The organism is Spirosoma oryzicola, assembly GCF_021233055.1.
Classification (GTDB): Bacteria; Bacteroidota; Bacteroidia; order Cytophagales; family Spirosomataceae; genus Spirosoma; species Spirosoma oryzicola.
The window spans coordinates 115,343-173,013 of the sequence record NZ_CP089541.1; the positions used below are offsets into that span (position 1 = coordinate 115,343).

Genomic DNA, 57,671 nt, shown 5'->3' on the forward strand with positions numbered 1-57,671 from the left:
TGTATTGATAAGCAAATACCTCGGTAGGTTCTTCTCCCAGTAAAAAACGGGCGGTGTTCAAACAGTATAAACCAATATCGGGCAAGGCTCCTCCACCGGCCAGCGCTCTGATGTGTCGCCAATGGTTCGGATTCGCTTCTTGCTGAGCGTTATGCAGTTCTAGATATTTGGGAGCACCGTATAATTTCTGACGGACCTGTTCACGAACATATCGGTTATAAGGTTCGTACTGAATCCGGTACGCAACCATCAGCTTTCGCCCCGCTTTATTACAAGCGTCAATCATTGCCTGCGCCTGTTCCGAGTTGGCAGCCATTGGTTTTTCGGACAGAATATGCTTGCCCGCCTGCGCCCCCCGGATGGTGTATTCAGCATGCATCGCGTTGGGAAGCACGATGTAAATTACCTGCACCTCCGGATTATCTTTTAGTTGATCGTAGGTATCGTAGTTGTAGCAGTTTTGGGGTTTAACGCCGTACTGCTGCGCTACTTTCTGAAGCTTTTGCGGATTCCCGCTGACCAATGCTACCAGTTTCGACTTTCTGCATTCGCCAAAAGCAGGCAGAATATTTTCGAGCGACAAATGCCCCAAACCGACGACAGCATAACCAATACGAGAATCAGGCGGCTGTGGCGAAGGCGTGGGTGGCGTTTGGCGATCAGCATCGCCCCGGATGGGTTCGAGCTTGATTGGCTCGTCAATTTTAGCCGGGATTTCCGCTGGGGGAGAAACAGGTTGAATACGCGGAACTGTGTCAGCCTGAACCTGGGCGGATGGAGTGCTTTTGGGTGGTCGATTTTGACCGTAGGTTGTTAACAAACTCCCCGTTGCCCCGATTGCCAGCGTCCGACCCGTAAATTTTAAAAACTGCTGGCGCGACTGTGGCGACATCGACTCATCAAGCAACGATTTAACTAGTTCTGTAAAGCGATTCATAGGCGCTGTTGCGTTGGTTAGATACTGCTGCTCGATTAACCGCTTCTGCTTTCTATGGTTAAAGACCTTGACCAAAAAGTTAGCTTGGTTCGTCAAACGTTATCCAGTGCCGCTGATGCATGAGCGAACGGTAACTGTTACACATTCCCGCACCCATAAATTCCCTGTAAATCAGACAAGTTTCGCTGTACAACCCCGCCGTTGCCGTTTCATCAGTTTCCAACTGATTTTTTAACCTTAGCCTTGGCACGGCGGTCTTACAGAAGCGCTACATTTTTTCACATCAGTCTATGAAAAAACAATACGTTTTGCAGTCCAGCCGCTGGTTGTTGGTGGCATGGGTACTTTGTTCTGGTCATCTTACCCGTGCGCAAACGCAGCAACCCACAATCCAGTGGCAGCGGACCTTTGAAACCAACGATCTGACGAGTATTACGTCGGTTAGGGCTGTTAAAATAAGCCAAGCGGGGTATGGTTTATTATTAGGAAAAAGTGTGGTTCGTCTGTCGGAAACGGGTGATGTCATTTGGAACAAACCCGTACCAACCACTCAAGAAGACAAATCGGCAATGGCTGTTCCCGTCCGCCAAACAATTGGCATAACGCCAACGCCGGATAGCGGTGTTGTGATACTAGCGCAGGATGCCCAAAACCGCTTCTACGTTACCAAACTGAATGCATCCGGTGATCGGTTGTGGTTGCGCATCATTGATCGTGCCGACACGGGAGCGGCTAGTAAATTGACAGATAATTCGTTGATAACTACTCCCGATGGTAGCTTATTAGTAGCTGGTGCTTTTCGTGATCGGTTGTCCTATCTTACGCTGACCCGATTAAACCAGGAGGGTGCCGTTTCTGGTCAGTGGCGCATCAACTATACCGATGCCGAACAAGGATCACAACCAGCCATCCAGTCCATACTCACTACTGCCGATGGCGGCTATCTATTAGCAGGTAAGACAACAGTTACCGGAACATCGAAAGGGCTGGCCATCAAACTTAACAAGTCCTACCAGATTACCTGGAAAAGCACGTACCCAACGGTTGATTCGCTATCGGCTATCGTGGCTAAACCATCCTCCGATAACACGTACATAGCCATCGGATCGAGCGCGGGCGGAAATGCCCGTTTGCTAACCATTTCACCATTGGGAAAAGAAGATGGTAACCAGATCGCAACCTTTGCGGGATCAACAGCATCCGCCAGGCTAGTTAACAGTGGAACAGGTTATACCATTCTCGATGCAACGGGTGCTCCGGCCAATAATTTTCGGCTGCAAGGCTTCTCTGGTCAACTCGCTCCTGAATGGACAAAAACCGTAGGCGGCTCTGGTAACGACCTGCCTGCCGACCTGCTGGCTAACAGCGACGGGGGCTACTTAGCTCTGGGAACAACAACATCAACCGATGGCGACGTTACGGGTCGATCCGGTAATACGACAGCGGTTTGGGTTGTAAAATTCGGCAGTTCAGCAACGGCAACTACACTTCGTTTAACAGCGCCTACGTATAATTGCCAGACAGGTGCAATCGTGTTTAACACCACGGGCGGTAACGGTACACCGATACTTTACAGTGCTCCGGGAATCACGCGCGCTACCCTGACAGACAATTTTGGCATTGTAGAACAGGAATTACGTAACGATCCTAAAACGGTCATTGTTCAGGCCACGCAAAGCGGACAAACAGTTAATTATGCGTTTGATTTGGCCACTGTTTGTCCAAATGCGCGGCAAGGCGATTCGTCGGCGAGTACGCTTAAGCTTGCTCCGCCTACGTACAACTGTAGTACGGGTGCCATTATATTCCACGCAATCGGTGGCGATGGTTCGACCATTGAGTTTGCTGCGGCTGGTATCACGAACTGGACAACCAATCCAAATCAACGGGTGGATGCTGAATTACGGACCGCTTACGATGCGAAACCCATAACAATTTTGGCTCGTCAAGGTGATCAGGTAGTCTCCTATGTTTTAGACCTGAAAGCAGCGTGCGGTAGAGCGCGCCTAGCGGCTAACGAACCGTCGGCGGTTCCTTCGGTGGCAATTCTAGGTAACCCTGTTAGCGATCTGTTGACAGTTGAAGTAACAGGTATACAGAAACAATCGCTTGTACTACGGTTAACTGATGACAGAGGACGACTGGTAGAGCAACGGTTGATTGAACAACCAATGACTCGTGAGCAACAAACCTTTGACGTACGAAAACAGGGTCCGGGTATGCTGTTCTTACACATGACCATTAGTGGTCAGCAACAAACGATAAAAGTGATAAAACACTGAGTGTAGGTATGTTTATCAACTATTCACGGGCGCATACTTCGGGATGCGCCTACTTTGTTTAAACGCCCCTAAAATCATCAACAAGTGGCACGTATTGAAGCCTGTAACTATCGGTTCAATTAGGCCAAATCCTCGTTTTTTTAGCTTCTTTGACAAGGAAGCGGTTTCATAAATGTCAGTTCTGCTGTCTATGACGAAGTTAGCAAGCCATTTGTGACCATTCCAGACAACGCTCATTTACTACTTGCTGGATAGCTTGTTGACAATCAACCCGTATGGCTGGATTGGCGGGCTAACTCTTTTTTACCAATACGGGTGCCTGCTGATTCGCCTGTTTTGCCTTGCAACAGCCTATGTTTACAATCAATGAACCAACAGTAGGTATCGGTTTGTGTTTAGCTACCATGTTCCTCTGGGGCTCCTGGGCAAACGCGCAGAAATTTGTCACGCAGACCTCTCCGCTCTATGTCTTTTATCGCGACTACGTCTACGGTATTCTTCTTGCTTCTCTTATCATTGCGTTTACATTAGGCAGTTTTGGCGACCAGGGCCGTTCGGTGATGGCGGATGTGAAGCAAGCCGAATTGAACTACATACTTATTGCGCTGGCAGGTGGCGTTGTCTTCAACATTGGCAATATGCTACTTACAGTGGGTATGAGCATTGCCGGAATATCCATTGCAATGCCGGTTGGGACGGGCCTATCATTAGCCATTGGTCTGGTTGTCAATTACCTGGCTAAACCAGAGGGTAGTATTCCCTTGCTGGCCATTGGCGGGGGCGCTATTCTAATCGCTATGGTCTTTAGCTCGCTGGCTTATCAATCCAAGCAAAAAGAAGGCGATCAGGATGCTGACAAGAATAGTAACCGGGGCATCTGGATTGCACTGGCTGGCGGTTTAGTTGCCGGGTTTTTCTTTCGTCTTACTTCCGAATCACTGGTAACGGATCTGGACAAACCGGAGTCGGGACTCTTAACACCGTATACGGGCTTAGTCCTTTTTGCGTTAGGCGTCCTCCTGAGTAACCTTCCGGTAGAATACCTGGTCCGGCGGTTTATTCTTACCGACGAAGACAATCAAGCAACCTACGCGGATACTCCGCTTAATTTGCATCTGGCTGGCATGGGTGGTGGATTAATCTGGGGTGTAGGAATGATAGCACTACTGCTGGGGTCCAAGCAGGCAGGTGATGCGGTTTCTTTCGGACTTAGCCAGGGCGCTACCATCGTCTCGGTACTATGGGGTTTATTCGCCTGGCATGAATTTAAAGATGCACCCCCCAAAGCAAATCGCTATCTCTGGCTAATGGGAATCATTTATGCGCTGGGCCTTGTCCTTATTGTTCTAGCCCGTTCTTAATTGTTCTGCTTTCACCGTTCGAAATCATTCTCAAAACCGAATAAAACAGCTCCACGATACAAGTGGTTTGTCCGACTAGACAACCTGATCAACTCAACATTTAAAAAGATAATTTACCATGAAGTACGGGATAATAACTCTCGGGGTCCTTTGTGTCGGTTTGCTCACCGGCTGCGAAACCGGTATTCGCAGACTCGATTTTGAGAGCAAACAATACATGGCAACCTATAACGTGGACTCGACTAAAGGACTTGACAGCACAAACATCGTCACCTTGATTGACTCTAAAGCCATTTATGTTTTTAGCGAAGACGGCAAAGGAATGAGCCATATCCAGACCGGCATGTTATCGAAAGACACGCCCTTTACGTGGAAGGTACAGAACGACAGCATGTTTATTGATAACAAAGAGTATGCCGTTGAACGGCAGGACCGGGGCTTCATTTTCCGATCTGATTCCGTAAAAATGTTTCTAAGTCCGCAACGCTAGTGAATTGACCGGCTGCTAGTCGGCAGGGCTTCTTTTGATTTGACACTTCCTCTTTACTAAAATGACTCAACAACTTACCGACGCTTCTAAATACAAAAACTGGCGTGCTCATCTAGAGCAAAACGGAAACAGCGTTAAGAACGTGCAACCGTTGTACGTTCATCATGCACAAAAAGATGGAAACGTTTTGTACGCCTTATTGACAATTGACGCGGACACAGCGGAAGGTCAAAAACTGAATCCGATCTGCTTTCTTAAAGGGGATGCCGTTTCGATGCTTGTCGTTCTGATAGCGGAAGAAACAAACGAAAAATACGTTCTTCTGGTCAGGCAACGACGCATCTGCGACGGCTCTTTTACGTACGAGCATCCAGCCGGAATGATTGATCAGGACGACCCATCGCCGGTTGAAGTTGCCGCCCGCGAATTGGGCGAAGAAGCACAATTGGATGTACAGCCAGCGGAGCTAAAGCCCCTTTTCGATAAGCCACTGTATTCGGCTACGTCAACCAGCGACGAAGCGTTGTATTTCTTTTACCTGGAACGGCGAATGCCTTTAGCCGACATTCAGGCATTAAAGGGTAAATCGACAGGTGAGGAAGACGAAAATGAGCACACAACACTCCATGTTGCCACGTTTCCAGAAGCCCACAAACGCGTAAGCAACATCCACGGTGTAATGAGCCATTTGTTGTATTTACAAAAAGTAGGTGATTACGAAACGATAAAAACATTGTAAGCAGAAAGTCGAAATCTATTTATCAATTTCATTAATACAATCAGATCAACCGGTTAGACAAATTTGTACCCGTTGATCTGCGTCAGAACGGTCAGGCGCTAGCCTCGAACAATCCTTCCCTTCAACTCCCTTTTGTCATCGTACCGTTGCCTTATTTATCTCATCTATTGCGCAATCGACTCTAGCAACGATTGTTATGAGTGGAAGCGTGTCGACACGCTTTTCAAACCAACTCAACCCATGAAAACGATACGGATAGCGATCCTTCTGCTTGCACTGGCAGGAAGCGGAAAAGTACTGGCACAGGCAGGTGGAAACTTAAGCGATCATGCTTCGCCAAACAGTAAAGCGCGGACAGGTAGTACGAGTACAAAACCGTCGCAGCAAAAAAACGTGTCTACGGACAAGTCAACCCGCCAGATGGGAAACAACTCAGGCAGCAGTACAACGTCAAGCCAGGGCAATATCAACCGAGGAAATAAATCCGGTACCAAGCCAGCTAGTACGTCGTCAAAATCGCCCAAGAACAATTAACGCTCATGTACATACGCACATTGGAGTTGCACCAAATCCTTACTAGTTGCTACGCCTGTATGCAATTTAGGGATGCAGCCTGACGGCGCGAGTTATAACTACAAATAAAGTAGTATACATGAAAACCTTACAGGAATTTATGGAGCACACGATCCAGGATCTGTACTCCGCCGAAAACCAAATCCTTGAAGCGCTACCGCAGCTTATGGAACATGCGCAGAACGATCAACTGCGGCAGGTATTTCAGTTGCATCAACAACAAACCGAGAAACAAGTAGAAAGGCTCGAACAAATTGCCCAGCAGATGGGCATTGATCCAGACGGCGAAACCTGTTTGGCCATGCAGGGCATTATCGAAGAAGCGCAGGACCTGCTGGCCCAACTCGAAGATGGTCAGGTTGCCGATGCTGCTATAATCGGTGCTGCTCAAAAAGTTGAGCACTATGAAATTGCCGCTTATGGTACGGCCCGAACATTAGCACAACAGGCGGGTCAGGATCAGATTGCCGATTTACTCGAACAAACCCTTAGCGAGGAAAAAGAAACAGATGAGAAGCTTACGGCCATTGCAACTGGTCAGGTCAATCAGAAAGCGGCTCAGTCCTGAGAATAATCACAAGCCCTAATAGTTACACACTGACATAAGATACGTATAGTCGATTAACGCACGGATCACTCCTGTGGTAGTCGACTATACGTGTGTAAGCCTATATAAGAAGATAATCAACCCGGTTATCCACAAAACATCAACCCAACGACTATGGAAAGTAAATTCAAAGTGGCGCGTCACCCTGCCCACCCCATTCTTATTGTTTTTCCGCTAGGCTTATTGTCTACTTCTGTGATTTTTGATGTAGTTTACTTATTAACGGATCGCCCGGTTATGTCTGTTGTCGCTTTCTGGATGAGCGTCGCGGGTATCATCGGTGGGTTTGTCGCTGCTGTTCCGGGCCTTGTTGACTGGATGGCAATTCCATCGGGTACGAGAGCCAAGCAGGTTGGCGCTGTTCACGGCCTGGGTAACGTCGTCGTGTTGGTTTTATTTATTCTCAGTTGGTTACTGCGACGCGACGAACCAAGCAACATTCCGTCTACATTGGCACTGGTCTGTTCGTTTGCCGGATTTGGTCTGGCGGGTATTACCGGTTGGTTGGGAACGGAGTTAGTCTACCGCTTGGGCATGGGCGTTTATGACGGAGCGCATCTTAATGCGCCTAACTCTTTATCGGTTCGTCCAACAAGCGAAGTTCAGACGCCATGATCGAATCAACTACCGTGTACAGTGATTCACCCAGCCAGTAGTCAGGCAAATAACCAGCCAGAAGATACAGGTTCAACCCTTATTTCTTTTGGCTGCCATAAATCTGTTCCTCGAGCCATTATAGCCATTTGGTTCTGTTCAATTGGCTGTTTACGAACTGCGTTTGCTGGGCTTCACTAGACGACTGATCTTTACTAATTTTTCTAAAAAGCGAGAATAGCGCCATTTCCTAACAATTTTTTGTCGGGCTAAGCAGCGGCTAAACGGCTGGAGTTTGCCCTCTGTGAGGGTACTTCATTAGCTACCAAACTCACGTTTGTTCGTAGGTACAATCCCATTTTTATCCATAGTTCCAATGAGATTAAACACGTTGTTATTGACCTTGTGCCTTGCCGGTTGTGGCACCCAAGATCGCTATGAGATGGATTCAGGTTACGCAGCTGGCAACGGCGAGAACGAAGTAGCCAAACGCGTAAGTGGCACATGGCTGCTGAGTACGGACTACCATTACCGCGACCGTTGCAATTACCTGCCCGAAGAATTTGTCAAAAATCTGTTTCAACTGGGCGAGGACGTTGAATTGACGAAATACACCGGGCTGAACGATTGTGAACTACGATGGGGCAACAATCGGGTTGGTTTTTACCTGGAAAGCGACAAACCCTTTGAATCCACCTTTCAGTCAGAGTATTATTTCAATAAGCTTTTTCAGCCGGAAGCTAATAAAGCAACCGCCCAAAACAACTCACGCAAGCCGGTTCTTTTTGGGCAAGCTCCGCAGGGCACCAACTCCGAAGTACCAGCTAGCCTGACGACAACAAGTCCTGAGCAGGATTCAACTCGGGGGGCGGACCCATCTGGTCAAATTGAAGGAATGACGCAGGCTGCGCCACCAATTACTACCCCTGCGAAGAATACAGCCACTGGTGTAGCCGTGAATGACGTGGGCGATAAAGCCATTTGGGAACCGGCCAAAAAGCGACTTCATGTGCTTTACAACAACCACGTGTTTAGTGTAGGAGCCCAGATGCCGGGCGATCAGGCCAAGATCAAACAGGGTTGTATCGGCTTAGCGAAGCTGGTGATCAACTCGTTGAATGACAACACCGATTAACTAGCCAACTGACGACCGACCGAACTTTCCTTTTTCATATTCTTTGCTGTGGTAACTGCTCACGACACAACGTGAGCGTTGCTTATACTCCGTTACTCATCCATGGTACCTTCTTACATCCTCTTTTTTCAAACTCCTCAATCGTATGTTTCTAACGGGCGTCATAATTATTTCAGCCATCTTTATGGGCTGGCTTTTTACTGGATATGCCAACTTACGAGCGGGCAATGCCAGCCACCGGGTTGGCGATCTGACAACCGGAACGGATGCCGCTGATGCAGCCCATGCCGAACACGAACCGCAAAGCAAACTTCAGAAATACATTTTTTCGGAAGATCATAAAACAATTGCCAAGCAATACCTGATCACAGGCATCTTTTGGGCCATAATTGGAATCAGCTTGTCGGTGATGTTTCGGCTTCAGTTAGGCTTCCCTGATATGAAAGTTGATTTTTTACGACCGTTACTGGGCGACTGGATAACCGAGTCGGGCAAGATCGATCAGGATTTTTATTTGGAGATGGTGACAATGCATGGAACCATAATGGTCTTTTTTGTGCTAACCGCCGGTTTAAGTGGTACCTTCTCCAACTTTCTGATACCTCTTCAGGTGGGTGCCCGCGACATGGCATCGGGGTTTCTGAACATGCTTTCGTACTGGTTTTTCTTTATAGCCAGCTTGATCATGTTTTCGTCGCTGTTCGTCTACACAGGTCCGGCAGGTGGCGGCTGGGTGATTTATCCACCCCTGAGCGCTCTGCCACAGGCGCACAAGGGATCACAATTGGGCATGACGCTCTGGCTGATCAGTATGGCGTTTTTTATTGTGTCACAGTTGCTGGGCGGAATCAATTACATTACTACAGTCATTAATTTACGCACACGGGGCATGTCCTTCAGCAAGTTACCTTTAACAGTCTGGGGATTTTTCTTAACGGCGGTTCTGGGCCTGATCTCGTTTCCAGTTCTGTTTTCGGCGGTACTGCTCCTTATCTTCGACCGGCATTTTGGTACAAGCTTTTACCTATCCGAAATCTACATCAAAGGTGAAGCGCTTCCCAACGTAGGCGGTAGTCCGATTCTGTTTCAGCATTTATTCTGGTTTCTGGGGCACCCTGAAGTATACATTGTGATACTTCCTGCCTTTGGTATAACCTCCGAAATCATGGCTACCAATGCGCGTAAACCTATTTTCGGTTACCGGGCCATGATAGCCTCCATGATTGGTATTGCCTTCTTATCCTTCATTGTCTGGGGGCATCATATGTTTGTGTCCGGCATGAATCCTTTTTTAGGATCGGTTTTTATGTTTTTGACGCTAATTATTGCCGTTCCATCGGCAGTTAAAGCCTTTAACTACGTTACGACTCTATGGCGCGGTAATATCCGGTTCACGTCGGCGATGCTGTTCGCCATCGGTTTTGTGTCCTTCTTTATTTCGGGCGGGGTAACGGGTATTATACTCGGCAACGCAACCCTGGACATTCCGCTGCACGATACGTACTTCGTCGTTGCTCATTTCCACTTGGTCATGGGAGCGGCTTCGGCCTTTGGACTTCTGGCCGGAACGTATCACTGGTTTCCCAAGATGTTTGGTCGAATGATGAATGAACGATTAGGCTACATTCATTTCTGGCTGACCTTCGTGGGCATCTATCTCGTGTTTTTTCCCATGCATTACCTGGGCATTGCTGGTTTTCCGCGTCGTTATTATTCGTTTACGAGCTATGACTTCATGAAAGGTAAGTTCGCGGATATGAATAGCTTTATTACCATTGCCGCCATTATCACGTTTACGGCGCAATGGATTTTTATCTGGAATTTCTTTTACAGCATCTTCAAAGGACGCAAGTCTGTCCAGAACCCCTGGCGGTCAAACACCCTCGAATGGACGGCTCCGATCAATCCAGGACATGGCAACTGGCCGGGAGAGTTACCGGCGGTGTACCGCTGGTCGTATGATTACAGCAAACCGGGAGCAAAAGACGATTTTATCCCGCAAAACGTACCGTACTCGCTAACGCTGGAATCAAATCTACCTCACGAAAACGAACAGATTCCGCTGGAAAAAGCAATTGAAGCGCAGAAAATGAATGATCAGTTTGCGCACCCCCACTAATCGACAATGCCTTCGCATCAAACTCCTATCACTATGAACAAAGAGCAAGAATCGACCGATAACGAGAACACCCCAACTAATGGTTCGCAGGAAGCCCCTCGCGAAGAAGGCACAACGGGTGAGACGGAAACCTATGTGGGTAGCCATGCCGATAATTATGATCCCGAAAACACACCAGACCCAGATGGCCCCCGGGATAAGCCTAGTGGCGAAAACACAAAGAACAACGGAGAACAGGGCGGAGGTCTATGGACGAGTGGTGGTCAGGTAACTACCGGCTCTGGCTACAACGAACCAGGTCCCTAGACTACGCCCATCAAAACTAGCCGTTGTGAGCAAACGCTGTATGTTTAGGTAAAAACAGCGTTTGCTCACAACGGCTAGTTTGTGTTTAGTAGTTATCTACGATTGCCCTTCAATCTCCTTCTGCTCGTACTCCTGATCCGTCACAGCTTTTTGGTAACTCAGGATTCTTTACTTGCTCCTATTCGGGTCGATGTCGATAAATGCAATGGTACCAATCAACCGATCAGAGTACATTTTCGACAAAGATCTATAGAGGATTTCGCAGACGATTAATCAGAAAAGAATTAGCTCTTTCACCCCAGCATTTGCCGGATTCATCACAAACCGGTTTCGTTAAGCAACATCTCCTTCAGCGGTTTCGTATTTCTGACAAACCAACTGACCTACGTTTGCTCCATTGGCTACTCAACATCAATCCCAATTTATTATGACTCTTGTTGAATCCACCTCGGTAGTCAATCAGCCGGATATGAACCTATTCACGCATACGGTTCACAGCCCTTCGTACGCCAGTCTGACGGATAATTTTGAGCGTGTTGACAAACTGAAAGATTACTGCATACCCGTCAACTCGTACTTTCCGACGACCGCCATTATGGATGCGCTGTACGCAAAGATGCCTTACGCGCTCAAGTATTATCCGAGCAGCAATTCGGAACTCGCCGAACTGATTTGCCGGTTTGCCGATATTGCTGATCCGAATTCGGTGATTGCAGGGAATGGCTCAACGGAGCTGATTTCCTGGCTTAACACGCTGTACGTGAAAGACAACCTGCTGGTACCCGTGCCGTCATTCGGACGTTGGACAGATGAACCAAAAGGGTTAGGACGACATGTACGCTACGCCTACTATTCCGATCTGAACAACCAGTGTCTGACAGCGGATGAGTTTGTAGATGCCGTTAAACGAACAGGTGTGAGAAACGCTGTGCTTTGTAATCCAAACAATCCTACCGGCTCCATTTTGCAGAAGGAAGATGTGATTTGGATTATGCAGGAGTTAGCATACCTCGATACCCTTATAATTGACGAATCGTTTATTGATTTTTCGCAGAGCGAGCCGCCTACCGTCAAAGATGTCGTTACGGAATTTCCGAATGCCTGGGTCTTAAAAAGTTTAGGCAAAAACCTGGGATTACATGGTTTGCGAATGGGCTACGCCATCAGTCATCCCAAAAACATTGACGCCCTCAAGAAACACGTGCCCTTCTGGAACGTCAACGGGATTACTGAATTGTTGCTAAAGTTGGTGGTTGAGGGTAAAGCCGACTACGAACAAAGTCGGTTACAGGTTATTGCTGACCGCGAGTATCTGAGATCTGCTTTTCAGGAGATTCATGAATTTACCGTTTTTCCGTGTGCGGCCAACTTCATCTACGTCAAATTAACCGATACCATCAACGGTGATTTACTTAGAGATCGCTTGCTGCTTAATCAGCAATGCTTTGTGCGAAACTGCGGCAATAAAATCGGCTGTAGCAGTCAGTATTTTCGAGTAGCGGCCCGCCCCAAGGAAGATATTGATTACCTCATTGCGGCCATCAAACTGGAGCTAAAACAGTTGGCAACAATTGCCTTTATGAGGGACCTCAATAGCGCAGGCTGTTCGATCCATCGAATCACCAAGCAGTCCTTGTAAATTGATTTTATGACTCGGTTCGATAGCCGGATGGACAACCGATTATCGAACCGAGTCAGTTTAGCGTGTTGTTCACCCCAAAAATTGGTCTTTCAACCACATTTATGTCTGCCGGGTAGGGTGTTATTGTACTTTTGTACGCATCTTTCCGTGGAATGGCAGCCTGGTTGAAGTCACATAGCACGAATCTACTAATCGGAATTGCTCTGGTAATTCTACCACTGATTTATTCGGTCTACAGTGGTGTAAGCTGGTCTCCGTTAAGACCGCACGAGCATCTGGTACAGAATGGACTAGCCTATACGCTGCTGGTCCTGTTTTCATACTTGAATCATACGGTATTAGTACCCCGCTGGTTTCTAACAAAACACTACTGGAAATACGCACTTATAGCGGTTAGCTGCGTCTTGGCCGCCGTTTATTTCCCGTATCGGATCGAGCAGTGGTTTTTCTTCAAACCCCCAAAAGAAAATACTCCGCTGGCTTGGGCTCGTCAACTCTTTGTGGAGGAGATGATGCTGACTGGCCCCTATACCCCACAATTTGAATCACATCACGACGAGAACAGACCTGTTTTTAAGCCATTTAATCGGCACCGGGGGCTACGTCAAGATGGCCCACCCCATCCGCCAGATGGTGAACGCCCGAACGACGCTCATGGACCGCCTTTTACGCTGCTCCTTCCGGTCAAGCTAGCCATCTTTTTCTTGTTAGGAAGTGTCAGTTCGCTTATCTCTATTTCCATCCAGACGGCTAGTCGGCTCCATCAGGTTGAAAATGACCAGTTGCAGGCTGAACTTCGCCAGCTTAAAGCGCAGATACAGCCGCATTTTCTCTTCAACACCCTCAACAGTATTTATGCGCTCGCCATTCGGCAGGATGAGCGAACAGCCGATACCATTGTCAAACTCTCGGAATTCATGCGCTATATCATTCGCGACGCGCACCGAGATAAAGTGGCTCTGGCTAAAGAGATTAATTACATTGGTAACTATATTGATCTTCAAAAAGCTCGGCTACGTGATGCGGTTCAGGTGAACTACCGACTTGAAGGGGATGAGACGAACGGAGAAATCGCTCCTTTACTTTTGTTTTCGTTTATTGAGAACGCCTTTAAATACGGGGTAAGTCCGGACGAGGAATCGCGGATTGATATTCGAATCCGGCTTGAAGGTAGTAACCTGGATCTTTATGTCGCCAATAAAAAAGTTCAGGTCAGTTCTTTCGAAAATTCAACGGGTGTGGGTTTGCAAAATACCCGAGAGCGGTTGCGGCTTCTTTACCCTGATACGCACCAGTTAACCATTGACAATAACCCGACCGATTTCCAAGTCAGTCTTAATCTGACTTTATCCGAATGAAAGCCATTGCCCTTGACGACGAACGGCCGGCCCTCGATGTTATCGAAGCCTTTTGTAGCCGAATAGACACGGTAGATCTGGTCAAAACCTTTACCCGAACTGGCGAAGCTCGTTTGTATCTGGAAGCAAACCCCGTCGATCTGATCTTTCTGGACATCAACATGCCGAAGGAGTCGGGACTGGATTTTTTTAGATCCATCACCCAGCAAACCCTCGTTATTTTTACGACGGCATATAGCGAATATGCGCTGGAAAGTTACGAAGTGGAAGCCGTCGATTACCTTTTAAAACCGTACACGTACGATCGTTTCTCGAAAGCGACGCAGCGAGCCCAAGCGCGGTGGCGAACACTCCAGCAGAACCAGGACATGAACAATCAAGGCCCTGGGCAGGCGCACCTCTTTTTTCGGGCGGATTACGGCCTGGTAAAAGTTACCGTTGCCGACATTGTTTTTGTCGAGGGATTGGATAATTACCTGAAAATTCATTTAAAGGAAGGCCATCCTTTAGTCTTGCGGCTTACGATGAAAGCCATGCTGGAAAAACTACCAGCCAATAAATTCATTCGCGTTCACCGGTCTTTCATTGTCGCAATTGACAAAATTCAGTCGATTCGTGGCCGTATGATACTGATTGGAGAGGAGGAAATTCCTGTCGGAAGTAGCTACGAAAAAGACTTTTTTAGTCTGTTCATGAAATAGATCAGCCCTAAACGCTTCCTCTGTTCAATAAAAAATTGGCTTGTTTGCCTCAACTTATTCTTGGGTTAGGACGCTAAATTACCCAGCACTAAAGTATGTCTGTAAGTTAGTTGGTACGCTAAGTTCAGACAAGCAGACGTTGGTATTGAACGCTATCAAGCTAATACGTAAACGGTTTAGAGCCTACAATGGCGGCTATTATTTAACTAAATATACGTCGGAGTTAGCGAGTACCTATATCCCCTATTCGGGTGCGACCTCCGTAGCCAGCCAGAATGACTACATCCGCATTGATGGACCGAGTCTATGGATTGAGTTCTCCTACCAAGGTGGGGTAATTATCCGAAATACCCCTCATTCCCACTCCGTCTGGCGTGATCATACCAGCGATTGTGGGGTAACTAATGTCGGTTTAGGTGCCTCGTTTTGAAGCGCATCACATCCAATTTGGGCGCTGGTGCGCTTTTTCTTTGGTTCGATTTAACCCCGTAATTTTTATGATTCACCACAAATTCAAGGTAATTACCCCTAACCTGGCGGGGTTGACCACTACTTTTCCTATATCCGCTTAGTAAAGCCGATTTTTGATTTGGCAGCGAACCCCATTGTTTTTGGCACTAAGGTGAATTGAATAGTTTGTCGGTATGTGATTCGTTCACCACAACATTTCGACTCTTTACCCCAACACAGACGGTTTTTGCAACAGCGATCAACGGTTTTAAGTACTCGTAAATAAGCAATCAAGCGCTGACAGAACGTATTCAGCAAACATTATGAAACGCAACAACGTAACTCTTTTCCTACTGATCCTACTGGGCTTTAGTACCAGCTTTGAATCTTGCAAATCAACGGATGTTGATGCGACCAGCACAACGGGGTCAACGACGGGGTCAACAACAAACGCTTCCAGTTCGATTACAACCGCTCTGTCAGCTACAGCCACAACAACAACCTGTGGTTCGACGGGCGTCGCTCAAATCGTTTGCCTGGCCGAAGCCTTCAAAGCTACCTTGAGCAGTACGCAAGTATCGACGGTGCAATTGAGTTACTCGAAGGCCAACGCACAGAAATGGTCTAACTTACCAGCAGGAATGTCTGCACGCATAGGTATCAACCTGGGTGCGCTCAGTGATACCCAACTGGCGGCTTTCCGCAACCTGATGGTGGCTGTACTGGCGTTAAATAATACGAACGAAGGGTATGATGAGATGCTGGGCAACCTAGTCGCCGATGATTACCTAAACACCATTGGTGGAGGATCTACGTACGGGGCTGGTAATTATTTCGTATCATTTTTAGGCACGCCTAGCACCAGTAGTTTATGGTCTATCTTGTTTACGGGCCACCATTATACCCAGCCCATCACGTTCAACGCGGGAGCGGTCACAGGTGTTACACCGGCTTTCCGAGGTACCGAGCCGCAGGCAGCCGTCACCGCAGGGAATCGTACGTATCAGGCATTTGAGCAGGAACGTGTCGCTTTTGCTGCCTTGTTAACGGGTTTAAGCGCTACCGAACAAACCACGGCTAAACTGTCCGGCAGTTATAACGATTTGGTACTGGGGCCGGGACAGGATGGGAAGTTTCCAGCGACCAAATCAGGCTTACAGGTAGGCAGTCTGAGTAGCGATAAGCAGACACTGGTACTAAACGCCATTCGCCTTTACGTCAATGATCTGGATGCGTCTGCGGCAGCAGCCGTGTTAACCAAATACACCTCAGAATTGGCAAATACGTATGTCTCGTATTCAGGCACGACAGCCATGAGTTCCCAGGGCGATTATGTGCGTATTGATGGACCAAGTGTATGGATCGAGTTCTCCTACCAAGGTGGAGTAATTATCCGAAACACCCCTCATTCCCACTCCGTCTGGCGTGATCATACCAGCGATTATGGCGGCAATTAGAATGTCATTGCTGCCTTAACTCGTACGAGTACAACAGCGCGGATTGATTACCCTCGATTGGTGGCCAGCGATAAGCGAAACATGATGTTAACGCCTTTTCTAGTGAATAAAGTAAGCTTTGTCAATAGTCGTCGATCCAGATGGCGATTGATTTTGACTATACTCGCACTGGCCATTGGCCGACCAGAGTTAGCGACTGCTCACCCCATGCCGAACTCGGTGGTTCTGCTCAACGTTCATGCTAACCGCATCGACGCCGAGCTACAAATTCCACTCGTGGAGCTGCAATCGGCTTTGGGGCACGCCGTAAACGACTCGTCGGCAGGGCTGGTAGCACGGTTGGGTCCTCAACTTAGGGAATACCTCAAGACGCATATCCGTCCACAAAGTCCCGACGGGCGTTTCTGGAACGTAACGGTTGGCGAATTGACCGTCCACGAAAGTCAGAATCCAATCAACGGCGTTTATCGCGAACTCACGGCTCAGGTACAGATGCTTCCCCCGGTACGACAATCTGGTCAGGGCGAAGACGTACGACAATTTACCTTTTACTACGACGTAGTATTGCACCAGGTAATGACCCATAAAATTCTGGTGTCGGTACGTCAAGACTGGGTACGCGGGCAACTAGCCGAATCCGAACCGGTTCAGGTAGGAGAAATTAGCCTGGATATTGTTAACAATCGCATTTTACCGCTGTCAGTTAACCTGGCATCGGGTAGCTTCTGGACGGGTTTTACAGCGATGGTTAACCTGGGAATGCAGCACATTGCCGAAGGAACTGACCATTTGCTGTTTTTGCTTGTGTTGTTACTACCCGCTATGTTGCAGGTAACGGGCGGTCCAGGACAACGATTTGTCTGGGGCCGATTTGGCGGGGTTCGTTATAGCCTGAAGCGACTGTTGCTCATTGTTACGGCCTTTACGATAGGCCATTCAATTACATTGCTGGCGGGATCGCTAGGCTGGGTACGGCTTCCCTCGCAGCCGGTTGAAATTTTGATAGCCGTATCGATTCTCGTGTCTGCCATCCATGCCGTTCGCCCTATTTTTCCAGGTCGCGAAGCCTGGATAGCGGCTGGCTTCGGGCTAATTCATGGGCTTGCCTTTGCCAGTTCGCTGGCCAATCTGCAACTTGATGCGGGCCCCATGGCACTAAGTATTCTGGGTTTCAGTCTGGGTATTGAGTTGATGCAGCTATTTATTATTTTGCTGACGATCCCCTGGTTGATGCTGTTGAGCCGCACACAAGCCTACGGACTTGTTCGGTTGACAGGTGCCTTGCTGGCAGCCATAGCGGCTATTGCGTGGGTGGTTGAACGGATCACGGGTCAACCGAATTCATTGACACAGGGAATCGAGTTAGTATCTCCTTACGCGCCTTATGGATTGGGCGTGTTGGCAATACTAGCGTTACTACTCACCTGGCGTACGAATCGGCTGCGTCAACTTCCGGAATTCTAAAATCCGGTGGTTATATTCTTAGCAAAAAAGATTGGTCGTAGCCGACAAATTTGACAACAAGTGCCATTGGCTTCTTTTTGTCAAATAAACATGGTTAGCTGATGGTTTCATTAAGTTAATCAATACTCATCCAGTTACCAAAAGCTTATAGACAGATGTAGTCGGTTCAATATAAGCCAGACAGGGCTCGTTCTTCCGCGTTGTGAAGAATGAGCCCTGTTTATATAAAAAGCAACTTCTTACTGCCTGGATGGGGGAGACCGCCAGCCACGTTTAATCAAGCAAGCACTTTGAATTTTGCTTGTAAATTACCGGGCATGATAAAGCGCTATTGGATTAAGCTTTTATGAGTGACTCCGCCCCATCGATCCAGATAGGCGTACCCGTAATGTGGCTGGCCCGGTCAGAAGCCAGGAATAAAGCTAGTTGAGCCACCTGTTCAGCGTTACCAGGCGCTCCATCGGTCAGGGGAGTCTTACCTTCGGGGAACACCACCGGCTCCTGTTCGCGTTCCAGATTGCGCTGTTGGGTGCTTTGATCAATGTGGGTGTCAATCGCTCCGGGACAAATCACATTCACCCGAATGCGGTACTTAGCCAGTTCAAGCGCTGTCATTTTGGCAAAGGCTACCTGAGCAGCTTTAGAACAGGAATAAGCCGTTGCCCCCGTATTGCTAAAGGTTCGTGTGCCGTTTACCGAAGACGTTATTAGAATGGCGCCCCCTGCCACTTTCAACAGCGGAAGTGCATATTTGACAGTCAGGAACGTACCGCGCAGATTGATATTAATTGTTTGATCCCATTCCTCGGGCTCAATTTCGTCGATCGGTGCCCAAACCCCATTAATCCCTGCATTGGCAAAAACCACGTCGAGTCGGTCCCATTGCTGCTGAATCTGCTCAATAGCCTGTTGCATATCGCTAACCTGAGAGACATCAGCCACAATACCCAGTGCCTGCCCACCCTTTTGGGTGATTTGCTCGACAGTCTGTTTAACGTTGTCATCGGAAAGGTCCAGTACGGCAACCCGAGCACCTTGCTGAGCGAAGCATAAAGCAGTGGCCTGACCAATTCCTGAGCCGGCCCCCGTAATCAGAGCAACTTTACCTTCTAATTCTTGCATACGCTGTGTCGTTGTTTGTGAATGTATACTAAAGCCTGTTCTAGATAAAGTGTCGAGCGAGCGATTTGTTATGAATTTAAGGTCATGATCGTCAGAGTAAATTGTTTTCCGAGGGCTATTTGAGCGGCTCATCCCCGAACAATGGGTAAAGTTGATTCATCTCTATGAGTTGTGGCCATTGGCTCATTGATGCTACTTATTGCGTCACAGATTGAGCTACGCGCGTGGTTAACTGGTTAATTCAAGAATGCCAGCAGATGTAAAGTACGCTAGTTGCCTTCCTAATAGCTGTTGGCTAATTGGTATCCTCTAAAACTTGGTCCAATGAGCATCATTAAAAAAATAGTGGAGACGATCAAAGACGATGTAGAGGCTCTGCAAGGCAACCAGACCAAGGACAAACGCTATCAAAGTGAGGCTACCTATCCTGACGAAACTACGGCTCGGCAAGCTTTCACCCAGGCTAGAGAAAAGCTTTTGGCTGTCAATAGCTGGTCGAACCTACCAGGAATATCGGCTACTTTTACGGTCTACGATCAACGGGGAAATCGTATCGACAACAACGATTCGCTAGTCGTTGGTCACTTTATTCTCATTGAGCTACCGGGTCCTTTACCGCATAACTGGGTCCGGGTCGTTGCGATAACTAATGACGATACAGCCGCTGAATTTACGGTAGTACCCAGCGAAAGCCCTCAGCATCATGAGGAGTCAACAGCCCCGATTGAACACTTTTTTACCGATGAAGCCAGCAGTACATTCCGGGTGGAGCGGCAGGGTACTCGACTGATAGCCTGCGAGATTGGTCAAAATGAACGGGTCAATAATGCGAAAGAGACCGCTGGAAAACGGTCGGTAGTCAACACCTTACTTGCAGCTGGTGGTTGGGCGATGTTTCAGGAAACACAGTGGAAAAAACTAACCGATTATCTGGTAGAGCCGTAGCCGTTGACCTACTCAGGCGACTGACTTATCCGAAACGGATCGGATTTAAACGAATGGATGTCCTGTTTTTTCCGTTTTCGGCGTGTCTGATGAATCTTACAAACCATGACCATTTGCTTACTTATTAATCTTTAAATGACAGGCCGACTACTTGTTTTAGTTAGTATTTTGATGATTTACAGGTGTATCAAATAATGATCTCGACGTATGAAAAAGACAATAATGGTAACAGCAGGGCTTGTGTTAGGCGTTTGGATGCATGGTCAAGCTCAAACGAAAACGGGAGGAGCACTAGAAGGCAATACCGGACAGCAGGGTTCCTCACCCCAGAATAACGCTCGTAAAGCAAACTCAAGCCAGAATCTAGGAAAAGGAGTTCCGTACAACAAAGAGGCTGAACAGCAAAGCAAGGCTGGGGCCACTAGGTCAAACATCCCAGTGAAAGGTTCATCACCGAACGCATCATCACAGACAGGGTCCAGACAAGGAGGGCAATCTACTAATAAGAAGGGAAGTAGCTCTTCTTCTAAATCCAATAACCAGTAGGCTGACGAATAGGGTACGCACTCAGGACTATCTTCACTTAAAAAAGCGGACTGATAAGATCAGTCCGCTTTTGACATTTTCACACCCTATGAAGGTTACAAAACTTCACAAGACGAAGCAAATATAAACGATCGACCAGAAGGAACAAATGAATGTATGTGATTACCGGCTACTTACAATTGCTTGAATTAACAGCCTTATTCAAATCGTCCATAGGAGAATAGTAACGAACAAAAACCGTTGATCAGAAAGCTATTGCCGCAGCATATCGCACTACCCTGGACAGAGCAGAATGACGTTATAGATTAGTTGGAACAAGAAGCGGCAAGTATACAATAAAGGTAGCTCCCTGACCCGTTTGACTACTGGCCGTTAGTATACCACCGTGATTGGTGACCACTTTCTGGCAAATTGCTAGCCCCACACCCGTACCCGCAAACTCATTTTTTCCGTGTAATCGCTGAAACACCTGAAAGATGCGATCCAGGTATTTTTCATCAAAGCCAACACCATTATCGCTAACTGTAATTCGATGATAGCGCTGACTTGGGCGGCTTTGAATCAACTCAGTTGGCAAGCTAGCGCCAGTTACCGTTACCGCACTAATGCTGATTTGCGGTACTTCTCCTGGTTTATGAAATTTGAGCGCATTCGAAAGTAGGTTTGAAAACAACTGCCCTAATTGCATGACATCACCTTGTACGGTTGGTAAAGGATCAACGGTGATTAAAGCATCGGTTTCCTCAACAAGTAGACTCAAATTGTCTAAACTTTCCTGAACAATCTGGTTAAGCGCTACAGGTGACAAACGAACCTGTTCGGTTGCAATGCGCGAGAAAGTCAACAAGTCGCGAATCAGGATTGACATGCGAGAGCCCGCATTGGCGAGTCGTTGTAACAAATCCAATCCTGTCGGACCTAGTTCGGGGCCAAACTGCTGCTGTAGGAGCGAACTAAAGGATTGAATTTTTCTGAGGGGCTCTTGCAGATCGTGAGATGCAATGTAGGCAAACTGCTCCAGGTTCTGGTTTGAGCGTTTTAAATCGTTGACTAACGTTTGCAACTGGCTGTTCACTTCCGTCACGGCTTGGTTTGCCATCGCCAGTTCATCATTGGTACTGGCAAGCTCTTCGTTGGTAAGCGCTAACTCTTCGGTTCGTTGCTGAACCAGTTGCTCCAGGGCCAGTTGTAGTTCGTGCTGGCTGGTAATATCCCACACCAGACCATCGACGTGGGTGGGTTGCCCTTCTAATCCCCTACGAACTTGACCTACCGTTTGCAGTATATGTTTTTGGTTTGTCTGGGCGTTAATAACGGTGTATTCCATCTGGTAGGAGCCATCCGAACTCGGCAGAAGAGCATCGGCAAAGAGCTGGCTCACCCGCTGCTGATCACTTTCCTGAATCATACTGATCGACGTGGCAACATCGGTGACTTCTGGCAGTCCGTACCAGCTGGCCACCCGCTGCGACTTAACCAGCTGATTGGTTTCCAGATTAATACTGTAGCTACCCATTTCCGCCATATTGATCATCGATTGCAGAATGTTCTGATTTTCCTTCAGGGCTTGCCGGGCTTTCGCTTCACCCGTTACGTCAACGGCCAGATCGAGAATGGCGTACACATTTCCATCCGAGTCAAAGAGAGGGCTATAGGAAATGTTGTAAATTTTATGGGTCATCACCCCATTTTGAACAATAGACACCTGCGAACCGTAACTTTGAAACATCTGACCCGTGGTGAACACATCGTCGAGTATTTGTAGAAAGGGCTGGTTCTCCGTAATCAATTCGGGCATAACCTCGCGCAAAGGCTTCCCCACAATATCGGGACCTTTCCCTACAATGTCGATAAATGTCTGGTTGGGCGATTCAATTACCAGATCGCGACCAATGAATAAGCCGATAGCAACCGGGGCCGTCGAGACAATTGAGCGAAGTTTGGATTCGCTAGCTCGCAGGGCTTCTTCAGCCAGTTTCTGCTCGTGTACGTCAACTACGCTGCCAATCATACCTAGATATTGCCCATAGTTGTCAAAGCGAGGGCTGGCTTTATCGATTGCCCAGCGGTACGTTCCGTCGCACTGACGCAAACGGTAAAGCAGGTCAAACGATATATGCTTCTCATTTGCCTCAAGGAAACGCGTTGCGGATGACTCCCTATCATCCGGATGAATAGCATCGAGCCAACCAAATTTTTCGGCCTCAGCCTGGGTCTGTCCGGTATAATCGTACCACTGCCTGTTCAGATAACTGCAACTACCATCGGGCTCGGTCGTCCAGATAATAGCCGGAAGTGTGTCCATCAACGAGCGGTCAGCGTATTCATTTGACGGGTTTTTCGGGCGGGTCAGCACTTGCTCGGTAGCGTCAGAACAAACCACCAATACACCTGTTATATGGTCATCTTGCCAGAAAGGTTTGCAAATGAAGTTAATAGAAGTAGGCTCGGTTATTCCGTTTTGATTTAGGATGACGACTGATTCCTTGGCAATAGAGCGCTCACCACTGGTATAAATTTTCTGTAAAAGCTCGTCAATGCCCTGGCTAGTTACGTCGGGCATAGCCTCAAAAAAAGATTTGTTTATGACATCTTCACGCTGCTTACCCCAATACGCAAGCACGCGTTCATTGGCCAGGGTAATCACAAACTGGGGGCCGCTAAGGAGCGCCATCGCCACGGGAACTTGCTCAACTAATTCCCGAAAATGGTCATGCTCTGTTTCCGCTTGTCGATTTACTGGTTGCTGATTAGATACTTGCTGAGCAATGCCTGTCACACGAATGACCTGTCCTGTTTCGCCAAGGAAACTACGCCCTTTGAGTTCAATCCGACGAAGCAGCTTGTCGTCGCCAACAATCCGAAGGATTATCGAAAAACGATCGTCGGTAGCCTGTTGAAACAGTTCATCCAATCGAGCTATGTCGGCAGGGTAAATAAAATTTTTGAAATCGGCGTATGAAAGTTGGTGAGCCGCGTCAATGTGGAACAGTTGCAGGCACTGAGTATCCAGATTGAGCAGACCAGTATCTGAATTCAAATCCCAGACACCAAGTCCAGCAGCGTCCAGGGCAACGTTACTATCAAGTTTTTGGTTGAGCTCGAGGGAGGATTTGGAGGACAGCCGATCGCCAGTCATTCGTAACGGTAAGTATTATGGGGGACAAGTTAACAGATTAGGTACATGGTATGTGATCCTCACGTCTACTAGCAACAAATAGTTCAACGGTCTTGTTTGTAGCCTACTTCGGATTATTCAATAGCCAGCTTACTAATTATAAAGTACAAGATAGCAGTTAATATTCTAAACAATCTGGTTACGTCGAACAGACGATTGACAAAAACAGAACGATCTATGTTCAAGTCTGTAAGATGCGCACTTAAACAGCAATTGCAGAAGCAGTTGAATCAGAAGATTATGAGTCAGGCAGGGTACTTAAGTAGATTCAATATGTCTTTTATAAAGAATTTACGGCTTATAAAACAGATGATTAATTTTTCGTCACGGTACTTCGATCATGACCGGATCAGATCAGGAAACGTTAGTTTGTCCAGTGATTCAAAACAAAATTAATCCAGTCTTTTTCGGTTGAAGGAATAGGTACATCTGGTTTGTAGCCTATATTATCAATCGGGTCTGTATCCACCCACGGCATTCTGGTCACCGGCAAATACATGTAGTAGTCATCACAAGTTAAGGAAAACGGATTGGCATTGCCATAATCCATAAAGCCACCCGTGTAGGTGCCGAAGCGCGTAATTTTCTGACTGTATTTGGCCATTGATAGAAAAAATTCCGAGGCACTGCCACAGCCTTTATCCATCAATACCGCAATGCGTTTGGGAAAAGTCCGCACCGAATCGTAGCGAATAACGTACTCGGTTTTATCGGGAACAAACTCGCCACGGTGGGCTTTGAGCGAATCCAGGAACTCTATATTCATCTTTAATTCGGAGTCGTCGGCTTTTTTCTGCTTTCGCAGCCGTTCGACGTAAGCGGCCTGTTTATCAATCCACTCATCAGAAGCACGGTTCAAGGCTCTTGCAATCGGGATTGGTTGGGTATAAAAAAGTTGCATAAATTCCTCCGAAGCCCACGCACCGCTGTCACCCCCGCCGTTGCCGCGCATATCAAAGATTAAAGACGGCGTACGGCCAATCATTGCTCGGTGAGTTTTTAACAAACTGTCTAGAATAGCCATTTGTGAACTGGTGAAATGCGGCAAGCGAACATAAACGGCCTCTGGATTCAGTTGTTTGACAACCACGCTTTCGAGTGGCCGTTGAGCTGTTTCTTCCGCTTTTGGAACTATCCGTTGCCAACTGTCGCCCCAAATCTGGTAGTGGTTCCCGTTTGGCTGGATGCCCATTGGCCTACTTTTGAAATCCCCGAAAACGTAGTGCGCCTGTTCATACTCACCGGTTTTGCCAATGAATTGGGCTTGTACCATACCCGGCTTCCAATTAGGCAGTGTGGAGGAAAGAACTACTGAAATGTGGCGTCCAGGATAGTCAGGATCAGCCACTGTAGCAATTTTCATCTTCCCACTTGACAATTCCCAGATTCCTTCGAAGGGTTTGAGTGCTGATCGTTTAGCCAAATAGGCGCGAGCCTGCGATTCGGAGTAAGCGATAGTGCGAATAGTGGTAGGCGATAACTGTGGGGAGTAACCGGCACTGACGTGTAAATCCCGGAAAAAGCCAGCGTAGCGTTTCAGTAAATCGAAGCAGACAAATCCATCTGGCGCTTTAATTGCTTGTTTCTGTAGACTGTCGATCAGCGTGTTATAGCGAAGCTGACTTTTTGCGTTCACCTTGTCGGCGAAACCGGCGTACACGTTTGTGGTTTTGCGGATAGCTTGGTCAAGCACATCGGAACAGCGACAAGAAGCCGGCGATTGCGCCGTGACGAATTGATTAAGTAAGCAAACCAACAAAATTGAAGTGGCAATATGGCGGGTAGTAACGGTCATGCTAGTGTGGTCTCAGATGCAAACTATACGCAAAACTTTATGGTGTCGGTCATTATAATGACCTCATCCCTCATCATTTATAAAGCGCTATTTTGGTTGGACTTACTATGTCAATTGATAGTTTCTATTCTTTCTATCATTTTAGCAGATAAGCATATCACTCCCGCAAATTGGCCTGCCTCTCTGATACACGACTACACACTTTTTTTTAAGTCTGATAATTTACAGTTATCGAACTTAAAAAATTCTATCTTGATTTTAGGAAGGGGATAACATAATGACGCTTTCTTTCCTAAATAATACCAGCAAGAAGCTAAAACTCAACTTTTATTTGTTGGGCCATTTCCTGAACTACTTTTTTTGATACGGGGCCGTTTAGATCTAAGTCGGATGGGCTGCTGTGAGAGAAAGGATAGAGTAGACTGATCAATCAAGTTTTGTTTTATTGACGTTAATAGAGCCTTTTGTAAGTCTATACAACGGGTAGTGCTGATGCTAAATTTTGAAAGTAGATCAACATTGAGCCTACACGTCCTGATGAGTTCTAAGAAGAGTTGTTTATTCAGACCATTCCAATTAGGAAAGAGTTCTGACAATTGCTAAACTCGACCGGTTGACTCATAATGTGGCATTTACTTTTACGCTGCGTGATTCGGGCGTAGAGTTTCTCTAGGCTGATATGCCTGCATCTAATACGCTTACAATAATATAATGGCTTCCATTAGCCAGCACGAGCGGGAAGTCATTTACAATCGTAGCCGTAAAGATTAGCACAAAAAAAACGAGCAGGCAATATATTGGTTAGGCCAGAAAATCTCACTTTAGAGGCCAATTAAACGGGGTTAGCCATTCGACAGCAAAATGCTCGCGAACACGAGAAAAATCGTCGGAAAGCTGAATTTGCCATATCATTTCGTAATGCGGGCGAGAATTGGAACGGCATTGCTTCTACCTTGGATGAGCATGGATTTCGCTCACGCAAGGGGCAGTAATTTCAAGCGGTGCAAGTACAACGCATCATAGCTCATTTCAAATAAGCCGAGGGTATAACCAGGTTCTATAAAAGTGTAACCAACCAGGAACGACCGTTCACGTTCGTAGCAAGTATGAATGGCCTATTATGTATCCTCTTTACCCAAAATTTATGATGGCTATCGCTGATAATGAAGGCTTATAAAAGTACGGCTCCTATACTAACTAATTTTGCACCTTGCCTTTGAGCTGATACTGAATCGCCCTAACTAACCGTTAACTGCTTGAAACCATTTGGCATTACCAGGCACACCTTTCCTAATCAAACTGACCGGAGATCAATTCTGAAAACTGGCGAGAGAGATGACTTGATTGCGCGATTGGGTGATCACTGCGGAGCGGTCAGTGTTACTCAAACCTCCACCCCAAACTACTCAATGGCGTATCTATTAGGGCACAAGTGTTACGCGAATAGCTGACGACTGCATACTGGTTAGCTGTGACTGGGGGCGAAGCGATTAAGGAGCAACCACTAGATCCCGTCGTTGCTCCGTCATAGTGTCCTTCTTTAAGGGGGCTACTTTTTTAAACGCTTTTAGTCCACCAATGGGGGGTAGATACCGGGCCGCCCGGAGCCGATTGGCTAACCACTTTGTCTCGGTGCGCCCCTTATTATACCGCTCAATCACCAACGCAGCGATGGGTGCCGCCACATCGCCCCCCCAACCGGCGTTTTCCACAAAAACGGCTACAGCAATGGTTGGAGCGTTCATAGGAGCAAAGCCCACAAAGATGGAATGATCAAACTGGTGACCGTATTTCGTATTTTGCGACGTACCCGTTTTGCCACAAATGTCGAGCCCAGCCAAATTGGCCGACTTAGCGCTACCGCTCACAACAGTCCGGCGCATTCCATCGATGACCGGCAGGTAATAGCGATGGTCAACGCCGGTAGCATGGTGCTTTCGGTATTGTTCAGGCAGTTGCGCACCCATCGTTTCGAAGCCTTTGAAATAGTGAGGGGTTATATACCAACCCCGATTGGCAATAGTCGCGGCTAAGTTGGCCAGCTTCAGGGGCGTAATCAGCAACTCCCCCTCGCCAATACTCAGCGAGGATATATACGAAAACTTCCAGCGATTTTTACCTTTGTAAAGCCGGTCATAATAAGGCACATCGGGTAAGTTACCCCGTCGCTCGCTGGGTAGGTCGACACCCAATTGTTGACCAATGCCAAATTGTTCGACCCGTTCGTGCCATTTGGCTAAACCAACGGCTGAGGCTTTAAACGTGTTCGTTTCATGGTTATTGTATAACATCCGCCGAAACACCTGATAGAAGTAAGGATTACAGGAATTGCCGATAGCACCCCGTAAATCGTTCCCCCCCCGACAGTGACACCGCATCGGCGATCCAGCGTGGCCGTACACTGTATGGGGTGTCAAGGTGCCCTCCTGCTGGGCCACTAGGGCCTGAATGAGCTTAAACGTGGAGCCAGGCCGGTAACTAGCCATAATTGGCCGGTTAATCAGTGGTTTGTAGCGATTTTTAAGCAAAGATCCGTACTGGTTACTAAAGTTGCTGGCCGATAGTAGGTTTGGATCGAAGGTTGGGGCTGATACCGACGCCAGAATCTCACCCGTAGCGGGCTCAATAGCGACAATAGCCCCCACTTTATTGATCATCAGGCTGTCGGCGAAGCGCTGTAAATCGGAATCAATACTGATCAGAAGGTTTTTGCCTTTCACCGCTAGGGTATCGTAGGCGCCCCCTTTCCACGATCCTTTGTTAACCCCATGCACATCCTGCATCATGAATTTGACGCCCCGCCGGCCCCGTAAGTGTTCTTCATAATAACTTTCCAATCCACTCTGTCCGATGTAATCGCCCGGCCGATAATAGGGGTAATCCTGTGCATCGAGCTTGTCGCGACTGATTTCGCTGACGTAGCCCAGCGTGTTGGCCAGCGTGTGGCCGGGATAGATTCGAACCGAGTTGATCTGGGCATGAAACCCCCTATAGTCAACTAACGCATCCTGGATGCGGGCAAACTCTTGCTTCGATAGTCGCCGTTTGAAGAGTGATGGTTTAACCATCGAATAAGACTTTGCCAATCCCATCAGGCTGTCAAAGTCTGCTTTAGACAGCTTCATCAAGGTACAGAAGGCGGTCGTATCCGCCATGATGACTCTTTTAGGCGTAACGTACAGATCGTAAACGGGTGTATTATCGACGAGTAGTTTATGGTTTCGATCATAAATCTGTCCCCGATAGGGGGTCTCGATGACCCGATTGATTGAGTTTTTGGAAGCCCCGAGTGAGTAGGTATCGTCGAGTACCTGTATGTAGAACAAACGGGCTAAATAAATCAGGGCAACGAGACAAAAAACACCAATAACAACCCACTTACGATTTTCCTCCACGGCAATGCCTGCTTGCTTAGTTTATTGATTAACTCAACAAAGTTAATACAATAACCGTATGCTGCTGTTGCGATGGCTTTGATCCACAAATAGATGCCGGTCCTGGCGGATTTTACTTGCATTACCTAGTGGCCTTACTATGTATAACCAAGGTATTCGTTGGTCACCTAGGCAACAGCCTTTCTGCTATCGTTCATTTTTCGAGGCTATATAGAATCGGTAGATACTCTTTGGTTTGCCACTTAGAAGCACGTTTATTGGTTGGTGTTTAATCGGATGAGAGAAGGTCATATAAATTACTTGACGGGTAGTAAGGTTATTAATTGGCTGGTATTACCCCGACAAAACCACAGGTACACTCACTATGTAGACCCGGGTACTACCGATCGTTGAACAGCGAATGAAGAGAGTAGTGTTAATGAGTAAGGGTAGAAACCGATCGGAATAGCTGAATCACTTGGGGTTTTTAAAACCGTATGCAACAGATTGAATCGGCTTGAAATTCAAACAACAGTCCACTTAGCGAAGGGTATTTATGGGACGCTAATAATACTCTCGGTAAGAAAAGCTGCCACCAGTTATCCGCTTTTTGTTCCATTGGTCCTTTTACAAAACTCAAGTCTGAAGGAATGACTAGTTTTAACTATCCATCAATCAACGTCACAATGCCTATTTTCTCCTTATCACCCTGCCTAGTGGACCAACAGAGCTTAGATCAGCTATCCGATGAGCAGGTATTTGCCAAGCAAGCGAAAATCCAGCAGGTGGGTTACTGGCTGCTATTGCTACTCGTCTTGTTCGTTGGCATGGCTTTTATCGTCAACTCCTATTTGGTAGCCGCTAGCAGTTGGGCCCTAATCCCAGCTTTGGCTGATTATCGTAAGAAGTACAAGGCTATCAACGGGCAGCTTCAAAAACGGAACCTAGCCTGATCGTAGTCTTGTTTAACAACAGGTAGCAGGAGTAGTGTTGATTTTTTATACTGATAATTAGTTGTTGAATTATCAGCGTGTTTGCTCAGCGTTACCAGATTTACATTATTAGAAAATCCCAAGTAAGATTCAATGAACCTTACTTGGGATTCAGAATTTACGGCAGATCAGAAGTTTTCCTGATTGCTTGATTATGCCTTATTCAACAGAAATCACAAGTCCTTTACTACTTTCGCTGGTACGCCGGCAACAACCGTATTCGGGGGAACATCCCGACTGACCAGCGCTCCAGCCGCTACAACCGCATTTTCGCCAATGGTGACTCCCGGCAGGATGGTTGCCCCCGCTCCAATCCAGGCGTTTCGTTTAATTACAATTGGTTTGGTGAGCAGCGTTTTGCGTTCGTCGGGATTTAACGGATGGTTTTCGGTGGTCAGATTAACCCGTGGCCCGATCTTCACATCGTCTTCAATGGTTATACCGCCAATGTCCAGACATGAACACGCGTGATTGATAAACACGCGCTTACCTAACCGGATGAATCGGCCAAAATTGGTGTAAAACGGGGGAAAGATCGTTGTTGACTCATCTATTACCGTCCCGATGATTTCTCCCAACCGCGAACGTAACTGATTGACATCGGTTGCCGTAGCATTCATCTTAACACACAAGCGGATGGTGCGGGAGACCACTGCCTGAAACTGGGCTATCTCCGGATCGTCCGGGCGTAGTGGCTCACCCGCTTGTAGCCTGTCAAAAATACCGTTACCGCTTTGGTCGATGCTCATTCTTCAAAGTGCCTTTTTAGTTTTTAACTCATCCGAAGCAGCTTGTCGGGTGTGATCGGCAGGTCGCGGACGCGTTTTCCCGTGGCATTAAAGACGGCATTCGCTACCGCCGGGGCAAAACCGATTAACGCAATTTCACCCATTCCTTTTGCCCCCATTGGGTTAATATGCGGATCTGGCTTATCGATCATTATCGTTTCAATCGCCGGTACATCCGCGTGAACGGCTACGTGATAGTCACCCAGGTTATTATTGACAAATCGGCCAAACCGGTGATCAATGACGGCCTCTTCGGTCAACGCCATCCCGATACCGCCCGTAACCCCGCCAATCATCTGGCTAGCGGCTGTTTTAGGGCTAACAATCCGCCCTGAATCAGCCACGCTAACCGCGTTGGCTACGCGAACCACACCCGTTAGCGGATTGACGCGCACCTTGACAAAATGCACCGAAAACGAGTACATGGAGTACTTTTGTAAGTCTGGCCCACCTTTCGAATCGCCCTTTTTGTCAATCACGGTCAGGTTATTGCTTTTCATCAGGTCGGTAACAGCCACTTTTTTGCCCGGTTCTTTTTCGATAGATAGTATACCGTCGGACAATGTTAGCTCATCGGCATTTCGTCCGGCAAATGGCCCACCGTTCTTAATTGCCAGCTTGACCAATTCGTTTTTGATCAATGTGCAGACATCAAACACGGCTGATCCTACCGCCGAGACAATAGCGGAACCGCCTTGAGTAGGTGCTTTGGGCAATGACGTATCACCGTACTCGACCTTGATCCGATCAAGCGGCACGCCCAGAACATTATGCGCAATCACCGTTAGCGCAGTACCAGTACCGGGACCAATGTCCGTTACAGCGCTCTGCACCCTTAGCGATCCGTCGGCATTTAAGAGCACTCGGGCCGAAGCCTCCCACCGAAAGGCGTTAAATGTACCCGTACTCATGCCGTAGCCAGTTAGCCAGCCGTCCTCTTGCTGACTACCGGGCTGGTTTTGGCGATTGCCCCATCCAATGGCTTCAGCTCCGCGCTGGTAAGCCTCCCGGAGGTACTTGCTGGAATAAGGTCGGTTGTGTTCGGGGTCCGTTTCCGTATAATTGCGAAGACGGAATTCAATGGGGTCAATGCCTAGTTTGTGGGCCATCTCGTCCATCGCCGATTCGAGCGCAAATGCGCCCGTAGCTTCCCCAGGGCCACGCATCCAGATTGGTACGCCCCGGTCGAGTCTAACAATACGGTAACGAGTGCTCACATTCGGGCAGTCGTACAGGAACTTGGTCATGTTGACTGTTGCTTCGGTAAAGTCCTCGTATGAAGCCGTTTCGGCTGTGGCTGCGTGGGCAATACCGACCAGCTTGCCATTCGTGTCGGCTCCCATTTGTATAGTTTGTACCGTGCAGGGCCGATGACCCACCAACTGAAACATTTGACTGCGGGTAACCACCAACTTTACTGGACGATCTACTTTTTTGGCAATTGCCACAACCGCCGTCTCCTGCGGCCAGGTTCTAAGACCCATGCCAAACCCTCCACCCATAAATTCGGTATGCACGCGAATATTGTTAGGGTCTAGCTTAAACGCCTGAGCTATAGCCTGCTGAGTAGCGTTGACGCCCTGCGTTTTGGCATAAATCATCAGCGTATTGGCATCCGTCCAATGAGCCAGAATACCATGCAGTTCCATGGGATTGTGAACTTCTACGGGAATGGTGTAATTCGCTTCCAACGTAACCGGCGCTGTACGATACCCATCGGCTTTGCCGCGCATGTAGTCCTCAGATCGGTCAGGCGCAATGCCTTCGGCCAGGTGCTTATCCAGGTCAGTGCGTGCCGCCTGTTTTGTATAGGTCGCTTTTACGAGGGAGGCCGCATAGGTAGCCCGCTCGTAACTGTCGGCCACTACGATAGCGATAGGCTGCCCATCAAACAAGATTTTGGGACTGTTTAGAATCCTGTATTTTTCAAGCGTATCAGGCTTTGGCGGAGGTCCGTCCGCCTTGTCACCCACGGGGGCATCCCAACCCGGAATCGAAGGCATATTTTCGTGCGTGAATACGCCCAGAACGCCCGGTGCATTTCTGGCTTTCTTGGTATCCAGGCTGGTAATACTGCCCCGACCAATCTCGCTACCAACAATGACACAATAGGCCATATTAGGCAATTCAAAATCGGCAAAATATTTAGCGCCACCCGTCACTTTCATGCGTCCATCGACCCGGTCAGGAGTGACCCGGTCATTCCTGGCCGGGTCAACAGGCAAATTTGTTTTATTTTCGGTCATGGTCAGGCGGTTTTAGTGGCAGATTTAAGCGCTTCGATAATGGAGTTGGGAGCTAAGGTCAGTTTGAAGTCATTCTCCCCGTAGCCTTTGGCATCCTTCATGGCTAGCGTTGCCGCCTGTTTAAAGGTATCCTCTGTTGCTGGTTTACTTTTCAGGAAGCTTTCAGCCGCAGTTAGTCGCCAGGGCTTGTGAGCCACTCCCCCCATAGCCAACCGAACGTCCTGAATCGTATTCCGCTTCATCTGAACTGCTACACCCACCGACACCAGAGCGAAAGCATAGGAAGCCCGGTCGCGCACTTTGAGGTAATACGAATGATCCGAAAAATCATTCGTCGGCAAATCCACCGACATGATCAACTCACCGGGCTGCAACGTGTTGTCCTGCTGGGGCTTATCGCCGGGTAGCCGATGAAACTCGCTGAACCGAATTTGGCGATCACCCTTTGGTCCGGATACGTTCACCGTCGCATCCAGGGCGGCTAGCGCAATGCACATATCGCTGGGATGTACCGCGATACACGCTGAGGAGCCGCCAAAAATAGCGTGCATCCGGTTGACCCCTCCGATGGCTCCGCAGCCCGATGGGCCATTGGGCTGCCCTTTATCGGGTCCTGCCTGTACAGGGCTACGCTTGTTGCAGGGCATGGATGGATCGTAGAAATAAGCGCAACGGGTTCGCTGCATCATGTTTCCGCCTACCGTCGCCATGTTACGCAGTTGAGCCGATGCACCGGCGTTAAGTGCCATTGACAAGAGCGGAAAATGCTTTTTCACCAAATCATGCTCGGCTACGGCTGAGTTTTTAGCCATAGCTCCGATACGTAAACCGTTTGCTGTCTTCTCGATCGTTGACAGTGGCAACTTATTGATATCCACCAGCCGTTCGGGAATCACGACCTCCCGTTTCATCAAATCGATCAGATTGGTGCCGCCTGCCAGAAAGTAGGTGCCGTTGTCCTGAGTGTAGGCTGTTATAGCCGCTTTAGGGGTCGATACCCGCGTGTATTGAAACGGATTCATACTTTGGCTCCTCCCTGTTTGACGTCTATAATTGCATTAACGATGTTGGTGTAAGCCCCGCATCGGCAGATATTTCCGCTCATGTATTCCCTAATTTCCTCCGGCGAATTGGCATGACCTTCCCGGATGCAAGCCACTGCCGACATGATCTGACCGGGCGTACAATACCCACACTGAAAACCGTCGTGTTTGATGAACGCTTCCTGCATGGGATGGAGCCGGGCGGTTGCATCGTGTCCCCCTTCGGATAGCCCTTCGATTGTTGTCACTTTACAGCCTTCGGTCGTCATTGCCAATGTCAGGCATGCGTTAACCCTTGCGCCATCGACGTGTACTGTGCAGGCTCCGCACTGTCCGTGGTCGCACCCTTTCTTGGTCCCGGTCAGGTGAAGTTGTTCACGCAACAGGTCCAGGAGCGTAACGCGTGGTTCAATGGATAGCTTGTGAACATTTCCGTTAATATCCACTTGAAGTGGCATTTGCTCGAAAGCAGCGGCTACTTTTTCATCGAGTCCATTCTCTACGGCTGTCAGCGCGGCTGGTGGCGTTATGGCCAAAGCTGCCAACGCAGACGATTGCTTTAGAAAGATGCGTCGGGATGCGTTTGAATTCTCCGACTCATCCTCAATGTGTTCATGCTTAGCCATAACCCCTTTTTTAACGTTGAAAAAACTTGTATCTATAATTGCAGGTAATAATCTAAACTGTGCTGTTAATGTCAAAAAATCGACAGCACAGCCAGATCCAGGAATACAGGGAAAGAGCTAATTACAGCTGTCAGCTCGGCCAGCATTTGCCCATACAATTCATCGTACTGAAAATGGAAGGTTATTGTTTACAGCGTAGCCATGTCGATGACAAACCGGTAACGTACATCGCCCTTTACCATCCGGTCGTACGCCTGATGAATATCCTTGATGTCAATCATTTCAATATCCGACACGATGCCTTTGTCGGCGCAGAAATCCAACATCTCCTGCGTTTCAGCGATGCCGCCTATACTTGATCCTGCAATGCTTTTGCGACCAATTATAAGGCTAAATGCCTGAACAGCCGCAGGCGTTGGAGGAGCACCCACACAGATGTGTACACCATCTACTTTCAACAAAGAAAGGTATTGTCCGTAGTCGTGCTCGGCGGAAACGGTGTCCAGAATAAAATCGAAGTATCCGGTTACTTTTTCAAGCTGAGCCGGGTCGCTTGTCACCACAAAATTGTGCGCACCCAATTCTTTCGCATTGGCTTCTTTATTGGGTGATGTGCTCAGAACGGTTACTTCTGCACCTAACGCAACGCCGAATTTGACCCCCATGTGTCCCAGACCACCTAAGCCTAAGACTGCCAATTTGTGCCCCGGACCTACTTTCCAGTGACGCAACGGAGAGTAAGTAGTGATTCCAGCGCAGAGTAAGGGAGCGGCAGCCGCCAAGTCTAAACGTTCCGGTACGTGCAGGACGAAATCTTCATTGACGACAATGGTATTCGAATAGCCTCCATAGGTCGGGGTTTTCTTGTCCTGCTCTAACCCGTTGTAAGTCTGACTATTGCCTTTTAAACAGTATTGCTCTAAACCATGTTGGCAGGACTCACACTCACGGCAGGAGTCAACCATACATCCTGTACCCGCCAGATCACCCACGCTGAATTTGGAAACCTGAGAACCGACGGCAACAACCCGGCCTACTATCTCGTGGCCCGGAACCATCGGGAATAGACTACCGCCCCACTCATCTTTGATCTGGTGCAGGTCGGAATGGCACACTCCACAGTAAAGAATATCAAATTGAACATCGTGAGGGCCTACTTCCCGTCGGTCAAAATTCCAGGGTGCTAAGTCCGAGTCCTTAGTCTGGGCTGCATACGCTTTTGTTGCAATCATAACCTGTAACGTTTTGCCTTTATGTTGAAACGGTAAAGTTACAGGTGGCAAGGTCCGATAAGGTAAAACTTTTCAAACCAATACTTATAGATTTCAAACCTCCGCCAGACGAAAACTACGCGGATTGGTGCCGGTAAACTTTTTAAAGAAGTTGTTGAAGTAAGACGGGTACTCAAAGCCCAATGCGTAGGCAATATCAGCAATGTTCCAATCGGTATGCTGTAGTAAGGCTTTTGCTTCGCTAAGCACTCGTTCCGAAATATGAGCCGTGGTTGACCTACCTGTTATTTCGTTGACAGCCCGGTTCAGATAATTGACATGAACATTCAGGTTCGTGGCATAGTGCTTGGCTGTTGTCAGTTGCAAGGGCCGGTCGATAGTCTCGATGGGAAATTGCCGTTCCAGCAGTTCGAGAAAAACAGAGGTAATTCGGGAAGCCGCGTTCTTGTGATTATCAAAATTTTGGGATGGTTCCAGCTTTAACGCTTCGTGAATAATCAGCTGTATGTAATTGCGAATCAGCTCATCTTTATACGAATAAGTCGTTTGCTGTTCCTCAATCATTTTTTTAAAGATCGTGTTCAGAAACTCGCGTTGCTGCGGGCTGATTGTTAAGATCGGTGTGCCGCTTAATTTGAACAATGGAGAATTTTGCAAACTCTCTAATCGGTCGGAGAGCGTCAGAAAATCTTCTGAAAAAAGGCAGGTATAACCCACATACGTAGTTGAGATTGTTTCCCAGGAGTAAGGGACATGCGGATTACCGAAAAACAGAACTGTATCGTTGGCTTCAAAGCTTCTATCTGCATAATGGATTATACTTTTGCCGGTGGTGAGGCAAATTTTGTAGAAATCTTTCCGACTGTAGATGCGGGTAGCGTTGCTGTCGCTGTCTATCTGGAAAACATTGAAGCCTTTGAGCTTTAGCTCGGTATTAAACTCCGAAACCGAACGTACTGGTTGATCTGCCACAGTCAAAGTTAAGGAATTCAAATTAGCTTTTGGTCTCGAATGTCCTTTAGAGTTATATACTTTCCCTGCGTGGATTCAACCAAAATGCTAGCATGCAGGTTACGTATCCGTTGATTCTGCTTAATTGACAACACGTTTGTTATGTACACCCTGGCAAAAAAACCATGAGCTTTTACCCGTTAGAACGCGTAATTTCTGGTGGACAAACTGGCATTGATCAGTTGGGTTTGGAGGTAGCCCGGTCATTGGGTATTCCAACGGGTGGTACTGCCCCCAAAGGCTATATGACTGAGGACGGACCCAACCAACAGCTATGCGATTATGGTTTGATCGAACACAGTTCAGCTAAGTACCCACCTCGCACCCGTGCTAACGTGCAGCAGTCAGATGGAACCGTACTATTTGGAAACCTAATCGGTGGTACAAGACAAACCCTTGATTTTTGCGTCCAAGAAAGAAAGCCTTGCTGCGTAAATCCAAATGCGGATCAGTTGCGAGATTGGTTAGTTGAATATAAAATTCGTACACTCAACGTTGCTGGAAATCGTATGAGCGGCTTGTCTGGTGAACAGCTTCAGCAGTACCGACACGTATTGACCAATGCGTTACAGCAATACGCCGGGTAAGACAGATAAGGGTCCTTTCAGAGTAGTACAACAGAATGGTCAGAAAATTACACACTCAATTGTCCAGACATCGCGTTAGCCTAGCGGGTGTTTTTTTCTGCCACTGAATTTGGAGGTGGCACAACTAATGGGCTTATAGAGGCTGCCCGTTGTACCGTTCATAACGCGTAACCCCGAAATGAAGCGACTATGGCAAGAGTAACTGTTGACTTTGACAGATCACTTCGATATTGACTTAATTTCTTGATAAACAACAAATTACATCAGTACAGATTATAATCAATTGTCTAAAACGCAACCGGGTTCAACTACTTTATGAAGTAGCTGGACCCGGTTGTTTCGCATTTATTGAAATTAGTTGATAGCTACTAAGCGATTAGGAGCACTTGGTTGCTGAGTACCCAGCGTGACCGTTTGTACAGATGTGTCTACTCCGTTTGAAATTTCCAACTGGTAAACGCCGTCTGGCAACTGATCCATGTCAAGACTAAGGCGGGCTGCTTTTTCTTTCTTCGTCAGGTGTTGCGCAAACAAGACTTTACCGTTTGTGTTTTTGAGCTTTATATCAACCGCACCTGTTGTTTCTTTGTCCAGGGCAATGTTGAGCTTGCCCGCCATGTTGGTGTAGATACCAGTTTTGTAAGTGGCAACCGATGTCGCACGTTTGCCAGGATTCGCTTCGGCGAAAGAAGCGGAAACGGTAATCAGAGTAAAAGTGAAAGCAACGAGCAGCGAGTTAAGGAGCGTTTTCATGAGCTTTATTTATTAGGTTCTTGATTCAATTAGTAGCGGGTTATCCCCGATTGATGAATCAAAGGTATGGGCTATAGATGGTACTATGTATAACAAACTACCGGAACGGCTAAGCTAACTGATAAGCGGTTAGCAGAAGTGATCACCGAGCGAGAGGCAAAACTACGAGACAAGTTATATCGTGTGTAAACGCTCGTTCTAATATTGTGTACTCTACAAATAAGCCTAAAGTTATGGCTCCATACCTGACTGCGGGACATTGTAGCCCTTCCTATTTGTACCACTAAATCAGGGAGGACTAGATTTGTCGACGCTCTTTCTAACCCAAAGCCGTTGACCGCTATTGGCGTCATAAGCAACCATTTTGTTACCTGTTTGTAAGTAATTTCTCAAACTGGTAATGAACTGATAGCATTGACAGAAACCAGATTATATAATCAAACACCATCCACATCCCGACTTCATTTAGCACAATTTTCTAGTTCTGATAAATCATGGCCTGTTGTTCACGTATAGCTGTGAAGCTAGTAATTTACTTATCTAAAATTAGGTCGGCTACAAGTTGCTTCAATTTCTGATTTTCTCCCTTCGACTGCTGAAGTTTTCGTAGTTCTAGGACCTCTAAACCGGCGTACTTCTACGTTCCGGCTCAAACTGTAGTAGGTGGCCTTGCTAACTCCCACTTCCGGCAACTTCTGATATGGATATGCCAGTATCGGCCTGACGGAGGGCAAACATAATTTGTACCTCGGTGAAATTCGTCTCTTTCATAAGCGATTTTGGATTGCTTGAGTTGTCAAAATCGCCCGAATTTCTTTACTTATTCACTGTCCAGTTTTTAGGGCAAAGGTCACTCAAAAACGCTCCACCAAATGAGACAGGGCATTATTAGTGATTAGCTGCCTAAATTGGCCTTTCTATAAACTAATCGGGCATCAATCAATTCCAGCCTCATTCAGCATACGGAAAATGCTACCCTTATTGCTCACGTTGGTATGGGGCGCTACACAGGCTCAATCCAAGCCGTATTTGGCCGACTTAGATACATTAAAATCGATCCGTTAAAAGATCCCATCCTTTAAAGCTCAGATCAGGGGTAGTCAGCTAAGCGCCTACGATTCGCTCTATCAACGCCTGACTCAAGACACCGTTAGCAATGCGATTAGTTTTCGCTACTTCGCTAATTTGGCGCAGCTTTTGTTTCCGATTCGAGACAATCATCTGGGCTTCATGCAGACTAACGATTATCGCCATTTCAGCAGTCAAGCCAGACTAGATAGCTCCGTTATCTCTAAGGAGTTTCTAGCTTATCCGGTCCATTCAATCAACCTGGATCACTCAAAGCCCAACTCGCACAAAGTCCTCTTGACTCGCCGGAGGGAATTTATCACTACGGTAGCCACTATGCCGTCAGGGTATTTAGAAGCGGCCTCCGCCAGTACACGGGTGTGGTCAACGAGACTGACTCCAAACATTGGAGAAAGGGCCAGATTGCTCTGTATCTTCACGAGTTCGCTTTGGGCCGCTTCGATTCAACATGCATTGACCGCTCCCTACTTGATCGTTGACTTGAGAGACAACCAGGGCGGGGCTGAGCGAGAGGCTCGAAAATACCTCACTCTTCTAAAGAAGTATGAAAAGAAAGGGCATTTGTATTTACTGCTCAACCAGGACACCATCAGTCAGGCTGAACTCTTTGCGCTGCAATTGAAAGCAGGCAACAACGTGACCACGATCGGTCAGCCCACTAAAGGCATGCTCAACTACGGCAGTAACTATGGCACCTTGCAGACACTGACTGGGGGGACTACTTGTGTCCAACCAACTGATATGAAAAACGGGGCTAAGCTGTTGGCCTACGAGGATTATGGCATCAGCCCCGACATACTGCTGAGCAACGGCTCCAACTGACTCAATCAAATTTTGCAAACCATCGAAGCCCAGAAATAGTGTTCACTCGTATCACTTTTTGCTGTAAATAGGTCTTGCTGATCAACCCTAGCGATCTTCTAATTGATATGGCTTTGGTCAGCGTTGACAGCCAAACCACTTTCTCATCTAATGTTTAGTTTAGCAACTGGCTGGGCGGTGTAGTCGTGGTCATAACTTTTTAACCATAGGGTAATAAAACCGACTGAGTAGACCTAACAGGATTTTGCTAGACAACGTTATGGAAGATCTCACCAGTGAAACTCGTCAGCTGGTCTGGTTAGCTCTATCAGACTTCTATGCAGATAATGAATTGCAAGCTTCTGGTTTGGCTTATATCCAGCGAATATTTGCCCAAAGCAGTTGCTCGCAAGCTGAGATTAAACGAATCAACTACGAAGAAGTGACCCCGTGTTGCTCAGAAACTTGGGGCGTGTAGCTGGCGTTTGGCAATGCTTTGATAAGGTGTGGCTCATTGATCAGATCAATACCCGATTCAATCACCCTCATGACAATCAGTCCTAGTGACTTCGCTGGTGGTTATGATGTCGACAAGTAGACTGCCACACGAAGCCCTGTTTTGAGGTAATCTTTGGCTCAGAAGTCTGATTTGTTTCGATAAAGCAAAAAGCCAAGACCGATCATATTTACTGACAAGGGCGTGCTTTCAGATACAGTCTTGTAAGAAGTTGCCAAGTGGTGATGTAGGTTAAGGTACAACACTTTAGGCAAGCTACTTGCAAATTAGTTTCTGTCTCTTTATACCTTGATTTTACTATCTGCCCAGTGATCCTGCTTCAAAATACCAACCATCGCAGCTCAATCAACGAATATAAACCCTTGCAAAAGCGTAGAAAACCAGTCAAGGCAGCTTTGTTTTAAACGAGCCATTTTGAAAATGAACGGTTTCTGCTGCATCAGACGTAAGCTGCCTGCGAGTGTCTCGCAGTAACATAACCTCGAAAGTACCTTCCATTTCACCACTTTGTGGGTCATATCTCGTAATCTTGATTGTGGCCGTCCTGGTTAAGTCTGGTTGATATTGATCTCGAATTATATCACCCCCGATCAAGGTCGTAAAGCTAACCCCTACTTGATTCGGACTCGCCGAACAAGGCTGGTGCGTTGAAAGAGCGTAGACGCCAACCGCTAGGGGGATTCTGGTGAAACTGAGGGATTGATCCCCGCAATAGCCGGCACAGATAGCAGGCGCTCGCAAGCGGGCTTTGGGGTAAGCTAACTTGTTTTGAATCGTCAGATTGATGGTGTTTGTGCCACACGAGTCACTCGGATTTTTCCAGGCCGTCGAAATACCACTCCAGCCTTGTCCATTCAGAGTCGCCTTGGTATCCTCACCAGCAACAGGATCTGGCGTAGATTTTGAACAGCCTAGTAGCCCAATCAAGGCAATCAAAAGCCACTGGATCGTCTTCATAGAATTGTTTTTCTACTTAGACCTCGTTCGACTCAAAAGCGTTGGAAGGACTGTTATTTACGTATTTATAGGTTAGCTAAGCGCAATACGAATTTAATTGTCGAGGAAGTAAAACGCTGATCTCGGTATCGTAAAAGGATGCTGAATTATTGGTTTTGTAGCCAACTGATTATTGCCTGTGAATAGCTTTCCGGTTTAACAGATTGCTGAAGACTTAAAGTCGTTTTTTCCTTTCTCAGCGCTGCGTTATAGATCTCACCTGCCGCTTGTGAGGTAATTTCTTCATTGACAGCGTTCCTCGGATTAATAATCAACACGTTTCGATTACCTAAAAAGTCAACTAAGAGGGGAAGATCGTACGCCGGCAAAGCACCAGCCACGGCAGAAGGTATAAACTGAGTTTTATAGTTCTTTTCATCCATGATGGCCTGGTAAGCACTCAAAGCGTTTAGCAATACGATCTGATTAATTTTATTGCAAAACACCGCAGCATGAAGTAAGTCAGGGCCTAGCGTTCCTTGGGCTACTACCGCAAGCGGTTGGTTGGGACCAATTTGTTCGCTTGTAAGATTTACTAAAATTTCGATTTCCTCCGCTCGTACCGCAACAAGACTTTTATGCGTTAATACGCCTGTAAACCATAAATTTATCGGGACTCCGTCGATTACTGAATCACCTCCTTTAATAAATCCTGGGCTTAGTTCGCCTGTCCCGCTTAGATCCGGAATAATTAGTTCATACCCTTCTTTCGCTAGTTGATCTGCCCATTCACCGTTTTTGGCAGCAATTTCTTTGCCCCTGTCGTCCAGCAATATTAAGGTTTTGCTCGGTTTGCGCTTTGGCTTGATCCACAGTACCGGCAAAAAGTAACTGCCCGTACCTTTAACAAGGTATTTTTCAATCGAGTAGGAATCACGCTGTAACCGTCCAGAAAAAATCAGTTCTCCTTGTCCAGTTGGCTTTTCATAGCCCGTTATCGTTTCAACTGTTTTTTGTAGCGTAGAGATGGATTTACCTTGACGCACTTTATGGCTTGAAAGGTATTTTTGGGTCAACGAAAATAAGGATTCACTGGTTAATGAAGCTAAAGCCTGTCCGTTAGGAGTGACATACAAGTCCGCTTCTTTGAAAAGAGGAACGTTAAGATCCGTGGAACTGCCGGGGTTGTTCAGGTATTTTTGAAAAAAGGTGTAGCAAGCTTCTCTATTTTTAACCGTTGAGATGTGCTCTGCATCATCTTCCACCATCGCTAAATCAGTTCCTTTTCCGAAAGCGGTATAGGCTCTCTGCGCTTCATGAAACAGATCACGGGCTCCCTGAATACTGAATATATCCCGTGTGGTGCTGACAATTAACGTCGGTTTAGGTGCGCGGACCTCCAAATAATCAGCCAGATCAAGCCCATGTTCAAGCCCATAAAGCAAATTTTGTTCAGCATCCTGGGGGCCTCCCGAGCGCAGTAACTTATCGTACGTAGTCAAGTAACATTCCGGCGCAGCAGCTACGATCCGGTCGTCCATTGCGGCAATGTATGTGCATTGAGTGCCTCCTCCCGAACGACCCGTAATACCAATGCGGTTTGGGTCTACTTCTGGACGACTAACCAGATAATCGACCGCCCGGATTCCGTCCCAGATGAAATAATTAGCCGGGGAAAGTCCAGCGATAAACGATTGAACTCCGGGATACGAATGCTCATTGACGGGTAACTGTTTAACGACTGAATCGTCGCCGTACTGTCTTCGTTCACCCTGACCGATGGGATCGAAAGCCAGTACGACAAAGCCTTTTTTGACATAATTGAGAATCACGCGCTGGTATGGCTCAGCCCTAAAACCGCTTAAGTTGTGACCGCTGCAATACACGATAGCCGGAAGCTTACCTGTCCGATTCTTGGGGATAAAAAGGCCTGCTGTAACAAAATAATTAGGTCTTGATTCGAAATAAAGCTTTTCTACGCTAAAATCGTCCCGTTGAATTCGGCCCGTGATCACTGGATTTAGCTGCGTTTTTTCGGGAAACGGACCGATTGCAATTGCGAGTTTTCTACGAATTTCTGCTTGCCGTTTTTGCCAGTCGGACTTCGATTTTATCTTTTCGATGGCAACTTGTCGCTGAGCAAGCTGGGTAAAGGCTCGCTGGCATAAATGCCGGTACAAACTGCTGGACGGTACGGCTGCTTCGTAATTCCAGTATGGTAAAACGGATAGCTCCTGCTGGGCTAGAATAGCATGGGAAACGAGTATAAATAAACCAATTAATCGACTTCGATTCAGCATAGCACGGAGACGGGCAGTCATAAATTTGCAGCGTTAGCAACCTGGATTTTACGCCATAGCTGGATTGCGCTCAATTTCAGATTGGGGAATAGAAACCAGCTAATTTCCTTCGTTAAAAGCCCATAACTGAAAACCTCTACCTACCAAGTTTTTGACCCGTAGCCAAACTTCGTAACCAAGTGTAACAATTGCTTACAAATCAGTTATAATGTATAGAAAGATTGGGTTAGTGAAGGTGTTTTGATGCGCGTTCATTACCAGTTAACGAGAAAGGGCCAAAACAGTCTGTTCTGGCCCTTTCTCGTTAATTAAAATTGCTTACAGTCTACCGCCGTATACGGACATGGCAAGACCTCCATACGAGTGACCATCGTTTATATTTCCGTAAGCTGTTATACCAACACCAATCCATTTAAGGATTGCTACAAACCGTGCCCCAAGGGGTAAGCCGACGGCTGAATAGTTTGTTTTCTCGTATCTACTGATGGTAATAGCGGAGCAAGGCTGTGGGCGAATGAGCTAGATTTTGGCAGACGGCGCCTATGGTAAAAGTAAATTTGTTGGCGCATGACTCAGCGCAGTGGGTGACATGCCGAACTTTTTCTTGAAGGCATACGAGAAGTGAGAAATCGTTTCAAACCCCAGTTCGAGGTAAATAGCTGAGGGTTTTTGCTGTTTAGTTTCGATAAGGTATTTGGCTTCGCTCAGCCGCCTGTCCTGTAGCCAGTGACGGGGCGGAACACCAAAGGTTTTACCGAAATCACGTTTGAAAGCGGCCAGGCTGCGGCCAGTAAGCTGGGCGAACTTTTCAATGGGTACATTGAAATGAAAGTTACTAAGCATAAACTTCTCCAAATCAATTTTGTAAGGAGCAGAAAAATTGAACAGTAAGTCGCGAAGCTGGGGCAAAGCAAGCAAGAGTAATTTGACGCCCTCTTTCAACTTCAGAATACCCATCTCGTCGGTTAGGCTTGCTCCCGAGCTGCGAGCGTAGGGAACAATCGACTGAAAATAGCCTTGTAGGAATTCGTTGGTTGGGATTAAGGTATTGAGCAAACCAGTATACTTCTGGTTTGCTTCGAGCTTTTCTTCTAACGCAATCTTACGCAGCAGCTCCTCCTGCAACGATATGACAATAGTTTCATAGTTACCTCCGGGTGGCGGAACTTTGGTAAGCGTACCCAATTGGTTTTTGCTGATCAGCAGCATGTCTCCGCCGGTCATCGAAACGGTTTGCCCGGAGGTTTCTAGGATAAACTCGCCTGAAACCTGTAAAATCAAGGTGTGATGGTTCCATACACATACTTTCTCCCTTCGCTCCGCAGAGTGGTACGAATAAAAGATCACACCGGGTAGGATTTCGGCTGGACTGGTCATTTAGCGTTGTAAGTAAGTGCCGCCACGTATGGCACCGACAGCAAATGTAGCGTTTAACGTATTCATCTCTTCTGGGGTGAATTCAATAGCCATCGCTTCCATATTCTGGGGCAAGCGCGACCGACGGCTCATACTTACTAACGGCATAATATGGTCGCCTTGTTCCTTTACCCAGGCAATTGCCAGCTGGGTTGGCGTACAGCCTTTGCTGTTGGCTAGTTGCTTTAAGATGTCGACTTTTTCCAGATTATAAATCAAATTGTCTCCCTGAAAACGAGAGAAATGGTTTCGATAATCGTCTTGGGGCAGCGGGGCATTCAACTCACCGGTCAACAAGCCTTCCGCCGTATTAGCGAAGGCCACGACAGCAATGCCTAATTCCTTAGCGGCAGGCAGCAGATCATTCTCTATTTGACGATCCGCCAGCGAATAGCCGATCTCCAGCGCACTAATGGGATGAATGCGGTTGGCTTGGCGAAGTTGGTCAGCCGTAATTTCCGAAACGCCAATGGTACGCACTTTTCCTTCTTTGATCAAATCGGCAACCGTCCCAATAATGTCTTCCAGCGGTACGCTGTTATCCATTCGGCTAGGCTGGTAGAGATCAATGGTGTCAATTCCCAAGCGGGTCAGGGAATAGTTGATAAAGTTCTTGATCGCGACGGGGCGTAGATCCATCCCCAACCATTGACCGTTGTGAAAAATAGCCCCAAATTTTACGCTGATGAAGGCATCGTCGCGTCTTCCTTTGATGGCTTTGCCGATCAGCAGTTCGTTATGACCAGCTCCGTAGAAGTCGCCGGTGTTTAAAAAATTAATACCTCTGTCCAAGGCTTCATGGATGGTGGCAATGCTTTCGGTTTGGTCAGGAGTAGCCCCGCCCCAGATCGAAGACATCCGCATACAGCCTAAACCAAGTTTGGAAACGAGTGGTCCGTTTTGACCCAGTTGAATTTTTGCGATAGTTTTCATGCCACAAAGATCAATCTTTACAAAACGTGCTAGTTTCTTCTACGGCTCAGCTATTTTGCTTGTACGGCTCATCGAAGCTAGGGCAAGACCAGTGTTTGTGGGCAAATGAGATTGGTACAGACCAACTGTTATCTACATCGGAGCAGCGAATCAGCTGTCTTCGTCTTCGCCCTTTTTATTCTACACGGACTTTCTAACAAAGTGACTGCTAGAGCACAGTGGAAGGTTTGTTGAGGTCCGCAACTAAAACCATAGTCGATAAAACTAAAAAATAAAACGACATCGGTTATATTTAAGCAATGACTACTTTTCAGCTTATTGGAATCGCTGACGAAAACCGACAACGTCCATCTGAAAGCACGCTATTGGCTTTGCTATCTGGTGGACTCGACTATTTTTATGATCGCTCGGCTGCGGCTGAAACCTCACTGAAAAGCAGCACGAACGCTCGGTCACGTACGTTGCTAGCCGCTCCAAACCCTGGTGAAGTTCGCGCTCCGTTCCGCTGGCACCTGAAAGAAGCCGACCGAATGCGTTTGTTTGGCAACGAAGAGCCCCTTTCCGAAAAACCGTTTTCGACCAGTATTCATCAACTAAACGACTGGCCAACTCTAGCCGGTCAGGTTGAACTGGTTTTTTACAGTCCGATATTCCCAAGCATTAGCAAGCCCGGCTATGGTCCTTCGGTTCAGCTAGACAGGCTGGCCCAGCAGATTAAGCTCATCCGCGAACAGCACGGACATCGGGCTTTACCTCGCCTGATTGGCTTAGGTGGCATTAGCGCCAATAACGTACGGCTGGTCCATCAAGCGGGTTTCGACGGGGCTGCTCTGATGGGAGCGCTTTGGCAAAGCCCTAACCCCGTGGCTGCTCTCCAACAAATCAGGGCGTCAATCTACACCTAGCCGCCGAACAGCGTTCAGTCCACCCGCCAGATTCAGCACATTAGCGTAACCATGTTTTCTTAGAAACTGTACCGCCTGACGACTTCGTCCACCCAACTGACAATGGATTACAACCGGTCGGTCCGCCGGAACGCGTTCCGGGTGCTGATGTAAAGTTACCAAAGGAATCAGGGTACCGCCCAGGTTATCCCGCCTATATTCGTCAGCCTCGCGAACATCGATCAATAACGGAGCATCAGGACGGGCCATCCAGTCGAGGAGAGTTGCCGCGTCCAGTTCAGGAACGGAATCGACCACTTCGACCGGGCTGCAGACAGGCTGCTGATCGGGTAGCGACTGAATAATTTTGTTGTTGGGGTCGGCAGTCAATGAGAACGTATTGAACGAGCACGTCAGAGCGTTGAATGTCAGTAAGGTTCCGCTTAGCACGTCACCGATACTCGTGATGAGTTTGATGGCTTCAGCCGCCATCAGGCAGCCGGTAATGCCGGGTAATACCCCCAGCACCCCCACTTCTCCGCAGGCTTCCAGTTCACTTGGGTCCGGGTACAGGCAGCGGTAAGTGGGACCATCTCCATAATTGAAAACGCTAACCTGTCCTTCAAATTGGTAGATTGAGCCGAACACCAGCGGTTTATTCAGCAGCACGCAGGCGTCGTTGACTAGATAGCGGGTCGCAAAATTGTCGGAACCGTCGATCACCAAATCATACGCACCTAATGTTTTGAGGATATTAGTCTTATCCAGAAAAAAAGGGTATGCCACAACCTGAACGTGCGGATTCTGGCGATTCAGTAGCAGAGCGGCTACCTCAGCTTTGTTCTGCCCGACATGTTCCGGCGAAAAGAGAATCTGCCGTTGCAGGTTACTTTCGGCCACGCTGTCGCCGTCGATAACACCCAGCGTACCAACGCCAACAGCCGTCAGGTACTGCGCCACTGGGCATCCCAGCCCACCGGCCCCCACTAAGGCTACCCGCGAACGCTTGAGTTGCTGCTGACCGGTCAGGCCAACCTGGGGCAGTCGAATGTGTCGGTCGTACCGATTCAGTTCGGCTTCTGTCATAGCTGTACCAGTGTTTTATCCCAATCTTTCCAAACCGGCTCGTAGCCCTGCCGTCGGATCACCTCGGCCATCTCAGCGGGACTGCGTTCGTCGGAAATGGCGAACTGTTCGAGCGATTGCGGTTCTACCACGTAGCCCCCCGGATTGGTTTTTGATCCGGCGCTTAAGCTGGTAATTCCCAATTTCAGTACGTGATCGCGGAAGCGGGGCGTTTCGCGGGTGGAAAGCGATAACTCAACTTCTTCGTTGAACAGACGATAGGCACATATGAGCTGAACCAGATCACGGTCGCTCATGCACCGCTCGAAGGTTTTAGCCGTAATCATATCGTTTTCCAGCAGATCGATGGGACGCAGACGGGGGAAGGAAACGCTGTAGCGAGTTTGCCAATAAGTCCGTTCCAGGTGTTGCAGATGAGCCGCCGTAAAAAAGCTATCCGTACGCCAGTCTTCCAGCCCTAACAAAGCCCCCAGCCCGATGCGATGGATTCCCGCCCGGCCCAGTCGATCCGGTGTTTCAATCCGATACAAAAAATTTGATTTCTTACCCTTCGGATGGTGATTCCGGTACGTAGCCTGGTGGTACGTTTCCTGGTAGACCAGTACCGTGTTCAAACCTTCGCTGATTAGTTCCTCGTACTCTGGCTGGTCGAGTGGCTGTACTTCCATCGACACCTGAGCGAAATACTCACGTAGCAGCCGAATGGCGTTTTTCAAATACGGTACGCCGACGGTCTGGTTGGCTTCCCCCGTCACCAGCAGGATATGTTCGTAGCCCAACTGCTGTACAGCCTCAGCTTCTCGCCGGATTTCGTCGTCGGTTAGCGTCCGGCGCCGGATTTTGTTGTCCAGACTGAAAGCGCAGTAGGTACAAATATTCTGACACTCGTTCGAAAGGTACAGGGGAGCGTAAAGCTGGACAGTCCGGCCGAAACGTTGCTGGGTCAATTGATGACTAAGCTGCGCCATCGGTTCCAGGTACGCCTGAGCCGCCGGAGAAATCAGCGCCTTGAAATCGTCGAGTGTACGCCGGGACCGCGCCAGTGCCTGTTCAACCTGTTGGGGCGTGGTTGCGTAAATGTCGCGCAGAACGGTATTCCAGTCGTACCGATCGAACCAATTATTTTCGTTCCTCATTCGTCCAGGAAAGCGGTTAGTGGACTACTCGCCTGTGCGTAATCAATAGGTTGAGCAAGCCGGGCTTCGTACGCCAGTCGCCCGGCTTCAACGGCGAGCCGGAAGGCCGTGGCCATCCGAACCGGATTACCCGATACCGCCAGCGCCGTATTGACCAGAACGGCATCGGCTCCCAGTTCCATCGCTGCGGCTGCGTGCGACGGAGCGCCCAGCCCCGCATCAACAATCACCGGTACCCGGCTCTGCTCAATGATGATTTCCAGAAAATCCAACGTGCGCAACCCTTTATTAGAACCGATGGGTGCACCTAGGGGCATAACCGCAGTCACGCCCACATCTTCCAATCGTTTACAAAGCACAGGATCGGCGTGGACATAGGGAAGAATTACGAAACCCAATTTAACGAGTTCTTCGGCGGCTTTCAGCGTTTCGACGGGGTCGGGCAGCAGGTACTTCGGGTCGGGATGAATTTCTAGTTTCAGCCAGTTCGTTTCCAGCGCTTCACGGGCCATCTGTGCTGCAAAGACGGCTTCACGAGCCGTCCGAACTCCGGATGTATTGGGCAATAGCTGAATTGACGGGTGTGCCAGATGCGTTAGAAGATCGTCCTGGTGGTCGTGCGCGTCGATGCGTTTGAGCGCAACGGTAACGAGCTGGGTTCCTGACGCTAATAAGGTAGCCTCCATCTGCTCCGACGAGCTGAATTTGCCGGTTCCGGTAAACAGCCGGGACGTGAATGTCCGGTCCGCCAGCACCAGCGGTTGGGTTTCAGAAGCGTTCATCGACAAGAGGTTTAGATGTTTTGGGTAAAAAAGATTGACAGAACAAGCGGGCCTGACTAACAGGATTGGCTGAACTACTGATAGCTGAAGACACCGCGATTCCGTACAATCCCATTTCGCGCAGCGCCGGGACGTCGGCCAGCGTGATACCACCAATGGCAATAATGGGCGTCGTGATTCCTTCCCCCCGTAGTGCCGACAGGATGGTCTGATAACCGTTCAGTCCCAGAATTGGACTTAGTTTCTCTTTAGTACGCGTGAATCGAAACGGACCCAGTCCCACGTAGTTGGCACCGTGCCGCTCGTGTTGCCGAACGTGTTCTAGTGTATTGGCCGTACCGCCAAGGATAAACCCATCGCCCAGCAGCTTCCGGGCTTCGGCAACGGGCATATCGTCTTGTCCCAGATGCACACCGTCCGCGCCGGTTTCACCCGCCAGGTTCGGATTGTCGTTAATGATCAGTCGGGCGTTGAACGCACGGCAGACCGCCAGCGTGTCCTGAGCCAGGTGTTTCCAGTCGGCATACGACTGGTCTTTCACCCGAAGCTGAATCCAGTCGATACCCCCCTGGCAAGCCAGTTGAGCCTGCTCGGGGTTGGTAACGATATAGTGTAAGGGGCTAATGGTCATACGTACAGTTGATTACCCTGTTCGGTAAATTCTTTCGCTTTGGTCTGCATGGCCTGGGTCAGCACGTTTTCATCCGTTAGTCCGTTTTGCTCGGCGTAGTCGCGGACGTCCTGCGTGATTTTCATCGAACAGAAATTAGGTCCGCACATGGAGCAGAAATGGGCAGTCTTGGCCCCGTCGGCGGGAAGCGTTTCGTCGTGGTATTCACGGGCGGTGTCAGGGTCGAGGGAGAGGTTGAACTGGTCTTCCCACCGAAATTCGAAGCGGGCTTTGCTCAGTGCATTATCCCGGTACTGCGCGCCAGGATGCCCTTTGGCCAAATCCGCGGCATGGGCGGCAATCTTGTACGTAATTACCCCATCTTTCACGTCTTTTTTGTTCGGCAACCCCAGGTGTTCTTTGGGCGTTACGTAGCAAAGCATAGCCGTACCAAACCAGCCGATCATGGCCGCGCCAATGCCCGATGTGATGTGGTCGTAGCCGGGAGCAATGTCGGTAGTCAGCGGGCCGAGCGTATAGAACGGTGCTTCGTCGCATTCCCGCAACTGCTTGTCCATGTTCTCCTTAATCAGATGCATCGGAACGTGGCCCGGCCCTTCGATCATCACCTGCACATCATGCTTCCAGGCGATTTTGGTTAGTTCGCCCAGCGTTTCAAGCTCCGCGAACTGAGCGGCATCGTTGGCATCGGCAATAGAACCCGGACGCAATCCGTCGCCCAGCGAAAACGACACATCGTAGGCTTTCATGATGGCGCATATCTCCTCGAAATGGGTATAGAGAAAATTCTCCTGATGGTGCGCCAGACACCACTTGGCCATGATACTACCCCCGCGCGAGACAATCCCCGTTACGCGTCGGGCCGTTAGGGGAATGTAGCGCAGCAGCACCCCCGCGTGGATGGTAAAGTAATCGACACCCTGCTCCGCCTGTTCGATGAGCGTGTCTCGGAACAGCTCCCAGGTCAAGGCTTCGGCTTTACCGTTTACTTTTTCCAGCGCCTGGTAGATCGGCACGGTTCCAACCGGCACCGGGCAGTTGCGGATAATCCACTCGCGGGTTTCGTGAATATTCTTGCCGGTAGAAAGATCCATCAGCGTATCGCCCCCCCAACGGCAGCTCCACACGGCTTTTTCAACTTCTTCTTCGATACTCGACGATACCACCGAATTACCAATATTGGTGTTGATCTTGACCAGAAAATTGCGACCAATAATCATGGGTTCGCTTTCGGGGTGATTGATGTTGGTCGGGATGATGGCCCGCCCGGCGGCTACTTCCTGCCGCACAAACTCCGGTGTGATATGTCCCTTCGGTGTGTTGGCCCCAAAACTGTGACCCGGATGCTGGTGCAGCAACGCTGCCTGCGAGCCGGGTAACTGCTCGGTAATTAAGTCAATCCGTTGGTTTTCCCGAATGGCAATGTACTCCATCTCGGGCGTAATGATGCCTTTTCGCGCATAGTGCAACTGCGTCACGTTCTGACCCACGCGGGCTCGGTAAGGGTGCCGGATGTGGGCAAACCGCAGGGCGTTCAGCGATTCGTTAGCCAGTCGTAGATTGCAAAACTCCGACGAAAAAGCCGTCAGTTGCTCAACATCACCCCGATCCGTAATCCAGGATTCCCGCAGCCGGGGTAACCCCTGTTTCAGATCAATGGCTACATCGGGGTCGGTGTAGGGACCACTCGTATCGTAGACCGTAACCGGTGTGTTGGGCTGGCGGATTTTACCGGTGCCGACATACGACACGGTGTCGGACAGACTGATTTCGCGCATGGCTACCCGGATGTCGTGCATCTGGCCGGGCACGTAAATTTTGCGGGAGCCGGTCAATGGCTGGCGCGTAATGGACGGCTGCGAGGGCAGCGTCGGGCGGTTGGGGTTCGTGCTCATCCTCCCTGGGTTGCTTGTAAAATAGTGATGGTTTCGTTGCCAGATAGCGGATACTGATTCCAAAGAGTACGGGGAACAATAGCGTTGTTCACCGCTACGGCAATGCCTTTCTTTTGAGTTAGCTCCAACTGCGTCAGTAAGCTTCCAAGTGAAGCAGTAGGCGAAGTAGTAACGGACTGGTTGTTAACGGATACAGTCATAGTCGTACGTTTGAGGCTAAACGCAACGCCAGGGGCAACCGGAATCAGAAAGTAAGCGTAGAAATGAGTGCGAAAACCGAAGTGTGTCAGAAGCAACCACTGATGCGGCTTGCTTTAGGGACAAGTGCCGTGTTACACAAACACAGATGCCAATTGACAGACTAATGAAACGAGTCTAACCCGGTTTTATTCGCGCTTTTCCCTCCGCAGGTATTATCCTGTTCAGGTTCAAAGGGTGATCTCTCAGCCCGTCCGGGCACCCCTAAAGCTTCGCTGTTAAGCGGGGCAAATATATAAGATTTATATAATGTGAATCGCTATTCGGTTCTTTTTTTTTGAACAAAGACTATTTTGTATGACGTGGTTCCCTAACTATTTGGTATTATCATCAAGCTACGGCTTTTGTACAGGACGATACAGGAGATCCCGAAACTAACCTCGATTAGATCGGCCTATTGGCTTGGCTGGGGTAGTAGGAACAATAGGTTTGAAACGAAGAAGCTAACCCAAGAAATCCGTTTCTATGCGTACTATTTTCAATAAATAGCTTACCGCTTTACGCATGCGTGTGCTCGGGACAGTCTAACCGGAGCAGGTCTGCCTCCAAGGGAATTTTAAGTAAGCCACAGTAATGAATCTGTCCATCGTACTGGTAGTGTACACACGTTTTGCACATTCGCTGGACAGCAATCAGGCCGTGCTGGTGCAGCCCGTAAATAAGTGTAAACAAGCTTTCATAAAGCACCGTCTTCTGCCCCCCATCCATTTTACCAATCAACTGGCTAAGTCCATTGGCAAAACTACCCGTCTGTTCGACAATTTCCTGACCGGCGGTAGTTAACTGCAAACTATGGCTACGGCTGTCGAAAGGATCCACAACGCGTACCAATAATTCTTTTTGAACCAGCACCTTCACCGCATCACTGATGGTCGGTTTTGTCAAGTTAAACTCCTCTGCCAGATACCCTATGCGACACTTGGCTGGTTCGTGAAAGGCAAGAAACAGCAACACTTGTATTTGAATTGGACTTAGGCCGGTCATGCGGCTTTGCTGCCAGAGCAATGTCCGAAACACCTCGCCAATCCGCTCTAGCCCCGCCACAATTTTGGCATCAACCGAGCTATTTTGTTGGTTTACGTTAAATATGGAGTCACTCATTCAACTATCACAAGTTTCACAATAAGGCGCGTAGCCTTCAAAATTTGGCGCAAATTGTCCTCCGGCGCTGACCAGCTTAGATAAAGGAATTTGCTCTCCTGAAGAAAGACCAACCATCTGATTGGTTCCCTTCCCGCCAACATGCACAATAAGCGCATTCAACGTAATCAGTTCGTGAAACTCGGTAAAATATTGGACTTTTACATACTGCCGATGTTCAACAAGAGCGGTCAGATAGTCACTAAAAGATAACAAAGATGTTTCCATACAAATTAAGCTAAGTCAGTAAGCTGTTATTAAATCTACCCTATCCAAAAAAACGATGCGAATGGGGTCAATAACCAACAACCCCATTCGGCATTGATCGTTCTAGTTTCTTTCTACGGTATACGGTAACGACAAACTGCCTGATAACACTCCATATACAGCGTAAACTCCCAGCATAGGCTTATCAGCCGTTTCATGATGAGCCCCTGCTTCGCCGTGCGCGGGATGATGCATCTGCAAATAGCACGTAACAGCGTCAAAGCGGAAATCTGAGCGGTGATTGATCCGGTACGCTGGAATAGCCACCCGAATGGTTTGATCGGCAGTGACGACACCGTAACCCGGCGAATCGAAATAGAGTGGTACGCCCGGCGCTGTTTTGGGCAGCACTACCGCTTTGTCATCTCGGCGAAAAGCTTTTACACTCAATCCTCCAGGCACCCGCTTGTCTTCCTGCAAGACTACCCAGTGAGGATGCCAAACAATCCCGTCGTTGTCAAAGTTGCCGTCGTTATTTTCGTCCCAAAGTGGGGTATCATCCATGTCCGGATGCGAGGTAAGAGCCAGCGCTACAATGCCCTCGGTGGGTGAGAAACCGACATCCTGCGCTTTGAGTGTTGTTGGGAACACATAGGCCAGTACCGGAGCCCCTTGGGTACCCCCCACGGGCTTCGGTGTCGTACGACCAGCCTGACCGCTTACCTGCATACTCATAACGACCATATCCAGATCAGACTGGTAAACAGCCTTCGCCGACGTCAGCTTAAAGTCGGCATTATTATAAGAAGCTCCCGGCTGTTGTGTTTGGGCCAGCGTTGTACCTGACCAGGCGATCAGCATTAGTAGCAGTACTATTTGTGAATGGTTCATAACTTTTGTGCATTGGTTAATGGATAAAAAGGGATCTAGTCGGGTTAGCAGCCCTGCATTTCAATGATGTGAAAGCCCTGCTGGGCAATGCTGGTCTGCACCATCTCGTCGGCTTCTTCTATGTGACAGAAGCGGCATTCTTTAGCAGCCAGGGGTTGCCCGGCTTGTCCTTTCGTCGCCAAGTAGGTCTGCCCATACTCATGAATCGTTGCTTCACTCGTCAACGTAGATGGCACCAGAATGTCGAAGTGCATAATTGACCCGTCTGTACGGGTAACGTAAGTATCAAAAACGGAAACTTGCATGATTGGTAGGAATTAGCGTTGATTTATAATCTTCGTGATTGGTGTGAGAGCAGCTTCGGTTAGTGCTGCCCTATCCAGATCAGCCAGTGCTTTACTAGCTGGTCGTACTGGTGCGGTGATTGGACTTCTATTCGGGTAAGCTTTTACGGGCTGTGTTTTCTTGTCATCGTCAGATCGTTACATGTTCGACACAAATATAATTAGGAATCCTAACTATATTGAAAATGACTATATCTTCTTTTTCAATGCATGATTGATAAAATCTATTTATCAGGAAAGCTCGGCAGAAAAATGGCTAGAAGAGGCAACTGTTTTTTACCATTTGATTTGAAACAAGAAGATGCACTAAGATCTGTAACTACGGATTCGACCGCAATCTACTGATCATCACTATAACTACTCTAAAGCTTATTAGCCAATCCCTTTTGAGCTATTAAAAACTAAATTGATTTATTTCAATGATACTCCCGGTTCTCTATAGACTTTAACATAACTATCTGATTATCATTTTTATAGCATTTATTTGCAAAACTAAATTTACGTGTTCACCTTTGCCTATTCATCAACGCGGTTGCTTTGACAATGCTGCTAATAATCACAGATTGATTGCCAGCTAATCATCAGTCATCAGCACACTAACTCCCTTAACTCATGAACACAGTGCACTAAAGATAAGGTTTTCAAGTAGTGATTTTTAAACTACATAATCAATAGATCTTATAAAGTAATAAACCCTTATTTTTTAGCGGATCTACGTTCAAGCAAACCTAATTACAGACAATGATACAAGTGACTTATCATATCTCTGGCTTCGACCGGCTCAATTTTGTCAGCGACATTACCAATAGCGTTCCGCAGGATGAGTCCGTCTTTATCCGAACGCTCAACTTCGAGGCAGACGGCGTTTTAGCGAATGGTATCCTCACGATTCAAGTGCAGCAGAAAACGCAGCCCATCAGCAACCTGGCTCAACGTTTTTATGCGGTTCCGGGCGTCATTAGTCTGAGCGAGTCCACAGAACAAGTGCAATAACAACATAGATAGACCTACGGCAATAGGTCTTCTAGACGTGAACCCAGAACAGCGGCAACTGTTCCGGTCAACTTCATACGGCTCTGGTAAACGAAGCGTCGGACCGGCCTCTTTTTTCACATAACCAAACAATACAATGCAAAAACGTTTATTGGCAGACGTACTTTTTCTGCCTTTCCCCCAGAATTTACCGCTCCAGTTAATGGTATCTGGCAATCGAGATACCACTGATCATCGCGTCACCGATCCGCCTAGTCTGCCCGTGAAATCAACCTGTATTGGATAAGGTCCGCTTTGGCTGGAGTGAAACCCAGGGACTATTCCCGTGTGGCGACAAATTTTTAGCGCCAGACATTTTAAATAATCCCGACTCGCGGGTCTGACCAAACTCCACCGCCTTCGTTCGCAACTTTCTGGTACGCTGGAATTGCTGCGTCTATACGCCCCGAAGATCGCCATTGTAGTCGTCGATAAAGTTGATAAAAATTCATCGCAAGAGAGGGCATGCTGGCTAGTGACCAATGAATGCTGCGGTTCGCTGTAGCGCTTCTCGTGCATATACCCATCATCACATGAATAAATCTACTCCACAAGTTTTATCTACATTCATCGTCCACATCGCTTTATTGCTGATACTCTTTTCCACGCAGGTAATAGCCCAGAATCGGCTCCTCACCGGATCAGTTTCCAGCAAAGATGATAGTAAACCGCTTCCTGGTGCAAACATCATTGTTCAGGGAAGCAACATTGGTGCGCAAACCGATGCAGACGGAAAATTTTCGCTTCAAATACCACTGAACGCGACAAAACTGGTGGTTTCGTCCATCGGCTTTCTTAATCAGGAAATTTCTATTACCAACGCGGCTACGCTGGCAATCACGCTGTCGGCAGATACCCGTCAACTGAGCGAAGTGATCGTTACGGGCTACTCCAGCGAGAGTCGAAAAGCGTTTACGGGCTCAGCAGCTAAAATCAACGC

General features: G+C 48.1%; 50 protein-coding genes, 1 pseudogene and 1 riboswitch (2 of these 52 running past the window's edge). Of the genes and pseudogenes, 24 read left to right on the plus strand and 27 right to left on the minus strand.

Going from position 1 to position 57,671, the window contains the following annotated elements; all coding sequences use genetic code 11:
• On the minus strand, positions 1 to 937 hold the 5' portion of the coding sequence (locus LQ777_RS26715; protein WP_232563334.1) for a Gfo/Idh/MocA family protein. It extends 449 nt beyond the left edge of the window; only the first 937 of its 1,386 coding nucleotides appear in the window; the start codon lies at positions 935 to 937; its stop codon lies off the left edge, out of view.
• Between the two features lie 290 nt (positions 938 to 1,227).
• Here LQ777_RS26715 and LQ777_RS26720 point away from each other — a divergent pair, with 290 nt between their 5' ends.
• The 16 genes from LQ777_RS26720 to LQ777_RS26795 all read left to right on the plus strand — a co-directional run bounded on the left by LQ777_RS26720 (position 1,228) and on the right by LQ777_RS26795 (position 18,215).
• On the plus strand, positions 1,228 to 3,219 hold the full coding sequence (locus tag LQ777_RS26720) for a T9SS type A sorting domain-containing protein (RefSeq protein WP_232563335.1): 1,992 nt from the start codon (positions 1,228 to 1,230) through the stop codon (positions 3,217 to 3,219).
• A 353-nt stretch (positions 3,220 to 3,572) separates the two neighbouring features.
• Positions 3,573 to 4,580 (plus strand): GRP family sugar transporter, encoded by a 1,008-nt coding sequence (locus LQ777_RS26725; protein ID WP_232563336.1) that lies wholly within the window; start codon positions 3,573 to 3,575, stop codon positions 4,578 to 4,580.
• A 217-nt stretch (positions 4,581 to 4,797) separates the two neighbouring features.
• Positions 4,798 to 5,070, plus strand: coding sequence for a hypothetical protein (locus LQ777_RS26730; RefSeq protein WP_232563337.1), 273 nt, complete (start codon positions 4,798 to 4,800; stop codon positions 5,068 to 5,070).
• 61 nt (positions 5,071 to 5,131) lie between these two features.
• The gene (locus LQ777_RS26735; protein WP_232563338.1) at positions 5,132 to 5,809 is read left to right on the plus strand and encodes an NUDIX hydrolase; all 678 of its coding nucleotides are present in this window, start codon (positions 5,132 to 5,134) and stop codon (positions 5,807 to 5,809) included.
• A gap of 240 nt (positions 5,810 to 6,049) precedes the next feature.
• Positions 6,050 to 6,343: a hypothetical protein gene (locus LQ777_RS26740; RefSeq protein WP_232563339.1), complete on the plus strand. Its 294-nt coding sequence runs from the start codon at positions 6,050 to 6,052 to the stop codon at positions 6,341 to 6,343.
• A 118-nt stretch (positions 6,344 to 6,461) separates the two neighbouring features.
• On the plus strand, positions 6,462 to 6,950 hold the full coding sequence (locus LQ777_RS26745) for a ferritin-like domain-containing protein (RefSeq protein WP_232563340.1): 489 nt from the start codon (positions 6,462 to 6,464) through the stop codon (positions 6,948 to 6,950).
• Between the two features lie 153 nt (positions 6,951 to 7,103).
• Positions 7,104 to 7,604, plus strand: a complete 501-nt coding sequence (locus tag LQ777_RS26750) for a DUF2231 domain-containing protein (protein WP_232563341.1) — start codon at positions 7,104 to 7,106, stop codon at positions 7,602 to 7,604.
• A 355-nt stretch (positions 7,605 to 7,959) separates the two neighbouring features.
• Positions 7,960 to 8,718, plus strand: coding sequence for a hypothetical protein (locus LQ777_RS26755; RefSeq protein WP_232563342.1), 759 nt, complete (start codon positions 7,960 to 7,962; stop codon positions 8,716 to 8,718).
• A 145-nt stretch (positions 8,719 to 8,863) separates the two neighbouring features.
• The gene (locus LQ777_RS26760) at positions 8,864 to 10,837 is read left to right on the plus strand and encodes a cytochrome c oxidase subunit I (RefSeq protein WP_232563343.1); all 1,974 of its coding nucleotides are present in this window, start codon (positions 8,864 to 8,866) and stop codon (positions 10,835 to 10,837) included.
• Between the two features lie 33 nt (positions 10,838 to 10,870).
• On the plus strand, positions 10,871 to 11,143 hold the full coding sequence (locus tag LQ777_RS26765; protein WP_232563344.1) for a hypothetical protein: 273 nt from the start codon (positions 10,871 to 10,873) through the stop codon (positions 11,141 to 11,143).
• 427 nt (positions 11,144 to 11,570) lie between these two features.
• A complete protein-coding gene (locus LQ777_RS26770) occupies positions 11,571 to 12,782 on the plus strand; it encodes a pyridoxal phosphate-dependent aminotransferase (RefSeq protein WP_232563345.1) in 1,212 nt (403 codons plus the stop codon).
• 155 nt (positions 12,783 to 12,937) lie between these two features.
• Complete coding sequence (locus LQ777_RS26775; protein ID WP_232563346.1) at positions 12,938 to 14,143, plus strand: sensor histidine kinase; 1,206 nt, start codon at positions 12,938 to 12,940, stop codon at positions 14,141 to 14,143.
• Positions 14,140 to 14,844 carry a LytR/AlgR family response regulator transcription factor gene (locus LQ777_RS26780; RefSeq protein ID WP_232563347.1) on the plus strand — a complete coding sequence of 235 codons (705 nt, stop codon included), beginning with the start codon at positions 14,140 to 14,142 and terminating at the stop codon, positions 14,842 to 14,844. Before LQ777_RS26775 ends, LQ777_RS26780 begins: the two co-directional genes overlap by 4 nt.
• Positions 14,845 to 14,884: 40 nt before the next feature.
• Positions 14,885 to 15,274, plus strand: coding sequence for a DUF3500 domain-containing protein (locus tag LQ777_RS26785; RefSeq protein WP_425276967.1), 390 nt, complete (start codon positions 14,885 to 14,887; stop codon positions 15,272 to 15,274).
• 343 nt (positions 15,275 to 15,617) lie between these two features.
• A complete protein-coding gene (locus tag LQ777_RS26790; RefSeq protein ID WP_232563349.1) occupies positions 15,618 to 16,751 on the plus strand; it encodes a DUF3500 domain-containing protein in 1,134 nt (377 codons plus the stop codon).
• An 81-nt stretch (positions 16,752 to 16,832) separates the two neighbouring features.
• Positions 16,833 to 18,215: a HupE/UreJ family protein gene (locus LQ777_RS26795; protein ID WP_232563350.1), complete on the plus strand. Its 1,383-nt coding sequence runs from the start codon at positions 16,833 to 16,835 to the stop codon at positions 18,213 to 18,215.
• 336 nt (positions 18,216 to 18,551) lie between these two features.
• On the opposite strand, the gene LQ777_RS26800 is transcribed toward LQ777_RS26795, so the two are convergent.
• Positions 18,552 to 19,337 carry an SDR family oxidoreductase gene (locus LQ777_RS26800; RefSeq protein ID WP_232563351.1) on the minus strand — a complete coding sequence of 262 codons (786 nt, stop codon included), beginning with the start codon at positions 19,335 to 19,337 and terminating at the stop codon, positions 18,552 to 18,554.
• Positions 19,338 to 19,661: 324 nt separating this feature from the next.
• On the opposite strand from LQ777_RS26800, the gene LQ777_RS26805 reads away from it, so the two are divergent.
• Positions 19,662 to 20,282, plus strand: coding sequence for a hypothetical protein (locus tag LQ777_RS26805; protein ID WP_232563352.1), 621 nt, complete (start codon positions 19,662 to 19,664; stop codon positions 20,280 to 20,282).
• A gap of 844 nt (positions 20,283 to 21,126) precedes the next feature.
• Here LQ777_RS26805 and LQ777_RS26810 read toward each other — a convergent pair.
• The 3 genes from LQ777_RS26810 to LQ777_RS26820 form a co-directional block, all read right to left on the minus strand.
• On the minus strand, positions 21,127 to 23,967 hold the full coding sequence (locus LQ777_RS26810) for a PAS domain-containing sensor histidine kinase (protein ID WP_232563353.1): 2,841 nt from the start codon (positions 23,965 to 23,967) through the stop codon (positions 21,127 to 21,129).
• A gap of 403 nt (positions 23,968 to 24,370) precedes the next feature.
• Complete coding sequence (locus tag LQ777_RS26815) at positions 24,371 to 25,801, minus strand: S41 family peptidase (RefSeq protein ID WP_232563354.1); 1,431 nt, start codon at positions 25,799 to 25,801, stop codon at positions 24,371 to 24,373.
• A gap of 1,490 nt (positions 25,802 to 27,291) precedes the next feature.
• The gene (locus LQ777_RS26820) at positions 27,292 to 29,196 is read right to left on the minus strand and encodes a peptidoglycan D,D-transpeptidase FtsI family protein (protein ID WP_232563355.1); all 1,905 of its coding nucleotides are present in this window, start codon (positions 29,194 to 29,196) and stop codon (positions 27,292 to 27,294) included.
• 665 nt (positions 29,197 to 29,861) lie between these two features.
• Between LQ777_RS26820 and LQ777_RS26825 the strand changes: the two genes are divergently transcribed.
• A complete protein-coding gene (locus LQ777_RS26825) occupies positions 29,862 to 30,128 on the plus strand; it encodes a hypothetical protein (protein ID WP_232563356.1) in 267 nt (88 codons plus the stop codon).
• A 212-nt stretch (positions 30,129 to 30,340) separates the two neighbouring features.
• Here the strand turns inward: LQ777_RS26825 and LQ777_RS26830 are convergent, their stop codons facing one another.
• The 6 genes from LQ777_RS26830 to LQ777_RS26855 all read right to left on the minus strand — a co-directional run bounded on the left by LQ777_RS26830 (position 30,341) and on the right by LQ777_RS26855 (position 37,074).
• Entirely contained in the window at positions 30,341 to 30,916 is a 576-nt protein-coding gene (locus tag LQ777_RS26830) for a sugar O-acetyltransferase (RefSeq protein ID WP_232563357.1), read from the minus strand.
• Between the two features lie 23 nt (positions 30,917 to 30,939).
• The gene (locus LQ777_RS26835) at positions 30,940 to 33,201 is read right to left on the minus strand and encodes a xanthine dehydrogenase family protein molybdopterin-binding subunit (protein WP_232563358.1); all 2,262 of its coding nucleotides are present in this window, start codon (positions 33,199 to 33,201) and stop codon (positions 30,940 to 30,942) included.
• A 2-nt stretch (positions 33,202 to 33,203) separates the two neighbouring features.
• Positions 33,204 to 34,223 (minus strand): FAD binding domain-containing protein, encoded by a 1,020-nt coding sequence (locus tag LQ777_RS26840; RefSeq protein WP_232563359.1) that lies wholly within the window; start codon positions 34,221 to 34,223, stop codon positions 33,204 to 33,206.
• Positions 34,220 to 34,870, minus strand: coding sequence for a (2Fe-2S)-binding protein (locus LQ777_RS26845; RefSeq protein ID WP_232563360.1), 651 nt, complete (start codon positions 34,868 to 34,870; stop codon positions 34,220 to 34,222). The genes LQ777_RS26840 and LQ777_RS26845 overlap by 4 nt, the downstream gene beginning before the upstream one ends.
• A 188-nt stretch (positions 34,871 to 35,058) precedes the next feature.
• The gene (locus tag LQ777_RS26850) at positions 35,059 to 36,102 is read right to left on the minus strand and encodes an NAD(P)-dependent alcohol dehydrogenase (RefSeq protein WP_232563361.1); all 1,044 of its coding nucleotides are present in this window, start codon (positions 36,100 to 36,102) and stop codon (positions 35,059 to 35,061) included.
• Between the two features lie 93 nt (positions 36,103 to 36,195).
• Positions 36,196 to 37,074, minus strand: coding sequence for an AraC family transcriptional regulator (locus LQ777_RS26855; RefSeq protein WP_232563362.1), 879 nt, complete (start codon positions 37,072 to 37,074; stop codon positions 36,196 to 36,198).
• Between the two features lie 164 nt (positions 37,075 to 37,238).
• On the opposite strand from LQ777_RS26855, the gene LQ777_RS26860 reads away from it, so the two are divergent.
• Positions 37,239 to 37,700, plus strand: coding sequence for a putative molybdenum carrier protein (locus LQ777_RS26860; RefSeq protein ID WP_232563363.1), 462 nt, complete (start codon positions 37,239 to 37,241; stop codon positions 37,698 to 37,700).
• 354 nt (positions 37,701 to 38,054) lie between these two features.
• On the opposite strand, the gene LQ777_RS26865 is transcribed toward LQ777_RS26860, so the two are convergent.
• Entirely contained in the window at positions 38,055 to 38,453 is a 399-nt protein-coding gene (locus LQ777_RS26865; RefSeq protein WP_232563364.1) for a T9SS type A sorting domain-containing protein, read from the minus strand.
• Between the two features lie 1,104 nt (positions 38,454 to 39,557).
• On the minus strand, positions 39,558 to 39,707 hold the full coding sequence (locus LQ777_RS26870) for a hypothetical protein (RefSeq protein ID WP_232563365.1): 150 nt from the start codon (positions 39,705 to 39,707) through the stop codon (positions 39,558 to 39,560).
• Between the two features lie 288 nt (positions 39,708 to 39,995).
• Here LQ777_RS26870 and LQ777_RS26875 point away from each other — a divergent pair, with 288 nt between their 5' ends.
• Both LQ777_RS26875 and LQ777_RS26880 read left to right on the plus strand, forming a co-directional pair.
• Positions 39,996 to 40,364, plus strand: coding sequence for a S41 family peptidase (locus LQ777_RS26875; RefSeq protein WP_232563366.1), 369 nt, complete (start codon positions 39,996 to 39,998; stop codon positions 40,362 to 40,364).
• 259 nt (positions 40,365 to 40,623) lie between these two features.
• Positions 40,624 to 40,907, plus strand: a pseudogene (locus tag LQ777_RS26880) (DUF7079 family protein).
• Between the two features lie 337 nt (positions 40,908 to 41,244).
• Here LQ777_RS26880 and LQ777_RS26885 read toward each other — a convergent pair.
• The 4 genes from LQ777_RS26885 to LQ777_RS26900 form a co-directional block, all read right to left on the minus strand.
• Positions 41,245 to 41,817 (minus strand): hypothetical protein, encoded by a 573-nt coding sequence (locus LQ777_RS26885; protein WP_232563368.1) that lies wholly within the window; start codon positions 41,815 to 41,817, stop codon positions 41,245 to 41,247.
• Between the two features lie 146 nt (positions 41,818 to 41,963).
• Positions 41,964 to 44,117: an alpha/beta hydrolase family protein gene (locus tag LQ777_RS26890; protein WP_341871388.1), complete on the minus strand. Its 2,154-nt coding sequence runs from the start codon at positions 44,115 to 44,117 to the stop codon at positions 41,964 to 41,966.
• A gap of 519 nt (positions 44,118 to 44,636) precedes the next feature.
• Positions 44,637 to 45,473 (minus strand): helix-turn-helix domain-containing protein, encoded by an 837-nt coding sequence (locus tag LQ777_RS26895; protein ID WP_232563369.1) that lies wholly within the window; start codon positions 45,471 to 45,473, stop codon positions 44,637 to 44,639.
• The gene (locus tag LQ777_RS26900) at positions 45,474 to 46,445 is read right to left on the minus strand and encodes an aldo/keto reductase (RefSeq protein ID WP_232563370.1); all 972 of its coding nucleotides are present in this window, start codon (positions 46,443 to 46,445) and stop codon (positions 45,474 to 45,476) included.
• A 299-nt stretch (positions 46,446 to 46,744) separates the two neighbouring features.
• On the opposite strand from LQ777_RS26900, the gene LQ777_RS26905 reads away from it, so the two are divergent.
• On the plus strand, positions 46,745 to 47,350 hold the full coding sequence (locus LQ777_RS26905; protein ID WP_232563371.1) for a thiamine phosphate synthase: 606 nt from the start codon (positions 46,745 to 46,747) through the stop codon (positions 47,348 to 47,350).
• Here LQ777_RS26905 and moeB read toward each other — a convergent pair.
• The 10 genes from moeB to LQ777_RS26955 form a co-directional block, all read right to left on the minus strand.
• Positions 47,336 to 48,415 carry a HesA/MoeB/ThiF family protein gene (gene moeB / locus LQ777_RS26910; RefSeq protein ID WP_232563372.1) on the minus strand — a complete coding sequence of 360 codons (1,080 nt, stop codon included), beginning with the start codon at positions 48,413 to 48,415 and terminating at the stop codon, positions 47,336 to 47,338. The two genes, LQ777_RS26905 and moeB, sit on opposite strands and share 15 nt — an antisense overlap.
• Positions 48,412 to 49,551, minus strand: a complete 1,140-nt coding sequence (gene thiH, locus LQ777_RS26915; RefSeq protein ID WP_232563373.1) for a 2-iminoacetate synthase ThiH — start codon at positions 49,549 to 49,551, stop codon at positions 48,412 to 48,414. The genes moeB and thiH overlap by 4 nt, the downstream gene beginning before the upstream one ends.
• A complete protein-coding gene (locus tag LQ777_RS26920; protein WP_232563374.1) occupies positions 49,548 to 50,333 on the minus strand; it encodes a thiazole synthase in 786 nt (261 codons plus the stop codon). Before LQ777_RS26920 ends, thiH begins: the two co-directional genes overlap by 4 nt.
• Positions 50,320 to 50,964, minus strand: a complete 645-nt coding sequence (locus LQ777_RS26925; protein WP_232563375.1) for a thiamine phosphate synthase — start codon at positions 50,962 to 50,964, stop codon at positions 50,320 to 50,322. The genes LQ777_RS26920 and LQ777_RS26925 overlap by 14 nt, the downstream gene beginning before the upstream one ends.
• Positions 50,961 to 52,859: a phosphomethylpyrimidine synthase ThiC gene (thiC, locus tag LQ777_RS26930; RefSeq protein WP_232563376.1), complete on the minus strand. Its 1,899-nt coding sequence runs from the start codon at positions 52,857 to 52,859 to the stop codon at positions 50,961 to 50,963. Before thiC ends, LQ777_RS26925 begins: the two co-directional genes overlap by 4 nt.
• A complete protein-coding gene (gene thiS, locus LQ777_RS26935; RefSeq protein WP_232563377.1) occupies positions 52,856 to 53,059 on the minus strand; it encodes a sulfur carrier protein ThiS in 204 nt (67 codons plus the stop codon). Before thiS ends, thiC begins: the two co-directional genes overlap by 4 nt.
• 182 nt (positions 53,060 to 53,241) lie before the next feature.
• Positions 53,242 to 53,333: riboswitch (TPP riboswitch) on the minus strand.
• A 282-nt stretch (positions 53,334 to 53,615) separates the two neighbouring features.
• Positions 53,616 to 54,218: a MarR family winged helix-turn-helix transcriptional regulator gene (locus LQ777_RS26940; protein ID WP_232563378.1), complete on the minus strand. Its 603-nt coding sequence runs from the start codon at positions 54,216 to 54,218 to the stop codon at positions 53,616 to 53,618.
• The gene (locus tag LQ777_RS26945; RefSeq protein ID WP_232563379.1) at positions 54,219 to 54,485 is read right to left on the minus strand and encodes a hypothetical protein; all 267 of its coding nucleotides are present in this window, start codon (positions 54,483 to 54,485) and stop codon (positions 54,219 to 54,221) included. It lies immediately after the preceding gene.
• Between the two features lie 102 nt (positions 54,486 to 54,587).
• Positions 54,588 to 55,355, minus strand: coding sequence for a hypothetical protein (locus tag LQ777_RS26950; RefSeq protein WP_232563380.1), 768 nt, complete (start codon positions 55,353 to 55,355; stop codon positions 54,588 to 54,590).
• A gap of 44 nt (positions 55,356 to 55,399) precedes the next feature.
• A complete protein-coding gene (locus LQ777_RS26955; RefSeq protein ID WP_232563381.1) occupies positions 55,400 to 55,660 on the minus strand; it encodes a DUF2024 family protein in 261 nt (86 codons plus the stop codon).
• A 780-nt stretch (positions 55,661 to 56,440) separates the two neighbouring features.
• Between LQ777_RS26955 and LQ777_RS26960 the strand changes: the two genes are divergently transcribed.
• Both LQ777_RS26960 and LQ777_RS26965 read left to right on the plus strand, forming a co-directional pair.
• Positions 56,441 to 56,692 (plus strand): hypothetical protein, encoded by a 252-nt coding sequence (locus tag LQ777_RS26960; protein WP_232563382.1) that lies wholly within the window; start codon positions 56,441 to 56,443, stop codon positions 56,690 to 56,692.
• Between the two features lie 572 nt (positions 56,693 to 57,264).
• Positions 57,265 to 57,671: the beginning of a SusC/RagA family TonB-linked outer membrane protein gene (locus LQ777_RS26965; protein WP_232563383.1), read on the plus strand. The gene runs 2,782 nt beyond the window's last position; the window shows 407 of its 3,189 coding nt (coding positions 1-407); the start codon lies at positions 57,265 to 57,267; its stop codon lies off the right edge, out of view.

What these genes read in the sequence shown, in the direction of transcription:
- LQ777_RS26720 (WP_232563335.1), top strand. Translation starts at nt 1,228, where the DNA reads ATGAAAAAACAATACGTTTTGCAGTCCAGCCGCTGGTTGTTGGTGGCA.
- LQ777_RS26725 (WP_232563336.1), top strand. Translation starts at nt 3,573, where the DNA reads ATGTTTACAATCAATGAACCAACAGTAGGTATCGGTTTGTGTTTAGCT.
- LQ777_RS26730 (WP_232563337.1), top strand. Translation starts at nt 4,798, where the DNA reads ATGGCAACCTATAACGTGGACTCGACTAAAGGACTTGACAGCACAAAC.
- LQ777_RS26735 (WP_232563338.1), top strand. Translation starts at nt 5,132, where the DNA reads ATGACTCAACAACTTACCGACGCTTCTAAATACAAAAACTGGCGTGCT.
- LQ777_RS26740 (WP_232563339.1), top strand. Translation starts at nt 6,050, where the DNA reads ATGAAAACGATACGGATAGCGATCCTTCTGCTTGCACTGGCAGGAAGC.
- LQ777_RS26745 (WP_232563340.1), top strand. Translation starts at nt 6,462, where the DNA reads ATGAAAACCTTACAGGAATTTATGGAGCACACGATCCAGGATCTGTAC.
- LQ777_RS26750 (WP_232563341.1), top strand. Translation starts at nt 7,104, where the DNA reads ATGGAAAGTAAATTCAAAGTGGCGCGTCACCCTGCCCACCCCATTCTT.
- LQ777_RS26755 (WP_232563342.1), top strand. Translation starts at nt 7,960, where the DNA reads ATGAGATTAAACACGTTGTTATTGACCTTGTGCCTTGCCGGTTGTGGC.
- LQ777_RS26760 (WP_232563343.1), top strand. Translation starts at nt 8,864, where the DNA reads ATGTTTCTAACGGGCGTCATAATTATTTCAGCCATCTTTATGGGCTGG.
- LQ777_RS26765 (WP_232563344.1), top strand. Translation starts at nt 10,871, where the DNA reads ATGAACAAAGAGCAAGAATCGACCGATAACGAGAACACCCCAACTAAT.
- LQ777_RS26770 (WP_232563345.1), top strand. Translation starts at nt 11,571, where the DNA reads ATGACTCTTGTTGAATCCACCTCGGTAGTCAATCAGCCGGATATGAAC.
- LQ777_RS26775 (WP_232563346.1), top strand. Translation starts at nt 12,938, where the DNA reads ATGGCAGCCTGGTTGAAGTCACATAGCACGAATCTACTAATCGGAATT.
- LQ777_RS26780 (WP_232563347.1), top strand. Translation starts at nt 14,140, where the DNA reads ATGAAAGCCATTGCCCTTGACGACGAACGGCCGGCCCTCGATGTTATC.
- LQ777_RS26790 (WP_232563349.1), top strand. Translation starts at nt 15,618, where the DNA reads ATGAAACGCAACAACGTAACTCTTTTCCTACTGATCCTACTGGGCTTT.
- LQ777_RS26795 (WP_232563350.1), top strand. Translation starts at nt 16,833, where the DNA reads ATGATGTTAACGCCTTTTCTAGTGAATAAAGTAAGCTTTGTCAATAGT.
- LQ777_RS26800 (WP_232563351.1), bottom strand. Translation starts at nt 19,337, where the DNA reads ATGCAAGAATTAGAAGGTAAAGTTGCTCTGATTACGGGGGCCGGCTCA.
- LQ777_RS26805 (WP_232563352.1), top strand. Translation starts at nt 19,662, where the DNA reads ATGAGCATCATTAAAAAAATAGTGGAGACGATCAAAGACGATGTAGAG.
- LQ777_RS26810 (WP_232563353.1), bottom strand. Translation starts at nt 23,967, where the DNA reads ATGACTGGCGATCGGCTGTCCTCCAAATCCTCCCTCGAGCTCAACCAA.
- LQ777_RS26815 (WP_232563354.1), bottom strand. Translation starts at nt 25,801, where the DNA reads ATGACCGTTACTACCCGCCATATTGCCACTTCAATTTTGTTGGTTTGC.
- LQ777_RS26825 (WP_232563356.1), top strand. Translation starts at nt 29,862, where the DNA reads ATGCCTATTTTCTCCTTATCACCCTGCCTAGTGGACCAACAGAGCTTA.
- LQ777_RS26830 (WP_232563357.1), bottom strand. Translation starts at nt 30,916, where the DNA reads ATGAGCATCGACCAAAGCGGTAACGGTATTTTTGACAGGCTACAAGCG.
- LQ777_RS26835 (WP_232563358.1), bottom strand. Translation starts at nt 33,201, where the DNA reads ATGACCGAAAATAAAACAAATTTGCCTGTTGACCCGGCCAGGAATGAC.
- LQ777_RS26840 (WP_232563359.1), bottom strand. Translation starts at nt 34,223, where the DNA reads ATGAATCCGTTTCAATACACGCGGGTATCGACCCCTAAAGCGGCTATA.
- LQ777_RS26845 (WP_232563360.1), bottom strand. Translation starts at nt 34,870, where the DNA reads ATGGCTAAGCATGAACACATTGAGGATGAGTCGGAGAATTCAAACGCA.
- LQ777_RS26850 (WP_232563361.1), bottom strand. Translation starts at nt 36,102, where the DNA reads ATGATTGCAACAAAAGCGTATGCAGCCCAGACTAAGGACTCGGACTTA.
- LQ777_RS26860 (WP_232563363.1), top strand. Translation starts at nt 37,239, where the DNA reads ATGAGCTTTTACCCGTTAGAACGCGTAATTTCTGGTGGACAAACTGGC.
- LQ777_RS26865 (WP_232563364.1), bottom strand. Translation starts at nt 38,453, where the DNA reads ATGAAAACGCTCCTTAACTCGCTGCTCGTTGCTTTCACTTTTACTCTG.
- LQ777_RS26870 (WP_232563365.1), bottom strand. Translation starts at nt 39,707, where the DNA reads ATGGCGATAATCGTTAGTCTGCATGAAGCCCAGATGATTGTCTCGAAT.
- LQ777_RS26885 (WP_232563368.1), bottom strand. Translation starts at nt 41,817, where the DNA reads ATGAAGACGATCCAGTGGCTTTTGATTGCCTTGATTGGGCTACTAGGC.
- LQ777_RS26890 (WP_341871388.1), bottom strand. Translation starts at nt 44,117, where the DNA reads ATGACTGCCCGTCTCCGTGCTATGCTGAATCGAAGTCGATTAATTGGT.
- LQ777_RS26895 (WP_232563369.1), bottom strand. Translation starts at nt 45,473, where the DNA reads ATGACCAGTCCAGCCGAAATCCTACCCGGTGTGATCTTTTATTCGTAC.
- LQ777_RS26900 (WP_232563370.1), bottom strand. Translation starts at nt 46,445, where the DNA reads ATGAAAACTATCGCAAAAATTCAACTGGGTCAAAACGGACCACTCGTT.
- LQ777_RS26905 (WP_232563371.1), top strand. Translation starts at nt 46,745, where the DNA reads ATGACTACTTTTCAGCTTATTGGAATCGCTGACGAAAACCGACAACGT.
- moeB (WP_232563372.1), bottom strand. Translation starts at nt 48,415, where the DNA reads ATGACAGAAGCCGAACTGAATCGGTACGACCGACACATTCGACTGCCC.
- thiH (WP_232563373.1), bottom strand. Translation starts at nt 49,551, where the DNA reads ATGAGGAACGAAAATAATTGGTTCGATCGGTACGACTGGAATACCGTT.
- LQ777_RS26920 (WP_232563374.1), bottom strand. Translation starts at nt 50,333, where the DNA reads ATGAACGCTTCTGAAACCCAACCGCTGGTGCTGGCGGACCGGACATTC.
- LQ777_RS26925 (WP_232563375.1), bottom strand. Translation starts at nt 50,964, where the DNA reads ATGACCATTAGCCCCTTACACTATATCGTTACCAACCCCGAGCAGGCT.
- thiC (WP_232563376.1), bottom strand. Translation starts at nt 52,859, where the DNA reads ATGAGCACGAACCCCAACCGCCCGACGCTGCCCTCGCAGCCGTCCATT.
- thiS (WP_232563377.1), bottom strand. Translation starts at nt 53,059, where the DNA reads ATGACTGTATCCGTTAACAACCAGTCCGTTACTACTTCGCCTACTGCT.
- LQ777_RS26940 (WP_232563378.1), bottom strand. Translation starts at nt 54,218, where the DNA reads ATGAGTGACTCCATATTTAACGTAAACCAACAAAATAGCTCGGTTGAT.
- LQ777_RS26945 (WP_232563379.1), bottom strand. Translation starts at nt 54,485, where the DNA reads ATGGAAACATCTTTGTTATCTTTTAGTGACTATCTGACCGCTCTTGTT.
- LQ777_RS26950 (WP_232563380.1), bottom strand. Translation starts at nt 55,355, where the DNA reads ATGAACCATTCACAAATAGTACTGCTACTAATGCTGATCGCCTGGTCA.
- LQ777_RS26955 (WP_232563381.1), bottom strand. Translation starts at nt 55,660, where the DNA reads ATGCAAGTTTCCGTTTTTGATACTTACGTTACCCGTACAGACGGGTCA.
- LQ777_RS26960 (WP_232563382.1), top strand. Translation starts at nt 56,441, where the DNA reads ATGATACAAGTGACTTATCATATCTCTGGCTTCGACCGGCTCAATTTT.